This is a genomic window from Mycolicibacterium agri, assembly GCF_002553505.1.
Taxonomy (GTDB): domain Bacteria; phylum Actinomycetota; class Actinomycetes; order Mycobacteriales; family Mycobacteriaceae; genus Mycobacterium; species Mycobacterium agri.
This window is the reverse complement of sequence record NZ_PDCP01000017.1, coordinates 1-56,870: the sequence shown is the minus strand read 5'-3', so window position 1 is coordinate 56,870 and position 56,870 is coordinate 1. Positions and strand designations below refer to the sequence as shown.

The following is a 56,870-nucleotide window of genomic DNA, read 5'->3' as shown; positions in this document are numbered from 1 at the left end:
CGGCTACTTGACCGTCGGAGCCTGCGGGCCCTGCGCCTTCTGCACGTCGTTGTAACGCGGGTCGTATTCGACCGTCACGTCGACCTGCTTCTTGACGACCCCGGACCGGTACAGCTCGTCGGCAACGGCCTGCTCCTCGGCGACCAGCGCGTCATCGAGTTTGCGGAACGACCCGCTGCGCACGTGGTATTCGAATTCGGTCCTGGCGTCGTCGAGTTTCAGTGTCGACTTCAGCGTCTGCTTGACCGTGTCGGGGTTGTCTGCGTACCACTCCCAGAACCGAGACAGCCTGCCGAAGAAGTCGCGCAGTGCGGCGTCCTTGTCGGGGTCGGCGAGTACATCGGTGCGCGCTGTCCACACGCCGAGCGCGGGGATCTTGGTGTCACGGTCGGACAACAGGATTTTCGCGTCACCGCTCGTGAGGGACGACAGGATCGCGGCATGAGAGCCGGAGAAGACATCCACCTGACCGGAGTTGAAGGCGGCCGCGGCCGCGTTGCCGTCGTTGAACTTGACGGGCTTGATGTCGGATTCGGTCAGGCCGGCGCGCGCCAGCGAGACGAGATACTGCGCATGGTTGTAGCCGCCGAAGTTGTAACCCCATGAGCGGCCGCGCAAGCCGGCCAGCGAGTCGATGCCAGCACTGGTACGAACCGCGGTGACCAGCGGGGTGTACTTCGGGTCGAAGTCGTTGCGCCACCCCGCGACGATCTTCAGCGGAGCGGTTTGTTCGGTCCACGGCTGGTTGGCGTTGGCCTGCTCGATGGTCAGCGACGTGTCGCCCATGTGGCCGACGTCGATCGTCTTGCCGTACAGAGCGGTCAGGTTGGCTGCAGGGCCGGCCAGGATAGCCCACTCGACCTTGTACGGGGTGCCGTCGAGGACACCGGATGCATCGATGAGCGCGGGCAGTCCGTTGTCCTGGTGGGCGATGACGAGCTTCTTCGATTCGTCGCCGCCGGACGCGCAACCGGTGAGCAGTGCGGCGAGCACAGCAACGATAGTCATCGGGGTGAGAATGCGGTTCATCGTGTGTCTTTCAGTGATTCGAGGCTGTCGAGGACGCGGCGCTTGATCGCGTTGAACGCCGGTGAGGTGACGTCGCGCGGACGGGTCAGGTCCACGGGCAGGTTGGCCTGCACGAATCCGTTGCCGAGCACGACGATGCGGTCGGCCAGCAGGACGGCCTCCTCGATGTCGTGAGTGACCAACAGGATTCCGACCTGATGCTCTTGCCACAACGCGGTGACCAGATCCTGGGCGTTGCGGCGGGTGAAGGCGTCGAGGGCGCCGAACGGTTCATCAAGCAGCAGCAGGTCAGGTGACCGAAACAGCGCCCGGGCCAGGCCAACTCGCTGCGCCTCGCCGCCGGACAGATTCTTCGGCCACGCGTGCGCCTTGTCGGCCAGGCCCACCTCGGTCAACCCGCCGACCGCACGCTGGTAGACATCGCCGCGACGCGACGTGGTCAGCGCGACGTTGCGCCAGACCCGTTGCGCCTGAATCAGTCGTGGTTCCTGGAACACCACCGAGGTGCGCGCGGCGATCTTCGCGTGCCCCGATGTGGCGTCCTCCAGACCGGCCAGGATGCGCAGCAGCGTGGTCTTGCCGGTGCCGGAACGGCCAAGCAGCGCAACGAATTCACCACGGCGCACGGTGAGGGAGAAGTCGTCGAGGATGACCTGATCGCCGTAGCGCTTCGACAGACCCTCCAGCTCGATGACGTCAGCGGCCGTCATGGGTTGCCCTCCATGGCAGTACGAGCCGCTCGATGAGCCGCATGATCATGTCCACCACGATGCCCAGCGCGGCGTAGATCAGGATGCCGGCGATGATGATGTCGGTGCGCTGAAACTGGTTGGCCGTGTTGAGGATGTAGCCGATTCCTGATGTGGTGTTGATCTGCTCGGCGGCGACGAGGGCCAGCAGCGCCGTCCCTGCCGCGTAGCGCCAGCCGACCAGGATGGCAGGCATGGACAGCGGAACGACGATCAGCCGGATCGCCTCGGCGCGGCTCAGTTCGAACGTGTCACCGACCTCGAGCAGCCGGCGATCGATGCCGCGGATGCCGTGGTAGGTGTTCAGGTACACCGGGAAGATCGACGCGCCGACGATCAGGGCGACCTTCGACGTCTCGCCGATGCCGAACCAGACCACGAACAGCGGCACCATCGCGATGAAGGGGATGGTGCGCAGCATCTGCAGCGGGGCGTCGTAGACCCGCTCGGCGACCGACCACAGGCCGGCGGCGACGCCGAGCACCAGCCCGGCAGTGCCGCCGATCAGCAGCCCTGATCCCGCACGCTGAAGCGAAATGGGCAGCGCCGCTTGCAGATCCCCCGCTGCCCACAGCTCGCGATAGCTCTCGACGATCGTGAGCGGTCCTGGCAGCACCGTCGGGCTCAACCACCCCCACCCCGACACGGCCTGCCAGACGGCCACCAGCACGATCGGGATGACGAACCGCACGCTGAGCGCGCGGAACCGGGCGACACGGCCGCGGCGCGCCGTGTCCTCGGGGTGCTGGTATACGCGCTCGACCGTCGGCAGGGGCGCGGCGGGCGCCGGTTCAACGCGCGTCTCGACGCCCGTCATCGGTCGTCGACAGCGTCGAAGTCGAAGAACGGGTCACCGTCGGACTCACTCAGCAGCGACAGCTCCCACGCGAAGTAGTCGGCGTACCACGCGTCCCGTTCCGGTCCGAAGTCCGGCGGGCCCGTCCGGTCGACGATCTCGCCCGCGTACTGCCCGTCGTCGGCGGTCAGGTCGGTCGCGGCGTCAATACCGCCTGTGAGCACCCAGGTGCCCGGCAACGTCGCCGCCACGTGTTCGGCGGCGTACTCGCTGCCGCCGACGAGCACCACACGCCCGGCCCCGGTGTCGGCGACGATGTTGTCGAGATGCTCGCGGCGCGCGTGGATCGATCCCGGGATGTGGCCCGCCGCATAGCCGTTCGACGAGCGCAGGTCGACGATCCACACGGGTCCGCGGGAGCGCCATTCCTCTAGCTCGTCCCACGACACGCGCGGCACGTCGGGCACCGGCACGGCGGTCGGCTGCGGTCGGGCGATGTCGGCGCCGGGGAGGTGGGCGAGGACCGACAACGGGCCGTCGTGCAGGAACCGCAACCACTGCGCGGTGTTGGCGGCGCGGACGAAGTCCGGCGTATCGACGAGCACCACTCGGGCCCCACGGACCGCGATGTACTCGTCGGTGGCCTGCACCAGCTGACCGCCGGGGGCAGACACGGCCGCCGAGTAGTGGCCCAGCTGATACTCCTGCGGGGTTCGCACATCGAGCAGATACGTGGTCGTGGCGTCGTCGCCCAGGCCGGTCCTGACGTCATCGATGTCCACGACGGCGGCGCCTGCCTTCGCCAGCGTGGTGGCGGCCCACTCGGCCAGCTGCGGGCTCACCTGCTCGGGCGCGGGCACCGCGGGGCCGTCACCGAAGGCCAGCGGGTGACCGGACCGCTCCCATGCGGGCGTGCCGTTGTGCAGCGAGTACACCGGATTCGGAATACCGGTGTTGATGAGCGATTGCGCTGCCACGATGCCACGGGTGCGGCCCGCGCAGTTGATGACCACTTTGGTGCCCGGGTCCTGCACCACTTGCGCTGTCCGGAAGGCGATTTCGGCTCCGCCGCCGGAGTTGTAGGCGCCGGGGATGTGGTGATGGACGTACTCCGACGCGGGCCGGCTGTCGATGACCACGACATCGGCGCCCTCGCGCCGCCATTCATCCACCGTGTCGCTGTCGACGGTCGGCGTGGAATAGCGGCGTTCGATCCACTCGCCGAGGGTCTTGCTGCGCACGTTGGTGCCGGTGTAGACACGGCCGCCTGCGCTCTTCCAGCCGTCGATGCCGTTGTCGAGGATCGCGACATCGCGGTAGCCGAGGCGTTCCAGCAACGCGGCGCCGCGCTCATCCACCTGCTGGGCGCCGGCGAGCACGACGGTGGCGCCGCGGTTGGGCACCAGGGTGGCGATGCGCTGTTCGAGATCGTGGTAGGGAATGCCGGCGCTGACGGCGATGTGGCCGTTACTGCGTTCCAGTGGCGAGCGTAGGTCCAGGATCGCGGTCTGGCGGCCGGCCTTGCCGAGCAGATCCAGCAACTCCCTGCCCGCAATACGACGTGGCATGGCTGTCCTATCAGTGAAAGTGAGGTGGTTTGTCGGTTGCCAAGCAGACGCCACAACACGATGCCCGCGATCTCCAGCATTGACGACCGTTGTGGTCAGCCCGATTTGAATTCTCAAGCCGCGCCCGAGTCGCGCCCGATTCGTGGCGGGCCACGAGCGTATGGGCTGTGGATGCGATCGCCGCGTTCTATGTCCATAGCCCATACGCTCGCGACGACGCGGCGGGAATCAACGTCACCGCCGCCTGAGTTGTGATGGCCGAGCCCGTGTCGTAATGTCAACCAAGTTGATTAGCCGAACTATTGATCGCCACGAACACAGCGAGGGAAGCTGTGAGCCAGCTGGACGCAAACTAAAGATGAGCCAACGGATTCCGATACTCATCCGGCGATACTCCGTGCTCATCGCCGTGTTCTGGCTGGGCCTCGCGGTGGTCACGAATGTCTTTGTCCCGCAGCTGGAAACCGTTGCCGAAGCGCACAACGTCTCGCTGAGCCCGCAGGACGCCCCTTCGCTGCAGGCCGCCAAGCACATCGGCAAGAAGTTCGAGGAATTCGACTCGGACAGTTCGGCGATGATCGTGCTGGAAGGCGATCAGCCGCTCGGCGCCGAGGCCCACCACTACTACGACGGCCTGATCCAGAAGCTCGGTCAAGACACCAAGCACGTCGAGCACATTCAGGACTTCTGGGGCGATCCCCTGACGGCGGCGGGCTCACAGAGCAACGACGGCAAGTCGGCGCTGGTGCAGGTGTACCTCGCAGGCAACCAGGGCGAGTCGCTGTCGAATGAGTCGGTCGACTCGGTGCGCGAGATTGTGGCCGACACCCCGCCTCCGCCGGGCATCAAGGCCTACGTCACCGGTGCCGCGCCGCTGGTCACCGATCAGTTCGAGGTGGGCCGCCAGGGCACACTCAAGACCACGTTGATCACGCTCGGTGTGATCGCCGGAATGCTCTTCGTGCTGTACCGCCGGGCGACGACGGTGCTCTTCGTGATCTTCACGGTGGGGATCGAGTTGACCGCATCCCGCGGTGTCGTGGCCGTGCTCGCGAACGCAGGCATCATCGAACTGTCGACGTACTCGACGAATCTGTTGACGCTGATCGTCATCGCCGCGGGAACGGATTACGCGATCTTCATCCTCGGCCGATTCCACGAGGCCAGATACGCCGGGCAGGATCGCGTCACGGCGTTCATGACGATGTATCACGGCACCGCGCACATCATCCTGGGTTCCGGCCTGACGATCGCCGGCGCCGTGTTGTGCCTGACGTTCACCAGGCTGCCGTACTTCAACAGCCTGGGCGTTCCCGCGGGCATCGGCATTCTCGTCGCGGTGGTGGCGGCATTGACGCTGGCGCCCGCGTTGCTGATCGTCGGCCGCCACTTCGGCCTGTTCGAACCGGCCCGGCCGATGCGGACCAGGGGCTGGCGGCGGATCGGCACCGCGATCGTGCGGTGGCCGGTGCCCGTCCTACTGTCGACGATTGGTGTCGCGGCCGTCGGCGTGCTCGCGCTGCCGGGCTACAAGACCAGCTACGACGCCCGACCCTACATGCCCGCTGACGCGCCGGCGAATGTCGGATACGCCGCCGCCGAACGACACTTCTCCGAAGCCAGGCTCAATCCCGAACTGATGGTGATCGAAGCCGACCACGATCTGCGCAATCCCACCGACATGATCCTGCTGGAACGCGTCGCCAAGGCGGTGTTTCACACCGACGGCATCGCTCAGGTGCAGTCGATCACCCGACCGCTCGGTACACCGCTCGACCACACGTCGATACCGTTCCAGATCAGCGCAGGCAGCGCCGCACAGATCAACAACCTGCCCTTCCAGCAGGCCCGCGGCGCCGACATCCTCAAGCAGGTCGATGTGATCAACGACCAGATCGACGTGCTGCGGCAGCAATTCGAGCTGCAACAGCAGTCCGGCGCGATCACCGACGAGCAGTCCCAAGCTTTCCAGCAGACAGTCGCCACCGCCGAGGACCTGCGTACGAAGATCGCCAACTTCGACGACTTCTTCCGGCCTCTGCGCAACTACTTCTATTGGGAGCCACACTGTTTCGACATCCCGGCCTGCGCCGCCCTGCGGTCGGTTTTCGATTCGCTCGACGGCATCGACGCGCTGGTAGACGACCTCGGTGATGTCGCGGGTAGCATCGCCAAATTGGATGCGCTGCAACCGAAACTGCTCGCGGTGATCCCACCACAGGACGACAGCCAACAGACCAACCGCGACCTGTCGCTGACGAACTACGCCACGACCTCCGGCATCGACGACCAGATGCAGGCGGCGCTGCAGAACGCGACCGTTCTCGGGCAGGCGTACGACGCGGCGAAGGTCGACGACTCCTTCTATCTGCCGCCGGAGGCGTTCACCAACCCGGAATTCGAGCGAGGACTCAAGCTGTTCCTCTCGCCGGACGGCAAGGCCGCCCGCATGATCATCACCCACGAGGGCATTCCCGCGTCGCCGGAAGGGATCTCACACATCGAACCCATCCGGCAGGCGGCCAAGGAAGCCGTGAAGGGCACACCGCTGGCCGGGTCGAAGATCTACATCTCGGGCACCGCCGCGACCTACAAGGACATCCAGGACGGCGCCAAGTACGACTTCTTGATCGCCGCCATCGCCGCTCTGACCCTGATCCTGCTCGTGATGATGTTCATCACGCGCAGCATCGTCGCCGCTTTCGTCATCGTCGGCACGGTCGCGTTGTCGTTGGGCGCCTCCTTCGGACTATCGGTCCTGATCTGGGAGGACATCCTCGGGATTCCGCTCTTCTGGATTGTGTTGGCGCTGGCCATCATTCTGCTGCTAGCGGTGGGATCCGACTATAACCTGCTGTTGATCTCGCGGTTCAAGGAGGAGATCGATGCCGGGTTGAACACCGGCATCATCCGCGCGATGGCCGGCTCCGGAGCCGTGGTGACCGCGGCCGGTCTGGTGTTCGCGGCGACCATGGCTTCGTTCATCTTCGCCGACCTTCTTGTCCTCGGTCAGATCGGGACGACGATTGCCCTGGGCTTGTTGTTCGACACGCTGATCGTGCGGTCGTTCATGACGCCGTCGCTCGCCGCGCTGCTCGGGCGCTGGTTCTGGTGGCCGCTGAACGTACGCCAGCGGCCTGTGCCAAAACGGTTCGGGGCCTGACTGTTCGGGGTCTAGGCGATTGCGAGTTCGTCGGACTCGGTGGCCTTGACCGGCACCTGCTGCAGGTTCCTGCGCAGCCGCGCCACCCGTCGCAGCTGTGCTGCGATGTTCATCGAGGTGAGCATCGGGATACCGCCGATGAAGGTCCGGAATGACGGATTGCCGCCATCGAGATGCAGCATGAACAGGCAGCCGACCACGTAGAAGAAGCCCATTGTGAACAGCGCGGCCGGGATCGCGTATGCCAGCGGTGACCGCGCATCGGCGACAAGCTCGGCGGCGTAGTCGATTTCGTCCTGCGTCATCGGTTCGCGCTTGCGCAGCTTGGCCAGCACCGCTTTGTGGGCGCCCAGTTGGTCGCCGAGCGGATGCGATCTCCGCTTCTCCAGCCGGCTGATGTAGACGAATACGCAAGTCGCCAAGGATATTTCCACTACCGCGGCAAGGATGGTCAGATCGCCCCAGATACCGAGATTCACTGTGTCAACGCTACCCCAACTACGCCCCTTCAATCGACTCTCACAGCAACCTGGCAGCTAGTCTGCTCTACCATTGACTTTACGATCGACAAGTGGCGTGCTGTACGCTCGGCAAGCGTGGAGACGTCGACAATGCAGCCCGATACGCGGCAGCGCTTGATCGACGTCGCCGTCGACCTGTTCACCCGGCACAGCTTCGCCGGCACGTCGCTGCAGATGATCGCCGATGAAATGGGGTTCACCAAGGCGGCCATCTACTACCACTTCCGCACCCGCGAGGAGTTGCTGAACGCCGTCGTCGAACCGATGCGCGAACAACTCGGCGCTGTCGTCGCCGCGGCCGAGGTCCACGGCAGCTCCGCCACCCGCGCCGAGCACATGCTGCGTGGCTATGTCGAACTGGCAGTGGCGAATCGGGCGCTGGTCTCGGTGCTGGCCTGCGATCCCAGCGTGACGACGCTGCTGCGCGGGCAACCGCAATGGGCCGACCTGATCAATCGCCAACTCGCACTGCTCGCCGGATCCGAACCGGATCCGGCGGGACTGATAAAGGCCACAGTCGTGCTGGCCGGGATCTCCAGTGCCGTCGGCCCGACGTGGCTCGACGTCGGCGACGACGCCCTGCTCGACCACCTCATGGAAACCGGGCGCCGCACCCTGGGGCTGCGCAAGAAAGGACACCGTTCATGAAGACAGCCGTCGTCACCGGCGGAGCGTCGGGGATCGGCCGCGCCATCGCGCAGCGACTCGCGGCCGACGGCCATCACGTCGCGACGATCGACCTGCAACCGTCGGAATACGATTTCGCATACACCGCCGACGTGACCGATCGCGAGCAGGTCGACACGGCCCTTGACAAGATCCGCTCGCAGCTAGGCCCGGTCTCGGTGCTTGTGAATGCGGCAGGGTTGGACGGATTTTCGAGCTTTGGCGACATCACCTTCGACACGTGGCAGCGGGTGCTCAACGTCAACCTCAACGGCGTGTTTCACTGCTGTCAGGCCGTGATCGGAGAAATGGTGGAAGTGGGCTGGGGCCGGATCGTCAACATCAGTTCGTCCAGCACGCACTCCGGTGTCGCGGGCATGGCGCACTACGTCGCAGCGAAATCCGCCGTCAACGGACTGACGAAGTCGTTGGCGCTCGAATACGGGCCGAGTGGCATCACCGTCAACGCCATACCACCGGGCTTCATCGACACCCCGATGCTGCGCAGCGCCGAACAGCGCGGGTTCACCAATGTCGAGAAGACGATCGCGATGACGCCGGTGCGCCGGATCGGCACGCCCGAGGACATCGCCGCGGCGTGCGCATTCCTGGTGTCGGAGGAGGCCGGCTACATCACCGGCCAGATCCTCGGCGTCAACGGCGGCCGCAACACCTGACAAGGCGGCCGCAACACCTGACACGCCGCCCAAACCGGTCTGACCAGCCGGGTTGACTTGAAATTCGCTGTGACCTAGCTTACGTGGAAACGTTCCCATGGAAACGTTCCCATCGACGAGGATTGGCGAGTTGGCAGGTAGAGGGGTCACCATCCGTGACGTCGCCGCGCACGCGGGGGTGTCACTGGGGACGGCGTCGCGGGTGCTGTCCGGGCATCCGGCCACGTCGGCCGACGCGCGGGCCCGCGTCACGCAGGCCGTGACCGAGCTCGGCTATCGCCCGAACGCACAGGCACGGTCGCTACGGTTGACCAGGACGCACGCCATCGGCCTACTCGTGTCCGACGTCCGCAACCCCTTCTTCGCCGACGTCGCTCATGCCGCGGAGCAGGCGGCGCTGGGCGCGGACTACGTCACGCTCCTCGGCAACGCCAACGAGAACGTCGAGCAGCAGGACCGCTACATCGAGACGTTCCTCATGCAGCGCGTCGACGGTGTCGTGCTGGCCCCGCAGGGTCGCGGCTCGGGCAGCCTGGAGGCGTTGATCGAAAGCCGCATGCCCGTCGTCTTCGTCGACCGCACCGTCGAGGGTTTCGACGTGCCGAGCGTGACCACCGACAGCAGGCCCGGCATCGAGGAGGCGATCGCCAGCCTCACAGCGGCGGGCCACAGCCGCATCGGCTATATCGCTGGGCCGCAGGCGATCTCAACCGGCCGCCAACGCTATGACGCCTTCATCGACGCGCTTCCGCGGCACGGCATCGACGTCGACCCCAGCCTGATCACGTTCGGCGACTTCCAGGAGCAAAGCGGTGTCAGGGCGGCCCAGCAGTTGCTCGCCGCTCCCGACCGGCCGACCGCGATTCTTGCCGCCGACAACCTGATGGCGCTGGGTGCGCTTGCGGCGACGCGGCAGCGCGGCCTGCACATCGGGTCGGACATCGAGGTGGTGGCGTTCGACGACATCGAATGGCTGGCCCACTTCGACCCGCCGATCTCGGTGATCGCCCAGGATGCCGGGGCGGTCGGGCGCTGCGCGGTCGAACTGCTCCTGAGCGTCGTCGAAGGCGAAGAACCCGAATCCGTCGTGCTCCCGACGACGTTCATCGACAGGTCGACGAGGACGAAATCGTGAGCGCCGGACGGGTTTTCGTGGTCGGCAGCCTGAATGCCGACCATCGGGTGCAGGTCGCCAGGATTCCCAAGCCGGGCGAGACGATGCTGGCGTCCGACATCATCGTCTCCGCCGGCGGCAAGGGCGCGAACCAGGCCGTGGCTGCGGCGCGGGCGGGCGCTGCCACCACCATCATCGGCGCGATCGGCGACGACGGAGACGGCGCGGTCGTCTCGCAAGCGCTGCAGAGGCAGGACATCGACACCGGGCATGTGCGGGTGATCCCCGACGCGCCGACCGGACGCGCGCTCATCACGGTGGACGCGCGCGGCGAGAACACGATCGTCGTCTCACCGGGCGCCAACGACAAACTGGCCGTCGACGATATCGACGCGGGGCTGCGCGGCATCGGCGACGGCGACCTGTTGCTGCTGCAGCTGGAGACGCCCGAGCTCCTGGTTCGGCACGCCGCTCGGGTGGCTTCGGCCGCGGGCGCAGGGGTGCTTCTCAATCCGACTCCGGTGCCCGAGTCGGTGTGCGGGCTGTTCGACGACGTGGACCTACTGATCGTCAACGAGCACGAACTCGCCCAACTCGGCGACGACATCGCGGGCCTGGCTCGACAGGCCGAGGCGACGGTGATCTGCACGGCGGGAGCCGAGGGCGCTTCGGTGACACACCGGGGTCGGGTCGAGCACGTCGCGGCAGCCGACGTGCATGCGGTGGACACCACCGCCGCGGGCGACACGTTCATCGGCTATGTAGCGGCGCATCTGGCCGCCCGGCGCGACGACATCATCGGTGCCATCGAAACCGCAGTCCAGGCAGCAGGTCTCGCCGTGACACGGGCGGGCGCCATCGACTCCATCCCCTACCGCAACGAACTACCGGAAGGAACGCGATGAGAATCGCACTGGGCAACGACCACGCGGGTTATTCGCTCAAGGCGCACGTCCGCGGAGCGCTCGAGCGTCTCGGTCATGAGGTCATCGATACGGGTACGCAAAGCGACGCCCCGGTCGATTTCCCCGACATCACCTGGGACACCTGCAAACTCGTCGTCCGCGGTGAAGCCGACAAAGCCGTGCTGGTCTGCGGAACCGGTCAGGGCGCGGTGATGGCGGCCAACAAGATTCCCGGCATCCGATGCGCGCTCGCGCACGACGTGTACTCCGCGCACCAGAGCGTCGAACACGACGACGCGAACGCAGTCGCCATGGGCGCGTGGGTCATTGGGCCGGCGATAGCGGCCGAGGTCATCGAGGCGTTCCTGAACGCGCGCTTCGACGACGACGCCGACACAGTGCGGCGCGTCCGCAAACTGCATGAGCTCGAACGCAACGCGGCTCAGCAGCTGGGTGAGGAAATGTCAAAGGAGATAACACGATGAGCACCGCCATGGACGAGAGGCGGCAGGCTGAACACGGCTCGCCCGGAAAGCTTCGAACCGCACTGGGCGCGGCCGCAGGAACCTGCGTCGAGAACTACGACTTCGTCGCCTACGGCACCGCTTCCGCGCTGTACTTCGGCAACGCGTTCTTCCCGGAATCCGATCCGGTCGTCGGCACGCTGCTGTCGTTCGCGACCTTGGGTGTCGGGTTCTTGATGCGCCCCATCGGCGGCAGCGTCGGCGGATTCCTGGCCGACCGGTTCGGCCGCAAGCCGGTTCTGGTCGGTGCGCTGCTCGTGATGGGCATCGCGACGTTCTCGATCGGTCTGCTGCCCACCTACGCACAGGTCGGCGTGTTGGCGCCGACCCTGCTCGTGGCCATTCGCATGATCCAGGGCTTGGCGTTCGGGGCCGAGTGGGGCGGTGCGGTGCTGATGGCGTTCGAACACGCGCCATGGCGCCAACGTGGCCGGTTCGCGGCCATCCCGCAGGCGGGTAACCCGCTCGGCATCGCGCTGGCCAACATCGCGTTTCTGTCCGCGGCGCCGCTGGACAGCGACTGGTCTTGGCGCATCCCGTTTTTGGCCAGCGCAATTCTGATCATCGTCGGCCTGTATGTGCGCCTGCGGCTCGCCGAGTCGCCGGAGTTCGAGATGGTCAAGGCCGAAGGCAAGGTGGTGCGCAACCCGTTCCTGACCGTTATCCGGGAGGACTGGCGCAACATCCTGCGCATCATTGCGCTGCGCGTCGTCGAGTCCTGCGCCTACTACCTCACCGCCACGTACCTGCTGTCCTACATCACCAAGCGGAATCCGGACGACCGCACCATCGCGCTGGCCGCAGTGGTCATCGCCAGCGTCATCGCGGTCGGCACCACGCTGTACGCCGGACGCCTCACCGACTACGTCGGCCGCAGGCGCGTGTATCTGGCCGGGTGTCTGTTGGCAGTGGCGTTCGGCATCCCGATGTATCTGATGGCCAACACCGGTCAGCCGTTCCTGATCGTGCTGCTGTTCATCATCGGCATCGGCATCATCCACGCCGTGCTCACCGGCACGCAGGCCGCGTGGTTCGCCGAATTGTTCAACACCAGGACGCGGACCTCGGGCGCCTCGATCGGCTACCAGGTCGCGGCGTCGATCGCCGGCTTCGCGCCGTTCCTCGCCGTGCTGCTCGCCGATTCGTTCGACTGGATCGGACCGGCGCTGTTCTACGTCGCGGTCGGACTCGTCGGCCTCGTCGGCGTGCTGGCGACCAAGGAGACGTGGGGTCCGAAACAGCGTGCCGAGGTCGACGCCTTGATCCGCGGTGAAGCCGACATCGACTCCGTGGAGGCGGCACCGGCATAGCCGCTGAGCGCAAGCGGGTACCCCACCGCCATGCTCACCGTCAGCAGACACATCGAAGCGCCCGCCGACGCCGTGTGGCAGGTCCTCGTCGACACCGAGGCCTGGCCGCGGTGGGGACCGACGGTCGCGGGAGGTGAGGTGGACGGCGACGCGCTCCACCTCGGTGCGACGGGACGGGTCATCACGCCCGTCGGCGTTCCGCTGCCGTTCACGATCACCGAGTTCGAGCCGGGACGGCGGTGGGCGTGGTCGGTGGCCGGGGTGCCCGCGACCGCGCACGCCGTCGAACCCGACGGCACGGGTTGCCGGGCGAGCATGTCGGCGCCGTGGTGGGCGCCGGCTTACCTGCCGGTGTTGGCGATCGCCCTGCGGCGCATCGACAGGATGGTGACCTAGCCGCCGACTCTGGCCCTTCGGTCGGACCTAGGTGCAGACCGCCCCGATGGCCGCCGAGCCGACGAGCTTGGTGTACTTCGACAGCACGCCGGTCTTGTACACGGGCGGCAACGGCTCGAAACCCTCTTTGCGGGCTTCGAATTCGTCCGGGTCGACGAGCACGTCGAGGGTGCCCTTGGCGACATCGAGGCGCACGCGGTCACCGTCGCGCACGAACGCGATCGGTCCGCCGTCGACGGCCTCGGGTGCGATGTGGCCGACGCACAGCCCGGTGGTGCCCCCGGAGAATCGGCCGTCGGTCATCAGCAGGACGTCCTTGCCGAGCCCGGCGCCCTTGATCGCGCCGGTGATGGCGAGCATCTCGCGCATGCCCGGCCCACCCTTGGGGCCTTCGTAGCGGATGACGACGACATCGCCCTTGGTGATCGTGCCGTCCTCGAGAGCATCCAGCGCGGCCCGTTCCCGCTCGAAAACCCTTGCGGTGCCTTCGAACACGTCGTTGTCGAAGCCTGCCGACTTCACCACGGCGCCCTCCGGGGCCAACGAGCCGTGCAGGATCGTGATGCCGCCGGTCGGGTGGATCGGGTTGTTCAGCGCCCGCAACACCTTGCCGTCGGGATCCGGCGGCGCGATGTGGGCCAGGTTCTGCGCCATCGTCTCTCCGGTCACGGTGAGGCAATCACCGTGCAGCAGCCCGGCATCCAGCAGCGCCTTCATCACAACGGGCACACCGCCGATGTGGTCGACGTCGAACATCACGTGCTTGCCGAACGGCTTCACGTCCGCCAGGTGAGGCACCTTCTGGCCGATGCGGGTGAAGTCGTCGAGGGTCAGCTTGACGTTGGCTTCGTGCGCGATGGCCAGCAGATGCAGCACCGCGTTGGTGGAGCCGCCGAACGCCATCACCACCGAGATCGCGTTCTCGAACGCCTCTTTGGTGAGGATGTCGCGGGTGGTGATGCCGCGGCGCAGCAGCTCGACGACGGCTTGGCCGCTGCGGCGGGCGAACCCGTCGCGGCGCCGATCGGTCGCAGGCGGCGCCGCGCTCCCGGGCAGCGACATGCCCAGTGCCTCGGCCGCCGACGCCATGGTGTTGGCGGTGTACATGCCGCCGCAGGCGCCCTCGCCGGGGCAGATCGCGCGTTCGATCGCGTCGACGTCCTCACGCGACATCAGGCCGCGCGCACAGGCGCCGACCGCCTCGAACGCGTCGATGATCGTGACGTCCATCTCGGAGCCGTCGGACAGCTTGGCCTTGCCGGGCAGGATCGAGCCGGCGTAGAGGAACACGCTGGCGAGGTCGAGCCGGGCGGCGGCCATCAACATGCCGGGCAGCGACTTGTCGCAGCCGGCCAGCAGCACCGACCCGTCGAGGCGCTCGGCCTGCATGACGGTCTCCACGCTGTCGGCGATGATCTCACGGCTCACCAGCGAGAAGTGCATGCCTTCATGGCCCATGGAGATGCCGTCGGAGACCGAGATGGTGCCGAACTCCATCGGATAGCCACCGGCGGAGTGCACACCGTCCTTGACGGCCTTGGCCAGCCGGTCCAGCGACAGGTTGCACGGCGTGATCTCGTTCCACGACGACCCCACGCCGATCTGTGGTTTGGCGAAGTCGTCGTCCTCCATGCCTACCGCCCGGAGCATTCCCCTGGCGGCGGCCTTCTCGAGGCCGTCGGTGACGTCGCGGCTGCGGGGTTTGATGTCGATGGAACCGGAATCTGAGGGCATGGGTGTCAGTATGCCCTCGTGGTTTGGCGCGGGACAAACCAATATGCATACCCCCTCGGGGTACCGTAGACTGGCGTTATGACCGCCTCACACGGCTACACGTCCAACAAGGACAACTATGCGAAACGGCTGCGCCGCATCGAGGGGCAGGTTCGTGGCATCGCCAAGATGATCGACGAGGACAAATACTGCATCGACGTCCTCACCCAGATCAGCGCCGTGAACAGCGCATTGCAGTCGGTGGCGCTCAATCTGCTCGACGAGCATCTCGGCCACTGCGTGAGCCAGGCCGTCGCCCAGGGCGGCGAGGACGCCGACGCCAAGCTGGCCGAGGCGTCTGCGGCGATCGCGCGCCTGGTCCGGTCTTAACGACTCGACGTGATGCCCAGTTTCCTCGCCTGGTCGAAGAGGTCGTCGATCAACACGACGTCATGTCCCGCGCGGTCGAGGAACGAGGCGGCGATCGAAGCCCGGTAACCCGACCCGCAATGCACCCAGATTGGGCCTGCAGGCACGTCGGCGAGCCGCGCAGGCAACTCATGCAGTGGGATGTTGGCGGCTTCTGGAATGTGGGCCTCGTCGTATTCCTTGCGTTGACGCACGTCGAGCACCGCAACCGTCGCCGTCTTGCGCTGCTCGGCCAGGCGAGCGAAGTCGGCGGTCGGGTAACTGCCCAGGGGGGACCCGGCGCGCATATCGTCGATGTCTCCGCTGGCCGCACCGATCAGCCGATCAACCCCGATCCGCACCAACTCCCGTCTGCCGTCGGCTATCTGCTCCGGTGAGTCACCGATCAGCGTCAACGGTGCGCCCCAGGGGTAGAGCCAGCCGAAGTAGGCGACGAACGAATCGGACAGCTCGAAACCCAACGTGCCGCGCAAATGCCCTGCGGCGAATGCCGTCCGGTTCCGCAAATCGACCACCCATTCACCGGCTTCGATCCGGCGCCGCAGTTCGTCGGGATCGACCGGTTCCGGTGGCGTCAGGTCCACCGGTGCCGGCCCCTCGCGATTGATCACCCCCATGTGTGCGTAGTAGGCGGGGTAAGCCGACAGCCCGGCCAGCAGTTCGTCGACAAAGCTCTGCTCGTCCTTGGTCAGTGCCGGGTTCGAACGTCGCTGTTCGCCAATCGTGGACGCGTCGCCGGAAGCCGGTGTGGCGGAGCAGAAGCTGCCGAACCCGTGGGTTGGATAGACGGGCGTCTCAGGGGGAAGACGGTCTGCGAGCATGCGGACCGAGTGGAACTGCGCGTGCGTCAGTGCTTCGGTGTCCTGCGCCGAAATCAGGTCGGTGCGTCCAGTCGTGCCGAACAGCATTGAGCCGCCGGTGAAGACGCCGTGAATTGCGCCGGCATCGTCGCGCAGCACATAGCTGACGTGGTGGGGGGTGTGGCCGGGGGTGTGCAGCACCTCCAACCTCATCGGCCCGGCGTCGATGACATCACCGTCTACTGCCGCGCGCCGGGGATAGCCGACGTCGTCGCCGGCGGGCACCACGTAGTCGGCGCCGACGGTGCGCGAGAGCTCCAGTCCGCCACTGACGTAGTCGTTGTGCAGGTGCGTCTCGAGCACGTGGGTGATCCGGGCTGCCCGGCTCTCGGCCAGTGTCAGCACCCGGTCGATGTCGCGTTGCGGGTCGATCACGACGGCGATGCCGTCGCGGGAAATGAGATAGCTGCGGTCGCCGAGACCGGATGTTTCGATGATCGAGACGTCCATGCGTTTTCTCCCCCTGTGACGATTCCAGAACCCGCGGCTTCTCGTCGCCGTTTTCCCGGTCATACTGCGGCGTGGGCATCGGCCCAGGCGTGGTAGCCGCCGATCAGATCGGATACCTGCGTAAAGCCGTTGACACGCAACAACGATGCGGCCACGCTGGATCGCCATCCGCCCGCGCAGTGGACGACGATCGGCTTGTCGGTGGGGACCTCGCTCATCCGCGCCCGCAACTGCGCGAGCGGGATGTGCATCGCGGCGGGAATGACGCCGCTTTCGCGTTCGCCCGGATTGCGAACGTCGATGAGTGCCACCGCATCCTCGCTCAGCTGCTTCTCCAATTCGGGCACCGTCGTGCGAGGTGCGGTCTGCACGAGATCGGCCAGTTCCACAGGGAACCGCCCGTCGTCGCCGACGTTCAGGTATCCGACGGCGTTGTCCGAGCCGATTCTCGCCAGCCGGAGTGCGGCCGCCTGCTCCTCCCCGGGGTAGGTGATCAGGGCGATCTGCTCGCCGATATCGGCGACCATGCCGCTGGTTTCGGCAAACCGGCCGTCGAAGCCCACATTGACCGATCCACGCAAGTGGCAGGCAGCGAAATCGTTCACGGTCCGTGCGTCGATCACGGCTACACCGGCCTGGAGGGCGGCGCGGATCTGCCCCGGTGTCATCTCGGGCACGGCGCGGTCTTCGCGCAGCAGTGGGTGCACCCGCTTGTTCATCGCAGCGTCGGACGAGAAGTAGGCCGGCGCGGCGGGCTGCCCGCTGGTGATCATTTCGACGAAGGCGTCTTCGCTCATCGGCTGAACCGACGGGTTACTCGACCGCTGCGCGCCGATGGTGGACGTCAGTTCCGTCGAAAGGTTCTTGCCGCAGGACGATCCGGCGCCGTGCGCGGGCATGACCTTCACGGTGTCCGGCAACGTCATCAACTTGTCGTGGATCGTGTGGAACATCGCCCTGGCGAGATCAGTGGTCGAGCTCTCGCCGATGTTGACGAGGTCTGGGCGGCCGACATCCCCGATGAACAAGGAGTCGCCGGTCAGCACGGCCACCGGTTCAGCGTCGGGCTGCTCACGAACCAGCACGCTGATGGATTCCCAGGTGTGGCCCGGGGTGGACATGATCTCGAGGTCGACCAGGCCGAGGGGCAGGTGCTCACCGTCGGCGAGCCTGCGGATCGGGTAGTCCGTCTCGGCGGCCTCGCCGAATCCGATCCAGGCGCCGGTGGCGTCGACCAGTTCCAGGTGGCCGGAGACGAAGTCCGCGTGAAAGTGGGTGTTGATGACCCCTTCGATCGTCAGGCCGTACTTGCGCGCGTCGAGGAGGTATTCGGTGATGTCGCGACGGGGATCAACCACGACCGCGCGTCCAGTGGTCTCATCGCCGATCAGATACGACGCATGCGAAAGGCACTCGATGTAGTACTGCTCGAGAATCATCTCGGCTCCTTATCCGCTGGCCAGGGCATCTCCCTCAGATACCCCCGGAGGTATACTTGTACTGTACCCCCGGGGGTATCTGCCTCGCAATGTCGGTCCGGAGAAGACCTATACCCCGGGGGGTACGATGGCGTGCAATTGATCAGGAAGGAAACGACAGTGGTCGGAGACCAGGAAGCCATCGATGCGGTTCTCAACCGCCTTCGGCGCGCTCAGGGCCAACTTGCCGGAGTGATTTCGATGATCGAGCAGGGACGCGAATGCAAGGACGTCGTCACGCAGCTCGCTGCGGTGTCCCGCGCACTCGACCGTGCCGGCTTCAAGATTGTCGCTACGGGGTTACGGGAGTGCGTGGCCGGCGATCAGGCGGGTGCGGACAACCCGATGACTGAGGCGGAACTGGAGAAGCTGTTCCTCGCCTTGGCATGACTTTTGGTCTCAGCCGCCGCGGCCCTAGCCGCGCCTACCCGAGTTCCCGTTCGATCCGCTCGACCTTGGCCTTGAGCTGCCCGGTGTAGCCGGGCCGGATGTCGGCCTTGAGCACCAGGCTGACCCGCGGCGAGACGGCCGCCACGGCGTCGACGGCCCGTTTGACGACGGCCATCACCTCGTCCCACTCGCCCTCGATGTTGGTGAACATGGCGTTGGTCTCGTTCGGCAGCCCGGACTCGCGGACCACCCGCACGGCCTCGGCCACCGCGGCGCCGACGCTGCCGGATTCGTCGCCGCCGGACGGGCTCACACTGAATGCGACGATCACTGTTTCGTGAACCCGGTCGGGCGCACGACGATGATCACGCGGTCGGCCTTGTCGGGTGGCGGTTCGGTCAGCGGGCCGCTGTAGCGGTCGTTGAGCTTCAGGTAGAACTCACCGGTCGGGTCGGGCACGATCTCCTCGACCACGCCGCGGACCTCGAGGTAGCGGTAGGGGTTGTCCGGGTCGATGATCGACATCGCCACGTTCGGGTTGGCCTCGAAATTGCGGTACTTCTGCCGCTTGGTGGTGTGCGTGAACCGCAGCCGTTCACCGTCCCAGTCGAACCACATCGGGTTCACCTGAGGGGTGCCGTCGGGTCTCACCGTGGCGAGATGACCGAAGTTCGGGCGCTCCAGCAGCGATTCGTATCCTTCGGGGACTGCAACCATCGCGAGCCTTTCCTTGTGTGCGGGTCATCACCGATACCGTGATGTACCCAGGTTATGACCGCCGACATCGCCATAGTGCCCGGCCGGGCATGGACGCCGCGCATCGCCCTACAGCTGGCGGTGTTGGCGGCGGCCGCGTTCGTCTACGTCACCGCGGAGATGGTCCCGGTGGGCGCGCTGCCCGACATCGCGGCCGACCTGCGGGTCAGCGAGGCCATGGTCGGCACCCTGCTGGCCGCCTATGCGCTGGTCGCGGCGGCGACGACGGTGCCGTTGGTGCGGCTCACCGCGCACTGGCCGCGCCGCCGCGCATTGCTGCTCACATTGGCCTGTTTGGTTGTGTCACAGCTGATTTCGGCGATGGCGCCGAACTTCGCGGTGCTGGCAGGTGGCCGCGTGCTGTGTGCGGTGACGCACGGGCTGATGTGGTCGGTGATCGCCCCCATCGGCGCGCGGCTGGTGCCCGCGTCGCACACCGGCCGCGCCACCACCGCGGTCTATCTCGGCACGGCGCTGGCCCTCGTGGTCGGAAACCCGTTGACCGCGGCGATGAGTCAGCTGTGGGGCTGGCGGCAGGCCGTCGTCGCCGTCACGGTCGCGGCGGTGGTCGTCACCGTGGCGGCCCGGCTGACACTGCCGCCGATGGATTTGCCGCCGGCCGACACCGACACCGCAGGCCGTCGTCGACGGCACCACCGCAACAGCAGACTGGTGACGATCAGCGCGCTGACGCTCGTCGGCGTCACCGGCCACTTCGTCTCCTACACCTTCATCGTCGTGATCATCCGCGACGTGGTCGGCGTGCGTGGCCCGGACCTGGCGTGGCTGCTGGCCGGCTTCGGAATCGCAGGCCTGCTCGGCATGGCGGCGATGGCGCGCCCGCTGGACCGCAGGCCCAACGCCTCGGTCATCGGCTGCCTGACCGTGTTGGCCGTCGTGTTCGCGGTGCTGACAGCACTGGCCTGGGGCGAGCAACCCGACGCCGTGACGATCGCGCTCGGCGCGGCGGCGGTCGTGCTGTGGGGAGCGGCGTCGACAGCGCTGCCGCCGATGCTTCAGTCGGCAGCGATGCGCACCGCCGCCGACGACCCCGACGGTGCGTCCGGTCTCTACGTGACGGCGTTTCAGGTCGGCATCATGGCCGGTTCGCTGATCGGGGGGCTGCTGTATGAACATGCCGGCCTGGCCGGAATGGTCGGCGCGTCCACGGCGTTGATGGTCGTTGCCCTGTGCGGCGTAATGGCGGGTCGCGGCCTGTTCGCACTTCCTCCAGGTAACCAGCAGGAAGTAACATCGCACCTCCGCTGACGATGAACACTGCAGCTCAGGGCCTCAGGCCTGACGGGCGTCCGGGCTCTAAGCGGTTTCAAAGCCGTTAGCCGGCCACTGCGCTGTGCGAGACTGGACGAAGCTTTGACTGGAGGTGTCGCATGCCGCAGCGCAAGATGCGGAGGCTGGTCACCGCGACCATTGCGGTGACGATCATCGGTGGCTTGGCGTTCAACGGCCCACTGGCGTCGGCGGATCCGGAGGGAGACCCGGGCCCGGCACCGATCGGTCCGCTACCCGGCCCGGTGCCCGCGGCAGAGGCGCCCGCTCCGGAAGCGCCCGTCGACCCCGCCGCGGCCGTCGCCCCGCCGCCAGGCCCAGCGGTTCCGCCTCCGCCGGTCGATCCGCTGGCGGTGCCGCCGCCTGCCGACCCGGCCGCTCCACCGGTTAACCCGCTCGCTCCGCCGCCGCCTGCCGATCCGTTCGCGCCGCCTGCGACCGACCCCCTGGGCGCCGCGCAGCCGACGACCATTCCGGAAGGCACCCCGGCGGGTCAGAACCCGACGCCCTACACCGGCGAACCGGTGTTCCTGCCGCCGTCGTTCAACCCGGTCAACGGCGCTGTAGTCGGCGTCGCCAAGCCGATCGTCATCAACTTCCAACGGCCCATCGCCAATCGCCCTCTGGCCGAGCAGGCCATCCACATCTCGTCGGAGCCGCCGGTGGCCGGCAAGTTCTATTGGATGAGCGACACCCAGGTGCGGTGGCGGCCGCTGGAGTTCTGGCCCAAGGACACCGTCGTCAACATCGACGCGGGCGGCACCAAGTCCAGCTTCCGCGTCGGTGAGGAGCTGATCGCCACCATCGACGACAAGACCCACCAGATGACCATCACCCGCAACGGCGAGGTCGAAAAGACGTTCCCGGTGTCGATGGGCAAGCCCGACGGCAAGCACGAAACCAAGAACGGCACCTACTACGTGCTGGAGAAGTTCGCCGACATCGTGATGGATTCCGCCACCTACGGCGTGCCGAACGACTCGCCCGAGGGCTACAAGCTGAAGGTGCAGAACGCCGTCCGCATCGACAACAGCGGCATCTTCGTGCACAGCGCCCCGTGGTCGGTGGGTGACCAGGGCAAGCGCAACGTCAGCCACGGCTGCATCAACCTCAGCCCGGCCAATGCGAAGTGGTTCTACGACAACTTCGGCAGCGGCGATCCCGTCGTCGTCAAGAACTCGAAGGGCACCTACACCCAGAACGACGGCGCCCAGGACTGGCAGATTTAGTTGCGGCCGTGACCTGACCGCGACCAGGATGGGCTATGGCCCATCGGCCGCGCGTCGTCGCCGTGATCGTGCTCTTGATCGTGGCCGCCGCCGCGCTGCACGGCTACATTCCTGGCGCGCAGCCGCCCCCGCAAGACAGGCCGACCAGCGGCTGCGGCAGCCTGTTCGTCGTCGCCGCGATGCTGATCGTGTCGCTGGCGATCATCGCGATCGCGATCGTCACCCAGGCGCGCAGCGGACCCGTACCGTCCGGTTCGGGTGAACCCCGCCGCTCGATACCCGGGCAGTCGCGCCCGCTGACATGGCGGATGGTGCTCATCGCGGTCGCGGTGGTGCTGGCGTGGCTGCTGCTGGTGGCCCTTCTGGCGCGGTTGAACACACCGACAGGGCTCGAGTCGCCGCCGCCGGATTCCGCCACGCCCACCCCGGGCGCGCCGCAGCCGTCGGGCCGCGAGCCCGGCCAACCGCAGCCGTCGTCGAACATGTTCTCGATCCTCGCCGGTGCGACGGTGCTGCTGACGATGCTGGCCTTCGTCACCGCCGCGATCGCCGGGAGCAGGCGACGCAGGCCGGTGCCCACGGCGCCGCTCGACGACTACCGACCCCCGACCCCGCAGGGCGGCCCCGATCCGCTCGCGCGGGCCGCCGAGGTCGGCCTCGCGGAGGCCGGAGACCTGAGCCGTGAACCGCGCGAGGCCATCATCGCGTGCTACGCGGCGATGGAGCGCGAGCTGGCGAATTCACCCGATGTCGTTCCGCGCGAATCGGATACGCCGTCGGAGGTGCTTGCCCGCGCGGTCGAACATCACGCGCTGCGCGCCGACAGCGCGACACAGCTCGTCGAGTTGTTCGAAGAGGCGCGGTTCAGCGCGCACGTGATGACCGAGGCACATCGCGAAAGCGCGGTGCAGATTCTGCGGCTCGTGCTCGCCGAACTCCGGAGCATGGCATGACCATGAGAAAGCTTGTCGCGGCGGGGCTGTGCCTGGTGATCGGGGTGCAGCTGCTGGCGATGATGATGCCCGACCGCAGACGCGTGTTGGTGATGGCCGGCATCGCCGTGGCCGCGTCGCTGCTCGCACTGCGCTGGTATCTGAGCTCGGTGAACATACCCGAGCCGCCCGAACACAGCACCAACAGCGCCGAGGAGTCGTTGCGGCGCTGGCTGTCTCGCACCGAGACGCTGATCTCGTGGTCGGAGTCCACCCGCGCCGACTGGGATCGACACCTGCGCCCGATGCTCGCGCGGCAGTTCGGCATCGCGACCGGGCAGAAGCAGAACAAGAACCCTGACGGGTACCGCGCCACCGGGCGCATGCTGTTTGGCGACGAACTGTGGGCGTGGGTGGATCCCGAAAACGTCGCGCGCACAGACAAAGACGTGCCCGGTCCGGGCCGGGTGGCGCTCGCCGAAATCCTTCGACGGTTGGAGCAGGTATGACGGGACCGACGCTGCCGGCGGCCACCACCACCGCCAACTGCGAAGCCGTGCTCGACGAGATCCAGAAGGTGGTGGTCGGCAAGCGGTGGGCGCTGACGCTGATCCTGACCTCGGTGCTGGCGCGCGGCCACGTGCTGATCGAGGACCTGCCCGGGTTGGGTAAGACGCTGATCGCGCGCTCGTTCGCCTCGGCGCTCGGCCTGGAGTTCACCCGCGTGCAGTTCACGCCGGACCTGCTGCCCGCTGACCTGCTCGGCTCGACGGTCTACGACATGCAGTCCGGCCGTTTTGAATTCCGGCAGGGCCCGATCTTCACCAACCTGCTGCTGGCCGACGAGATCAACCGCACGCCGCCTAAGACACAGGCGGCGCTGCTCGAGGCCATGGCCGAGGGCCAGGTGAGCATCGACGGCGTCACCCACCGACTGCCCGCCCCGTTCATCGTGCTCGCCACCGACAACCCGATCGAGTACGAGGGCACCTACCCGCTGCCCGAGGCCCAGCTGGATCGCTTCGCGATCAGGCTGGAACTGCGCTACCTGTCCGAGCAGGAGGAGGCGTCGATGCTGCGGCGTCGTCTCCAGCGCGGATCCGTTGAGCCGCGGGTGAACCAGGTCGTCGACGCCCACGATTTGATTGCGATGCGCGAATCGGTGGAACAGGTGTCGGTGCACGACGACGTGCTGGCCTACGTCGTGGCGCTGGCCAACGCGACGCGCCAGCACCCACAGGTGGCCGTCGGCGCCAGCCCGCGTGCCGAGCTCGACCTCGTTCAGCACGCCCGGGCCCGCGCGCTGCTGCTGGGCCGCGACTACGTGATCCCCGAGGACGTGAAATCGCTTGCCGTGCCGACCATGGCGCACCGGATCAGTCTGAAGCCGGAGATGTGGGTGCGTCGCGTGCACGGCGCCGACATCGTCGAGGAGCTGCTGCGACGGCTGCCGGTGCCGCGGGCCAAGCCATGATCGACACCCGCCGAACCGAGCCGCAATTGCGTTGGCGCGCATCGCCGTTGGCGCGGGCAGTGGCGACGTGCGCGGGTGTGGTGCTTGTCGTCGCGCTGGTCGGCTCACGCTGGCAGCTGATCGCATTCGTCGCGCCGCTGCTCGGCGTGCTGTGCTCGATCAGCTGGCAGCGGACGGTACCCAAGGTGTTCGTACACGCCGAACCGGGGCTGCAGCGCTGCTTCGAGGGTGAGCAGACCCAGGTGAGCGTGTGGGCGAGCGCCGAGCCCACCGACGTCTCCGTCACACTGACCGTCACCGGTGTGCCCGGCATGCAACTCGACGCCGCGCGCGCCGACGGCCGCTACACCGTCACCGGAGGCGCCGAACGGTGGGGTCGCTACCCGATCCGCGTGCATGTTGCGGTCGTCGCACCCGGCGGCCTGCTGGCGGGAACGGCGACCGTCGACGCCGCCGACATCTTCGTATTTCCTTTGGCGCCACCGCAATCCACACCGATCCCGAAGACCGAGCTGCTCGACCGGCTTGGCACGCACCTGACCCGCCACATCGGCCCGGGAGTCGAGTACGCCGACATCCGGCCCTACATCCCCGGCGATCAACTCCGCACGATCAACTGGTCGGTGAGCGCACGCCGCGGCAGCCTGCACATCACTCAGCGGCTGACCGACCGCGCCGCCGACGTGGTCGTGCTTGTCGACACCTACCCGCAGCCACCTGGCCCGGCGACGGTGGCGACCGAGCGTGCGCTGCGCGGCGCCGTGCAAGTGGTGCAGAGCGCGCTGCGCAGCGGAGACCGCGCCGGGGTCGTCACGCTCGGCGACGGCCGGCCCCGCTGGCTCGGCGCCGACATCGGGCGACGGCAGTTCTACCGCGTACTCGACACCGTTCTCGGCGCCGGCTCCGGATTCGAAACCAGCACAGGCACATTGGCACCACGGGCTGCGCTGCCGCCCGGCGCCATCGTCGTGGCGTTCTCGACGATGCTCGACACCGAATTCGCGCTGTCGCTGATCGATCTGCGCAAGCGCGGCCACACCGTCGTCGCCGTGGACGTTCTGGAGGGCGCGCCGTTCGCCGCGGACAAGGATCCGTTGTTCACCCGCATGTGGTCCATGCAAAGGGCGTTCATGTACCGCGACATGGGCACGATCGGGGTCGACATCGTGTCCTGGCCGTCGGAGCACACCCTCGACGAGGCGATGCGGTTGATCCCCGAGCGTCGGCGGCCGCTGAGGACACGGCGGTGATGTCGGTGATGTCGCGGACGTTGGCGACCTTCCACCTGGCCTCGACCGCGTTCGGGTTGATGATGGCGGCCGCGGCTGGATTGCAAACGCAGGGACTGGCATTGGCCGCGGCGATGCTCGGTGCGTTCGCGGTCGTGGTGGGCATCGCGTTCCGCCTGGCGGCGACGGTGGCGGTGCTGGCGGCCGCCACCGCCGTGGCCGTCGGTGATGCACCGCCGATGCTGGCCGGGCTGGCGGGTCTGTCGGCGGCGTGCTATCTGGTGCTGCGCTACACCGAGACCGGTTCGGTCCGCTCGCTCGGTGCGTCGTCGTCGGCCTTGCTTGCCGCGCTTGGGTTCACCTTCGTCGGTGTGCTCGCCGCGTCGTTCCCGTTCGAGGTGCCGTGGCTGCCACTGGTGGCGCCGCTGGCGGTGTTCGGCATCTACGTCTTGACGACGCGCCCGTTCTACCAGGCGGGGGAGGGCAAGCTCGACGTCAGTTCCAGATCCTGACCCGCCGCTGCGGCTCCAAATACAGCGCGTCGTCCTCGCGCACGTCGAACGCCTCGTAGAACGCGTCGATGTTGCGGATCACACCGTTGCAGCGGAACTCGGGCGGCGAGTGCGGGTCGATCGCGAGCCTGCGGATCGCCTCGGCCTCACGCGATTTCGTGCGCCACACCTGCGCCCAGCCGAAGAACACGCGCTGCACGCCCGTCAGCCCGTCGATCACCGGCGCGGGCTTGCCCTTCAGCGACAGCTGATAGGCCAGCAGCGCAATGGACAGCCCGCCGAGGTCGCCGATGTTCTCGCCGACGGTGAAGGCGCCGTTTACGTGGTGGCCATTGCTCAGGGCGCGTGGCACGTACGCGTCGTACTGCTCGATGAGCGCCTTGGTGCGGGCGCCGAATTCGGCACGGTCCTCGTCGGTCCACCAGTCGACCAGGTTGCCGTCGCCGTCGTACTTGGCACCCTGGTCGTCGAACCCGTGGCCGATCTCGTGGCCGATCACCGCGCCGATGCCGCCGTAGTTGGCGGCGTCGTCGGCTTCGGCGTCGAAGAACGGCGGCTGCAGAATCGCTGCCGGGAAGACGATTTCGTTCATGCCGGGGTTGTAGTAGGCGTTGACCGTCTGCGGCGTCATGAACCACTCGTCGCGGTCGACCGGCCCGCCGAGCTTGGCCAGCTCACGCTCGGACGACACCGCGGCGCCGCGGCGGTAGTTGCCGTACAGATCGTCGCGCTCGATGACCAGCTTCGAATAGTCCCGCCACTTCGCGGGATAGCCGATCTTGGCGGTGAACTTGTCCAGCTTGGCCAGCGCGCGCTGCCGTGTCTGCGGCGTCATCCACTCCAACTGGTTGATGCTGACCCGGTAGGCCTCGCGCAGGTTGGCCACCAACCCGTCCATCCGCGCCTTGGCCTCTGGCGGGAAATACCGCTCGACGTAGAGCTTTCCGAGCGCGTCGCCCATCAGGTTTTCCACCACCGAGACCCCGCGCTTCCACCGCTCCCTGATCGCCTCGGTGCCGCTGAGGGTGCGGCCGTAGAAGTCGAAATCCTCGGCGACGATCGCGTCGGTCAGCAGGAACGCCCTGGCGTGGATCAGCCGCCAGCGTGCCCAGCGCTTCCAGTCCTCGAGATCCTCGCTGGACCACAGCGCAGCAAACGCACTCAGGTAATCCGGTTGCCGCACAACGAGTTCCGCGGCCACCTCCGGGGTCGTACCCAAAGCGGTGACCCAGCCGGCCCAGTCGAAGCCTGGCGCCTCGTCGGGCAGGTCGGCGAACTTGCGCAGGTTGTAGGTCAGGTCGGCGTCGCGGCGCTTGACCACGTCCCAGTGCGCCGACGCCAGTTTGGCCTCCAGCGCCACGATCCGTTCCGCGGTGGCCTGCCACTCGCCGGGCTGCGGCTCCTCGCCGTAGACGAGCCCGAACATCTTCGCGATGTGGCGGGGATAGGCGGTCAGGATGTCGGCGTGCTGCTCGTCGCGGTAGTACGACTCGTCGGGCAGCCCCAGCCCCGACTGGGAGAGATGCAGCAGATAGCGGCTGGAGTTCTTGGAGTCGGTGTCGATGTAGGCGCCGGCCCCGCCGCCGACGCCGGTGCGCTGCAGCCCGCCGAGCACCGCGGCCAACTCGTCGGTGGTGTCGGCCGCATCGATCAGGGCCAGTTCCTCGAGCAGGGGGGCGACGCCTTTGCGCTCGACAGTGGCCTCATCCATGAAACTGGCATACAGATCGCCGATGCGCTGCAGGTCGGTGCCCTTCTCGGCATTGGCCGCGGCGGCTTCGGTGATCAGGTCGCGGATCTGCTCCTCGGCGCGGTCGTGCAGCGACCGGAACGCGCCGTCGGTGGCGCGGTCGGGCGGAATCTTGTACTCGGCCAACCAGCGGCCGTTCACATGGCCGAACAGGTCGTCTTGCGGGCGGGTCTTCTCGTCGACGTAGCTCAGGTCGATGCCGGAACGAAGTGCTTCAACGGTCACCCCACCAGACTGCCAGAACTGCTTCGGTACCCTCACGGCCATGCCCGACGACCAGCGCGCCGACGACGGCGCCGTCGAAGCCGACGGCCGCGTCTTCTCGGCCTTCGGGGTGGCCTCGGCCGCGCTCGGGCTGCTGTCGGTGGCCGCGATCGTGCTGGGGTTGATCATCTGGTCGGACCACCGTGCCGACGCCGCCGAACGGCGCTACCAGACCGAGGTGCTCAAGACCGCCGCGGACTGGACCACCGTGCTGATCAACATGAACAAGGACGACATCGACGCCAGCCTGCAGAAACTGCACGATGGCACGGTCGGCGAGCTCAACACGGAGTTCGAGGCGGCGCTCGAGCCGTACAAGAAGGTCGTCGAGACGCTGCAGTCGCGGACAAGGGGCCAGGTCGACTCGGTCGCGATCGAGTCGATTTACCACCCGCCGCGGAACCGGCCCGACGGCAGCCCCGCACCCGAGCCGGGCCCGCCGCCCGGGCTCGGTGAGTTGGTGCGGCGCACCGACACCGTGATGGTGGTGGCGACGTCGATCACCGACAACGTCGGCGGCGAGCCCAAGACACTGCGCTGGACCATGCGCCTTGACGTGTCCGACGTCGACGGCAAGCTGCTCATCTCGCGGCTGGAGCAGCTGCGATGAGGAACCGCCTGCGGGTGCTGGCGTTCGACGTCGCGGCCCCGCTCGCGGCGATCGCCGCAATTCTCTACATCGGCGTCGCGTTGGCCTGGCCGCTGTGGTGGGTGTCGGTGGCGTCGATCCTGTGCCTGCTGATCGTCGAGGGCGTCATCGTCAACTTCCTGCTGGCCCGGCGTGACGGGGTCACGGTCGGCACCGACGACGACGGGCCGGGACTGCGGCTGGCGGTCGTCGGCGTGGCCACAGCCGCGTTGGTCGCCGCCGTCGCGGTCGGTTACACCCGGTGGACGGTGCCGGACCGCGCCCTGCGCGCCGACAGCGCCGAAGTGGTCGGCATCGCCAGCAGCGTGGCCGAAGCCAGCGCCACGTTCACCCCGGCCAGCCCGACTGCGGCCATCGACCGGGCGACGGAGGCGATGGCGCCGGACCGGGCGCAGCGCTACCGCGACGAATTCTCAGCCATCGCAAAGGAATTGACGAAGAAGAACGTCACGGCTCACGCGGAGACCATCTCGGCGGGTGTCGAGGCGATCGGTCCCCGCGACGCCAGTGTCGCGGTGATCATGCAGGGAACGCAGAACGTGCCGGGCAAGCCGCCCGACGTGGCGGTGCTGGCGCTGCGCATCACGCTGTCGAAGGACGGCGACCGGTGGCTGGTCGACGACGTGCGGCCGATCAACTCACGCTGAGCAGGCGGGCGTGCTCGACCTTCAGGCACCGGTCCATCACCACCTGCAGGCCTGCCGCCTCGCCGTCGCGCGCGATCGCCGGATCCCACAGGCCCGACTGCAGCCACAGCGTCTTCGCGCCGACGCGTACGGCGTCGTCGAGCACATCGCGGAGAAACTCCTGGCGTCGGAAGACGTCCACCAGGTCGGGCACCACCGGAAGCGCGGACAGATTCGGATAGGTGGGCGTGCCGTCGACCTCGGTGATGGTGGGATTGACCAGGTACAGCTCGTAGTCGCTGGCCCGCTCGAGGTAGCGCCACACGTCGTAGACGGGGCGGGCGCGGTTGGCGGATGCGCCGACGATCGCGACGGTGCGGGTCTCACGGAGTATGCGGGCGATGTCGGCGTCCATGACTACCGGTATACCCGCGCTTCGATGTCGGTCCGTCGAGTGGGTCTAAAGCCCTTGAGTCAGCGGCCGCCGTTGGCGCGTTGTGCCTTCATCTTCGCGAAGCGGTCCGACAGCCTGCTCATCCGCACCATCAGCGATGCAGGCGGGCTGGTCCTGGCCTCCAGATAGTGGGCGAACTCCTCGCCGGAAACGCCGATGCGCGACGCGAACTCCTGCGGTTTGAGTCCCGACCGGCCGAGCAGCGCCCTGATCAGGCGCGCGACTTCGGCGCGTTCGTTGGCTTCGAGGTTCTCACGGCTACGGCTCAACACTTCAGACAATGCTTTCGAAACTCCATACGGCCGGGTCGATTCCAGCACCTCTTCGACCTGGCGGGCGGTGCGTCCGTACGGATCGCGTTTGATGGCGGCGGCGATGCGCTGCCACACCGTCAGGTCGTCGGTCTCCAGGGCGTCGCGGATGGCCGCCGTCGGCCAGAACTCCACCGGCTTGTTTTCGACCGCGGGCCGTTGCGGCCTGCGTCTCGAAGCACTCGATGCGCTCGATGTGTTCGACGTGCTCGGCGCATTCGCCGAAGCGGCTCCCGCCCTCGCCGACGGGATGCGAGCGGTAACCGCCTCGCGGCGTGCGTCCACCGACAGTGTCACCTCGCCTCCTCCAGCATCGCGACCGCAACCGACAGACAGCGTTGCCGCACTTTGGCCCATTCCGCCTCCGCATCGGGGCCCGACATCGGGATGTCGAACTCGTCCGACGGATGCGGATCGGCCAGCCGGCGCACCAGTTGCGTGGCCACCCACTGCTTCCTGGATGGCTCACCACAGTAGTACCGATCCATACCGGCCAGTACCAAAGCGGCTGTTTGAGTTTCCATCGACTCGACCAAATCGGCAAACTCGGCAAAGTCTTTCGTGCTGTTGCGGCACATGATGAGGTAGCTCTTCAGCCGCAGCGTCTCCGCACCGGTCGGAATCTGCAGCCGGTCGCCGGTGGGCAACTGGACGTTCGTCGTCTCCATCGGGCTGTTGCGTTCGACCGGCGGCCGCTCGGTTTCGGCCGCGGTTTCCAGCGCATCCAGCGCCACCGACAACCGGCCGCGCCACATCGTGACGGGATGCACGGGACGCGGGCCGTGCTTGATCTTCACCGTCTTGCCGTTGGTGGCGCCGTTGCCGTTGGTGTGGCCGTTCGGGTGCCCGTTCGAGTGACCTCTCGAATGGCCGTTGGTGTGTCGGTGGCCGTTGACCGTCTTGGTCCCCGCCACGGCCTTGGCGGCCTTGGGCGGCAGGCACCCGCTGAACGCCAACGGGTCGGCGACGGTAATTGTGTTGGGCGCCAGCGACTTCAGCTTGGCCGCCGACTTCACCACGTGGCGGATGTCGATGCCGGACGCGGCCATCGTGGAGATGTCGTCGGGAATGATGACCAGGTCGCCGATGTCGGCCTTCGGCAACGGCTTCTCGAAGTCCACCGACGGCAGGATGCGGTCCAGCCAGCGCGGCAGCCACCAGTTCCAGCGGTCGAACATCGCCATCAGCGCGGGCACCAGAACCAATCGCACCACGGTGGCGTCGACGGCGATCGCGACCGCGCATGCGACACCGAGCTGCGCGACAAGCGGCATGCCTGCGAACGCGAACCCGACGAACACCGCGATCATGATCAGCGCCGCGCTGGTGATGGTGCGCGCGCTGGTGCTGACGCCGTAGGCGACGGCGTCGCGGGTGTTGCCCGTCTGCACGAACCGTTCGCGGATGCGGGTCAGCAGGAAGATCTCGTAGTCCATCGACAGCCCGAACGTCATCGCCAGCACCAGCGGCGGGATCGTGCTGTCCAGCGAGGAGATGGACCTGAAGCCCAGCACCTCCAGCCAGCCCCATTGGAAGACGACGACGAGGCTGCCGTAGGCGGCGGCCACCGACAGCACCGTCATCAAGACGCCCTTGAGCGCCAACACCACCGACCGGATCGACACCAGCAGCATCACGAACGCGATCAGCGCGACGAAGCCGAACACTGAGGGCTGGGTCTTCGACACCCGGTCGTCGAAGTCCTTGATCAGCGCGGTCGGGCCGCCGACGTCGACCCTGGCCTCGTCGCCGACCACCGGCGGTAGCTGCTCGCGCATCCAGTCGACGGACTCGCGTGCGGCCATGTCCTCCGGATCCACCGACAGCACCGCCGACAGCAGGGCGCTGCGGTAGTCGTTGCCGAACACCGCAGGCTGCACGTTGACGACGTTGGGCGCCTGCGCCATCCGCTGCTGCACCTGCTGCAACAGCGGTTCCTTCGTCGGCGCCGACGCAGCGCTGCCGTCGGGGAACGTCACCAGCACCCGGACCGGGCCGAGCGCGCCGGGGCCGAGCGCGTCCGCCGCGGCGTTGACGCCACCGCGGATCTCGTGGGTCGGGTCGAACTGCCGCTGCATGCTGTTGCCGAGCACCATCGAGAACGCGGGCGCGGCCAGCGTGAGCAACAACAGGGTGGCGGCCAGCGCCGACAGCCACGGCCGGCGCATCACCGACCCGGTCCACCGGGTCCAGAACCGCGACTGGGTGGTCTCCGGGCGCCGCGACCAGTGCAGCAGCCAGGATCGTTTCGCCGCGGCCCGCCCGCACGTCGCCAGCACCGCGGGCGTCAACGTCGTCGACGTGAGCACCGCGACTGCCACCGCCAGGATCGCGCCCGTGGCCATCGACACCAGCACGGGCGTATTGATCAGGTAGATGCCGGTCAGCGACGCGATCACCGTCAACCCGGACAGCACCACCGCAAGGCCCGACGTGCCCATCGCGGCGTCGGCGGCGTCCTGCGGTTCGCGTCCGGCGCGCAGTTCCTCTCGGAACCGCATGAGAATGAAGAGTGAATAGTCGATGGCCAACGCGATGCCGAACATCGACACCGTCGACGTCACGAACACCGACATCGTGGTGTACATCGACAGCAGGTAGACCACGCCCATGGTGACCGCGACCGTGCAGATGCCCAGCACCAGCGGCATGGCGGCGGCGGCAAGCGACCCGAACACGGCCAGCAGCACGATCAGCACGATCGGCAGGTTCCACTGCTCGGCCTGCGCGATGTCGTGCTTGGTCGCGGCGGTGGCGGCGGCGCCGAGCGCGCCCTGCCCGATCACGTAGAGCTTGACTTTGCCGTCGGCGACCTCACCCGGCTGGTCGCCGTTGATGCCGACCTTCTGCCGCAGCTGCTTGGCGACGTCGACCGCGCCGGTGTTGTCGAACCCCAGCTGCAGCGTCACGACGTAGGGGCGGTCGGGCTGGGGCGGCGGCTGCTGCGGGTTGGGCACCACCTCCACGCTGGGCACCTCGCTGGCAATCTTCTCGAGGTGCGCTACCGCTGCGTCCATGTCGGCGTACGACGCGTCCGCCCGCGGCGCCGCGACCAGCGCAAGGGGTGAGGCGCCCTGTTCGGGGAACTGCTTTTCCAGCTCTTCCTGAACATAGAGAGACTGTGAGCCGGCAACTTCGAACCCGCCTCCGGTGAGGTGACCCGAATGGGTCGCTCCCAGGTACACCGCAGGCAGTAATAGGAGTAGCCACACCGCGAACACCGCCCAGCGGAATCTGCGCAGGCTACTGCTCAAGCGCATCATGAACTGCTGGATGTCTGTCCCGCTTTCTCCCCGGCTCGCGTTACGTGCCGTGAGGATATACCAGCGTGTGCTGGCGCGATGCGGCCTAATTAAGGCCTTAAACAGCCTTTTCCGGCTCTTGTGAAATGCGGACCCGTTGCTGGATTGGCCCAAGTGTAGTGGCGATGGCATTATGTCGACTTGGCCGCTATGGCGCGGGGGCCCGGTCGCCGAACGCCGCAGCCGTTTGCGAGACACCCGAGACACTGCGGTGCCCGCAAATCTTAAGGAGTTTTCGATGACACCGACCCGTGAGACCGTCCGCCGCGGCCTGTTTGCCGCGTTCGCTGTCTGCGCCGCCGGTGGTGCAGCGATCGCTGCGGTGACTGTGCCGTCGCAGCCGTCAGCAACAGCGGCGCCGGATCCGTGCGCCGCCAGCACCGTCGCCAAGACCGTCGGGTCGGTGGCCACGTCGACGGGCTATTACCTCGATTCGCACCCTGAGACCAACACGGCGCTGACGATGATCTCGCAGCAGCAGGGCGGCCCGCAGTCACTGGCCGCGCTGAAGGCCTATTTCGACGCCAATCCGCAGGTGGCGAAGGACATGCAGCAGTTGCAGCGGCCGCTGACCGATCTGTCCGGCCGGTGCAAGCTTCCGGTCACCGTGCCGCAGATCCTGGGTGTGCTGCAGGGCGCCCAGCAGGGCGGCGGCGTGCCGACGGATTTGCCAGGATCGCTGCCCGGCGCACAGACCGTCGGCGTTCCCGGCAGCGCTTTGCCGGCGCAGTCGTCGCCAGCCTCGGCGGTCGTCGAGGGAACTGGCCCGTTGCCGGGTCCGGCGGTGCCGCGCACACGGTAGCTAGGAGCGCCGCGTTGCCGATTTGTTACCCGCTCTGAACTGCGTGTTTGCAACTTTCTGAGACGCGTTTATACACAAGGCAGGAAAGTCAGCACCGATTCTGCTTAGCTTTTCGGTGTCTGTAACTCCCATGGTTACTGCCACAACACATTTCAGAAGGAGCCTGTCAATGTTGCTCTCTGCCCGTACGGCGCGGCGTGCGGTAGCTGGCGCGGTAGGTACCGGTGCGCTCACTGGCGCGTTGCTGTTCGCGGCTTCGCCAGCGGCGATGGCCGAGCCACCCAACTGCACCGCCGCCGATCTGGCCGGTGTGGCCTCCGGTGTCTCCGCCTCGACATCGGCGTATCTGTTCACGCACCCCGACGTGAACTACTTCTTCACCAGTCTTGAGGGTAAGAACCGCGACGAGGTCCGCGTTGAGGTCGAGAACTATCTGAATGCCAATCCGCAGGTGAGGGCCGAGCTCGGCGCCATCCGTCAGCCGCTGGTGGACATCAAGAATCGCTGCGGCGACACCAACGGCGACGGCATCGCAGACACATAATTCGGGTGCGGGTCGGAGAAGAGCCGCCCGCGCAGGAGAGCACCGGGCGAATGGTGCTCATGGTCGACGACGACCCGGACGTTCGGACATCTGTGGCCCGCGGACTGCGGCATTCAGGTTTCGACGTCCGGGTCGCGGCAACCGGAAAAGAGGCCCTGCGGCTCCTGGCAAGCGAGAAACACGACGCCCTGGTTCTGGATGTGCAGATGCCGGAACTCGACGGCGTCGCGGTGGTGACTGCGCTGCGCGCATTGGGAAATGACATACCGATCTGCGTGCTGTCGGCACGCGACACCGTCAACGACCGGATCGCGGGCCTGGAGGCCGGCGCCGACGACTATCTGACCAAGCCGTTCGACCTCGGCGAGTTGGTGGCTCGGCTGCACGCCCTGCTGCGGCGCGCCAGCCAGTCCGCGCAAGCGTCGGACACGATGACGGTGGGACCGCTGACCATCGACACCGCCCGCCGGTTGGTGTTCGTCGACGGTGAGCGTGTCGATCTGACCAAGCGTGAATTCGACTTGCTCGCGGTGCTCGCCGAGAATGCCGGTGTGGTGCTGAGCCGCCAGCGACTGCTGGAACTGGTCTGGGGTTACGACTTCGACGTGGACACCAACGTCGCCGACGTGTTCATCAGCTATCTGCGCCGCAAGCTCGAACGCGACGGGCTGCCGAGGGTGATCCACACCGTGCGCGGCATCGGTTACGTGCTGCGGGACGAGACCTAGACGAGACAGACGAGACGTAGACGAGAAGTAGTGGCGTCGAGCATCCGAAGCGAGCGGTGAGTGCGCCGGAGACGTTTGGTTCGCTCTGCCTCGCTGCGCACCAGGGTGGCGTTGGCCGCCGCCACCGCGGCCGCCGCCGTCGTCGCGGTGTTCACCATCCTCACCTCGCTGGTGCTGGCGAATAACGATGCGCAGCAACTGGATCTGCGGCTGGACTCCATCGTCGACGCCAGCATGTACCCCGACCAGATGTCGGACCCGGGGCGCGAAGTCCTGACGACCGGCCGGATGAAGAACACCGGCCAGGTGATCTTTCAACGCGGGCTGCAGTTGCCGCAGCTGCCGCCAGGCACGGCCGACGTCGAAGTCAATGGCGTCGAGTACCGGGTGCGCACCATCCCGGTGGAACAGCAAGGCGGCATCCTGGTTTCGATCGGCATCCGCGCCGACAGCATCTTGTTGAGCCGGGCCCGCATACCGTTCTACGTCGCCGTCGGTCTGGTGACGGTGTTGATTGCCGCGGGTGTCGGCTGGCTGCTGTCCGGGCCCGCGATTCGGCCGCTGCGCAGGCTGACCGAACACACCCGCAGGCTCGGCAAGGGCACCGAGGAGATGCCCGAGGTGCGCGGGGTGCGCGAGGCCGAGGAACTGTCGGAGGCGATGACGGGCATGCTCGAACGGCTCGCCGCCGCGCAGCAGGCCACCACGAATTCACTTCAGGCGGCGCAGGATTTCGCTGCCAACGCCGCCCACGAACTGCGCACACCGCTGACCGCGATGCGTGCCGACCTGGACACGTTGCGCATTCACGACCTGCCCGCCGAGGAGCGGGCCGAGGTGGTCAACGACCTGTCGCGCGCGCAGCGCCGCGTCGAAGCCACCATCACCGCGCTCGGCCAACTCGCCTCCGGTGAGCTCGCGCAGGCCGAGGACCGCGAAATTATCGACGTCACCGACCTGCTCGACCGGGTGGCGCGGGAGAACATGCGCACGGCCGGGTCGGTGGCGATCCTGGTGGAGGCCGACGACAGCCTCGGCACCATCTGGGGCTGGCCGAGCGGGCTGCGGTTGGCCGTCGACAACCTGGTCCGCAACGCCGTCACCCACGGGCAGGCGACCCGAATTGTGTTGGCGGCACACCGGTTACCGCATTCGATCACGATCACCGTCGACGACGACGGGCGCGGTCTGCCAGCCGAGGAACACAAGAGCGTGCTTGGCCGGTTCACCCGCGGCAGCACCGCCACACCGGGCGGATCGGGGCTCGGCCTGGCGCTGGTGGCGCAGCAGGCGGCGCTGCACGGCGGCACCATCGTGCTGTCGGACAGCCCGATGGGCGGGCTGCGGGCCACCCTGACGGTTTCTACTGCGCCTGAGCCTCAAAGGGATTCGACCGCTCAGCGGTGATCGGCGCGGCGAAGGGCCGCGACAGTCACCCGCCAGCCGAGCAACATCACCGCCGTCGCCGCGGACGCCACGATGATGAACGCCACGGCGACACCGGCGGAAGTCGCCTTGCGCAACAGCATTCCGACCGCGACCGTGCACAGCCACACCACCAGGCCCGTCGGTGCGACGGCGGTCGGTCGGCGCCAGGCCCGCGCCAGCAGCCAGCCCACCGCAGCGCCGACCAGGAACGGCCACGCGGTCTGCGCGACGCCCGCCACGGTCAGCCCCTCGTCGTGGCTGCGCCTGCCCACGACGGAGAACACCAGCACGCCGAGGATGTCGGCGATCGCAGCTAAAGCGGTGTTTCGGTTCACAGTTCGCCTCTCACGACGGGCGCATCGGGATCGACGTCTTTCTCCGTGCGGAACATGAAGAAGAACACCACCCAGCCGATCGCGGCTATGAAGATCCAGCTGATCAGCCGGTAGATCAGCATCGCGGAGATCGCCGTCGCCAGCGCCATGCCGCTGGTGACCAGGCCGGGCACCAACACCGCCTCGACCACCAGCAACCCGTCGGGCATCAGCGGTATCGTGCCGACCGCCCGAGCGGCGGCGTAGGCGACGGTCAGCCCGGCCAGCGAGGGCCTGCCGCCAGCGGCGTAGGCGGCGAAGGCCAGGCATGCCACGTCGGCGACCCAGTTGAACAACGACCAGCTGAACGCCACCGACAGATCGCGGCGGCCGAGGCTGACCGCCTCGAGTTGCTGAAGGTGTTCCCGCCACTTGTCAACGCCGGTGTCGGCCGGTTTGCCGCGCACCGAGTTGACCCACGACAGCACCTTGATCCCGATGCCGTCGATCAGGTCGGGCCGCGACGCCACGGCTTGGGCCAGCAGCAGCAGCGCGACGAAACCGCCGAGTGTAAAGATAAGCGACAGAGGGTTTTTCGAGGCGCCGAGCAGAAACGCACCGCCGAGGCCGAGCAGCGCAAGGCCCACCGCCTGCAGCACCCCCGACATCACCAGCTGCCACGACGCCACCACCGGCGAGGCTCCCCACAGCCGCTGCTGGCGGTAGAGGAAGGTGGTCGACAGCACCGGGCCGCCGGGCATCGTCGTCGACAACGCGTTGCCCGCGTAGAACGCGGCTTCCGACCGCCACTGCTTGACCGCCACGCCCGCCGACTTCAGTAGCGTGCGTTGGATCTGCGCGAAGCTGTGCATCGACGCCAGCGCCGCGATCAGCGCGGCCAGCACCCATAGCCATTTTGCGGCGTAAAGGCTGTTGAACGCTTTGGCCAATTGATCCCAGACGAGCGTCACCTCGACGGTCAGCACCACGACGGCGACGCCGATGACCACCCACCGTAGCCACCAGTATTTGCCGCGGGTCGTTCCCTCCGGGCGGGCGCTGTTCGCCGGCGCGTCGTGGGACACGCCCTAAGGGTAGCGGCGGGGGCCCTCAACGCACGGTTACGCTACCGGCATGGCCTCCGTCGGTTCCAAGTACGACGAGGCCGTCCCGCCCCTTGTCCAGAAGGCCGCCGCCTGGGCGTGGCGCCTGCTGGCGATCATCGCGCTGGCCGTCGCCGTGCTGTGGGTGATGCGGCGCCTGGAAGTCATCGTCGTGCCGATCGCAATCGCGCTGATCCTCAGCGCGCTGATGATCCCCGCGGTCGACTTCCTCGACCGCCGCGGCGCGCCCCGCGGCGGGGCGGTGGCGTTGGTGCTGCTGACCGGCGTCGCGATCGTCGGCGGCATCATGACGTTCGTCGTCAGCCAGTTCGTCACCGGCCTGCCCGACCTGGTCGAACAGGTCACCCACTCCATCGAGTCGACCCGCACCTGGCTGATCGAGGGCCCCGCACACCTGAGCCGGGACCAGATCAACAACGCGGGCAACTCGGCCATCGAAGCGATCCGCAACAACCAGGAGAAGCTCACCAGCGGCGCGCTGTCGACGGCGGCCACCGTCACCGAGATCGTCACGGGCGCGCTGCTGACGCTGTTCACCCTGATCTTCTTCCTGCACGGCGGGCGCAACATCTGGCAGTTCGTCACGCAGATCTTCCCGACAGGCGTGCAGCAGCGGGTGCGCGACGCGGGCCGCGCCGGCTTCCAGTCGCTCATCGGCTACATTCGCGCCACCTTCCTGGTCGCGCTGGTCGACGCGGTCGGCATCGGCACCGGCCTGGCCATCATGGGCGTGCCGCTTGCGCTGCCGCTGGCCTCGGTGGTCTTCCTCGGCGCGTTCATCCCGCTGGTCGGCGCGGTGATCGCCGGATTCCTGGCCGTCGTGGTCGCGCTGCTGGCCAAGGGCTTCATCTACGCGCTGATCACGCTCGGCCTCATCATCGCCGTGCAGCAGCTGGAGGGCCATGTGCTGCAGCCGTTGGTGATGGGCCGGGCGGTGTCGATCCATCCGCTGGCGGTGGTGCTGGCGATCGCAGCGGGCAGCGTGCTGGCCGGCATCGTCGGTGCACTGCTGGCCGTTCCGACGGTGGCGTTCTTGAACAGCGCCGTGCGGGTGCTGCTGGCGCCCGAGCCGCAGGCGGAGGTGGCGGCGCAGGAGGCGGACGACGCGAAGGTCATCGAGGCCGAAGCCGACGACGTCGGCATCGCCGAAACCGACTAGCGGCCGTGGCCTTCCCGGCGCAGCAATTCGGCTGCGCTGACAGCGCCGCGACGGCGGCCCTTCTCCTCGGCCTCCTGGGCGGTCAGCTTCTCGGTGGCCTCCGGATCCTGTTGCCGCGGCGTCGGAATCGCTGTCGTCGGCTCGGCGTCAGGCCTGCCGGCAGGGCGCGCTTGGCCGCCGCGCTGACGCGGTGGGGTCGGGATCGCGGTGGGCGGCTCGGCGTTCTGCGGGCGGGGCCGCTGCGGAGGACGCGGCGATGACGGGCCGGTGCCACGCAATTCGCCCAGCCACGACTCGATTTCGCGATCCTCGCGGACCGGCGGTGCGGGCCGCCGCGTGCGCGGCGGCGCCACGTTGGCGTTGTTCGCGGCGTTGCGCGGCTTGGCGTTGGCCGTCGGCATGCGGGTGGTGGCGGGCTCGCCCGCGGGTGCAGGGCGCGGTGTGCGCATCCGAGTGGTCCCGGCGACCGACGGCCCGCTCGCGCGGGCGGGCGCGGCAGGCATGCGCGTTGTCGCCGTGCTCGGCGCCGTCGAGCCCTCGGCGGCCGGATGGGTCGGGTCGTGCGGCGGTGCGGCCCGCGCCGACAGCGGAGGCGGCACCGGTGCGCCCGCGCCGACGAGCGCGGCCTCTTCGGCCTCGCGGACGGCGGGGCGTTTGCGTTCGTCGGGCAGTTCCGTCTCGCCGAGGCCGAGCCGCTCCTGGATCCGCTTCATCCACTTCGGCGCCCACCAGCAGTCGTCGCCGAGCAGCTTCATCACCGCGGGCACCAGGAACATGCGAATCACGGTGGCGTCCAACAACAATGCGATCAGCAGGCCGAACGCCAGGTACTTCATCATCACCAGGTCGGAGAAGGCGAACGCGCCCGCGACGACCGCGAGGATCAGCGCGGCGCCGGTGATGAGTCGGCCCGTGGTCGCGGTGCCGATGCGGATGGCCTCGGCGGTGGACATACCGCGCTCACGCGCCTCGACCATGCGGGAGACCAGGAACACCTCGTAGTCGGTGGACAGACCCCAGATGATCGCGATGATCATGCCGATCATCGGCGCCATCAGCGGCTGCGGCGTGTAGTTCATCAGGCCGGAGCCGTGACCGTCGACGAACATCCAGGTCAGCACGCCCATCGTCGATCCCAGCGTGAGGGCGCTCATCACCGCCGCCTTGATCGGAAGCACCACCGATCCGAACGCCAGGAACATCAGGATCGTCGTCGTCACGATGAGGACGGTGACCATCAGCGGCAGCTTGTCGAACAAGCTGTGGATACTGTCCTGCTCCAGCGCGGGCGTGCCGCCGACGGAGACGGTGAGCCCGTGTGGCGCGGGTATGGCGCGCAGTTCCTCGATCTTCTGGGCGGCGTCGTTGCGGTTCTCCAGACCGTTCTGGATCACCCGCACCGACGGATCCTTGCTCGCCCCGTCGAGGTAGGGGCGCTCCTGCCACATCTTGCTCGGGTCGTCGTTGGGGTCGATGAAGCCCGAGATCGCCATCGCCTTGTTGCGCACCTCGGCGATCTGCGCGTCGGTGACGGGCTCACCGTTGTTGTTCTCGATGACCAGCGTCAGCGGTTCGGTGCGGAAGCCGGGGAAGGTCTTGTCGAACTCCTCCTGCGCCTGGCGCACCGAATTGTCCGGCGGCAGGTACTTCTCGCTGATGCCGCCGAGGGACAGCTGCCCCAGCGGGATGATCAGCAGGATCATCACGATGATGATCGGCGCGGCGAAGGCGATCGGCCGCTTCATCACGCGGTTGACCAGCTTGCCCCAGAAGCCCTTCTCGACCTCTTCGCGGGTCTTGGTCTTCTGCGTCTTCTCGGCGAACCAGTCGATGATGCGGCGCGAGAACGACCAGTCCCGCAGGAACGGCACCCGCAGCAGGGTGCGCACGCCGAGGGCGTCGATGTTGCGGCCGACGATGGCCAGCGCGCCGGCGAGCACCGTGATCGACAGGATCGCCGAGAGCATGACCGTCGCGATGATCGCGTAGGTGATCGACTTCAAGAAGCCCTGCGGGAACAGCAGCAGCGGCAGCGCCGACGCCACGATGATCACCGCGGAGAACGTCACGGTGCGGCCCGAGGTCATCATCGTGCGACGGACCGCGGCCTCGGTGTCGTAGCCCTCGGCGATCTCCTCGCGGAACCGGCTCACGATGTAGAGACCGAAGTCGATGGCGATGCCGAGGCCGACGAGCGTCACGACCGGTTGGGCGAAGAAGTGCACCGGGATGAACTCGGCCAAAAGCCGCATGATGCCCAGCGACCCGGCGATGGTCAGGCCGCCGACGATCATCGGCAAGCTGGCCGCGATCACGCCGCCGAACACGAAGAACAGCACCACCATGACCAGCGGCACGCCGAGCAGCTCCCCGCGCTGCTGGTCCTCGCCGATGGTGCCGGTCAATTCGCTGGCCAACGGCTGCAAACCGGCCTGTTTCACGTCGACGCCGTCGATGTTGAGTGCTTCCTTGACGGTCTTGCCGTCCTCGCCGACGTTCTTGTTGTAGTTGTTCAGGATCGCGTCGTCGTTGTCGCCCTTGAGCTGGATCGACATGAACGCGTGCTTCTTCTCGGGGTCGGCCATGTTGCTGAGCACTTCGGGGCTCTTGAAGTAGCCGATCGACCGAAGAATCTGATCCGGGTGGGTCCGTTCGACCTCGGCAAGGTTGTCGAGGACCTTCTTCGTGAACTCCGGGTCGTCGACGGTCTTGCCCTCGGGCGCGGTGTAGATCCCCACGATGTGGCCGGAGGTGTCGCGGCCGTAGGTTTCGTCGGCGAGCACCGACGCGTGCACGGACTCGCTGCCGTCGTCGTAGAAGCCGCTCTGGGTGACGTGCTGACCCAGGCTGATGCCGTAGATGCCGCCACCAAGGCACAGTGCGACCATCACACCGATCACGATGTATCGGTAGCGGTACACCGTTCGACCCCACCAGGCGAACACGTAAGCTCCTAACTAAATTCTTGGGCGCCTCGCGCAGTTCAATTGTTTACGCGCGAGGTCAGTAGCGAGGACAGCGGCCGGAAAGGCTGCAGCCATGCCCCCTGCTCGGGCAGCGAATCTAGGCCGATCCGCGGTAGCGGCTCCCGGAAGACACCGGGAATGTCTTCGAGGTCGACAAACTCCAAAGTATCCGAGGCTAGCGCCCAGCTCGCGTGTTCGCGAAATCCGAGCACTTGAACAGGGGTTCCGCCGCGGGCGATGTCCTCCAGCGGCTGCCGGAAGGCCTGCCCGTCGGCCGACGCCACCAGCAGCCCGGCCAGTCCCTCGCTGCGGCGAAGCGCGATGTGTTTGAGCATGTCGCCGTCGACGTCGCTGTCTTCGTCGATCTTCGGCTTGGCGAACACCGCGAAACCGACGTTACGCAGCGCTTCCACCCAGGGCCGGACGACGTCGGCGCTGCCGGGGGCGATGTTGGTGAACACGGTGGCCTCCGGTTCCAGCGACACGTTGTCGCGGCCGGCGGCCAGGTCGGCGGTGCGCGCGAGCAGCCAGCGGCCCAGCGCGTCGAATCGTGGCCGGTGGGCCGCGGTGGGGCGGCCGCCGAGGATCGAACCGAGGCCCATGTCCAGGTTCGGCGCGTCCCAGACCAGAAGGACGCGCGACGATCCCGGCGCCAGCTCGGGCGTCTCGACGAGTTCTTCGGTGATGCTCATGATGAGCGCTTCTCCCAGAGCAGTTCGGCGATCGCGCTGCCCGCGGCGCGCGCCTTCATCTCATACTTCGTGGTCGGCCGCGCGACCGAGATGGGCAGAGGGTCGGACGGCGTGACGCGGCGCAGCCGAGGTTCGGCGTCGCCGCATTCGGCGATCTGCTCGGCGTAGCCGGGATGGTCGGTGGCGGCGTGCAGGACACCGCCTGGCTGCAGCCGGTCGGCGATCAACGCGACGGTGGCGGGCGCCAGCAGCCTGCGCTTGTGGTGGCGGGCCTTGGGCCAGGGATCGGGGAAGAACACCCGCACGCCGAGCAGCGAGTCGGGGCCGAACATGTGCTCGAGCACGTCGACGCCGTCACCGCGCACCAGCCGGATGTTGGGGACGCCTTCGCGGTCGATAGCGCTGAGCAGCTGGGCCAGCCCGCGCCGGTAGACCTCGACGGCGACCACGTTCAGATGCGGCTCGGCCTTGGCCATCTCCAGCGTCGAGGTGCCGGTGCCGCTGCCGATCTCGAGCACCACGGGCGCCGACCGGCCGAACCAGGCGTCGGTGTCGAGCCTCTCAGCGGGGCCGTCGGGGCCGCGGGCGTGCGCGCCCAGCTGTGGCCACAACCGGTCCCACGTCTGTTGCTGGTGGGTGGAAACGGAGGACCGCCGGGACCGATAGCTGGTGACCCGGGGATGCAGATGCGAAGCGGGTCGAGTCATCGCCACCTCTCGACCGGCGACACGCCGGTCCTCTCGCGCTGCGCATGCATTGGTCCATGGTCTCCCATCAACACCTCCGGACCCGCATTGTGGTGCAGATTGATACCCAACAGTTGCCTTGCCCTCCTCACGCCCAAACCGACACATGGGCGCAAAAGTGCGAGTAGCTCGCACCATTTTGTCGGTCTCGGCGCCGCAGCCGCGCCAAACATGCGTTCGCGGTGCCGTGCTGGGGATGCCAACATTTGCGGTGGGGGAAACATGACGAATGCGGCGATGCGGGAAGGCCATCAAATTTTCACCACCGAGCTGAGGCGGTTCGCCGAGCGGTCGGCGGATCCGCACATCGCGGCGCTGATCGAGCGGCTTGGCGGACCGCTGCGGGTGGCGGTGCGGGGACGCAACGGCGTCGGGCGCAGCACGGTCGCCGCCGCGCTGACATGCGCCGGAATCCTCGTCGTCGACGATGCCGTCGACGAAGCCGACGTCGACGTCGTCGTTGTCGCCGAGGCGGTCAAACCCGAGGACCGCGCGATGCTGCGGGCCGCCCCGACGCTGGTGGTGCTGAACAAGGCCGACCTCGCCGGGTTCGGCGCAGGCGGACCCCTCGCGGTCGCCGACCGGCGCGCCGCTAGCCTGCGCCCGATGATGGGTTTACCTGTCGTGCCGATGGTCGGCCTGCTGGCCGCGGCCGAACTCGACGACGAACTCCTCGGCGCCCTGCAGGTGCTGACGACCGAACCCGCCGACCTGACCTCGACCGATGGCTTCCTGGCCGCGGAGCACAGCTTGGCGCCGGCGGTGCGCGCCCGGCTGCTGAACACCCTCGACCTGTTCGGCATCGCCCACTGCGTGCTGGCGCTGCGCCAGGGCGCCGATTGCGCCGCGCTGGCTGGGCTGCTGCGCAGGCTGAGCCGGCTCGACGAGGTGGCGACGCACGTGACCGCGACGGGCGCGCAGGTGCGCTATCAGCGGGTGCAGTCGGCACTTGCCGCACTGCGCGCGATGGCCGCACACCGGCCCGCGGTCGCGGAGTTCCTGCGCGACGACGACACCGTGATCGCGGTGATGGCCGCCGCCGTCGACGTGGTCACCGCCGCGGGGCTGACGGTCGACGCCTCCGACACCGCAGCGGCGCATCTGCGGCGGGCGCACCACTGGCACCGGTACAGCCGCGGGCCGGTCGACGCCCTGCACCGCAGTTGCGGCGCCGACATCCGACGCGGTTCGCTGCGACTCCTGCGGCGGCCGTCCGGCACGGAGGCGCGGTGACCGACGTCGAACAGGCGAGGGATCCGGTCGCGGCAGTCGACGCCCTGGTCGCCGCCGTCGATCCCGGGCTGACCTCGCCGGGGGTGGACAGCAGCGACGCCGTGCTCGTCACGGGTCCGTGGCTGGCGGGCACCAGCAGCCTGCTGGCCGCGCTGCGGGAGCGGCTGCCCGAACACCGGTTCGTCGAAGCGGACGATCTCGGCCCGGTCGAAGCACCCGCCGCGGTGGTGTTCGTGGTGTCGGCGGTGGCCCCGATCACCGAATCCGATTGCGCGCTGATCGATCGCGCCGCCCAACACACCGACCTGGTGATCGGCGCGGTGTCCAAAATCGATGTGCACCGCAACTGGCGCGACGTGCTCGACGAGAACCGCCGCGTGCTCGCCGCGCACGCGCCACGCTTCGCGGACATGCCGTGGGTGGGTGTCGCGGCGGCACCGGATCTGGGTGAGACGAAGGTCGACGAACTCGTCGACCTGTTGCGGACACGGCTCGACGATGACGAGGTCAAGCGGCGAAACCGGTTGCGGACGTGGGAATCTCGTCTTGACGCGGTGATCGCCCGATACGAGCGTGACGGCGCCGGCGCCGACCGTCACGCGCGGGTCGAGGCGTTGAAGGAACGCAGGGAGGCGGTGCAGCGCGACCGCAGAGTGTCGAAGTCGGAACGAACCATCGCGCTGCGCAGCCAGATTCAGCAGGCCCGCGTGCAGTTGGCCTACTTCGCGCGCAACCGCTGCACGTCGGTGCGCACCGAACTGCAGGAGGACGTGTCGGCGATGACGCGCCGCCGGCTGCCGGACTTTCAGGCTTACGTCACAACCCGCGTCGGTGAAGTGGTCGACGAGGTGGAGGCGGGCATCACCAAGCACCTCGGCGACGTCGCAGGAGAACTCGGGCTGACGGCGCCGGACCAACCGCCGCCGCCGTCGCCGCCGGAGGTGCCCGACCCGCCGTTGAAGTCCCGACGCACCGAGACCCGGCTGATGATGGTTCTCGGCGCAGGCTTCGGCCTGGGCGTCGCGCTGGGAGTGAGCCGCCTGTTCGCGGGGCTGGCGCCCGGCTTGACGATCGCGGGACTGGCCGCGGGCGGCGTGATCGGCCTGCTGGTGACGGTGTGGGTGGTCGGCATGCGTGGCCTGCTCAGCGACCGCGCGGTGCTCGATCGCTGGATCGTCGAGGTCACCAACGCGTTGCAGGCGGTGGTGGAGGAACGAGTGGCCACCCGGGTGGTGGCGGCGGAGGCCGAACTCACCGCGGACCTCGGCCGACGCGACGAGGCCGATGCCAAGGCCACCGCGGCCCAGGTCGCCGAGATCGACGCCGAACTGCGCGAGCACGCCATCGCGACGGCTCGCGCCGCGGCGCTGCGCGATCGCCGGCTTCCGCCGCTGCAGAAGGCGCTGGAAACGGTGCGGGCCGAACTCGCGTCCTGACACCGCCCTGGCACGGCCCATCTGAATCGTTCTTGTGAGTGATCGGACATAGATCCGGCTCACTCGGACTATGTCACCCGCGTTAACCTGATTAAGAGGGCGATAAGTGACCAGTGACGCTTTGTATCTGCGTCCTGGCAGACAATACGTACGCAGGAGATGTGATGACGTCAGCCACGATTCCCGGTTTGGACACAGCACCGACGAAACACGCAGGGCTTCTGGCCTGGGTCCAGGAGGTCGCGGAGCTGACGCAGCCCGACCGGGTGGTCTTCTGCGACGGTTCCGAGGAGGAGAACGCCCGGCTGTGCGAGCAGCTGGTGGCGGCGGGAACCTTCACGAAGCTCAACGAGGAGAAGAAGCCGAACTCCTACCTGGCGCTGTCCGACCCCTCCGACGTGGCGCGTGTGGAGTCGCGCACCTTCATCTGTACCGAGCGCGAGATCGACGCCGGTCCTACCAACAATTGGATGGACCCCGCCGAGATGCGCCGCGTCATGACCGACCTGTATCGCGGCAGCATGCGCGGCCGCACCATGTATGTCGTCCCCTTCTGCATGGGCCCGCTGGGGGCCGAGGATCCCAAGCTGGGCGTTGAGATCACCGACTCCGAGTACGTCGTCGTGTCGATGCGCACGATGACCCGGATGGGCAAGGCCGCCCTCGACAAGATGGGCACCGACGGTTTCTTCGTGAAGGCGCTGCACTCGATCGGCGCGCCGCTGGAGCCGGGCCAGAAGGATGTGCCCTGGCCGTGCAACGAGACCAAGTACATCACCCACTTCCCCGAGACCCGTGAGATCTGGAGCTACGGCTCGGGCTACGGCGGCAACGCGTTGCTGGGCAAGAAGTGCTACTCGCTTCGTATCGCGTCGGCGATGGCCCACGATGAGGGCTGGCTCGCCGAGCACATGCTGATCCTCAAGCTGATCTCGCCGGAGAACAAGGCTTACTTCATCGCGGCGGCGTTCCCGTCGGCGTGCGGCAAGACCAACCTCGCGATGCTGCAGCCGACGCTGCCGGGTTGGCGCGCCGAGACCATCGGCGACGACATCGCCTGGATGCGGTTCGGCAAGGACGGCCGGCTCTACGCGGTCAATCCCGAGTTCGGCTTCTTCGGCGTCGCGCCGGGCACCAACTGGAAGTCCAACCCGAACGCGATGAAGACCATCGAGGCAGGCAACACCGTCTTCACCAACGTCGCGCTCACCGACGACGGCGACGTGTGGTGGGAGGGCCTCGAGGGCGACCCGCAGCACCTCATCGACTGGAAGGGCCGCGACTGGACGCCCGACTCGGATGAGCCTGCCGCGCACCCGAATTCGCGTTACTGCACGCCGATGTCGCAGTGCCCGACGCTGGCTCCAGAGTGGGACGACCCGCAGGGCGTGCCGATCTCGGCCATCCTGTTCGGTGCGCGCCGCAAGACGACGGTGCCGCTGGTGACGCAGGCCCGCGACTGGAAGCACGGCGTGTTCATCGGCGCCACCATGGGCAGCGAGCAGACCGCCGCCGCCGAAGGCAAGGTCGGCACCGTGCGGCGCGACCCGATGGCGATGCTGCCGTTCCTCGGCTACAACGTCGGCGACTACTTCGCGCACTGGATCGACATCGGCAAGCAGTCCGACGAGTCGAAGATGCCGAAGATCTTCTTCGTCAACTGGTTCCGCCGCGGCGACGACGGCCGCTTCCTGTGGCCCGGCTTCGGTGAGAACAGCCGCGTGATGAAGTGGATCGTAGACCGCATCGAGCAGCGCGCCAACGGACGCAGCACCCCGATCGGCATCGTGCCGACCGCCGAGGATCTCGACCTGTCCGGCCTCGACGTCGACCCGGCCGACGTGGATGCGGCGCTGGAGGTCCGTCCCGATGAGTGGCGTCAGGAGATCCCGCTGATCGAGGAGTGGTTCGAATTCGTCGGCGAGAAGCTGCCGACCGGCATCAAGGACGAGTTCGACGCCCTCAAGCACCGCCTCGACGCCGAGAGCTAACTAGTTACCTCTCATACCGCGACCGTGCGTGTCTGCGGCCGACACGCCGGTGTCTTGCCGACGTTCACGCACGCTCGCGGAGGATAAGCACCGTGACGATTGCGGTGTATCGCGCTCCGATGCGCTCGCGCCGCGACGATGTGGACTGGGGCGCGGCCGTCGAACGTGCGCTCGCTGAAGGTCTGTGCGGGTTCGGCGGCCCACCGGAACCAGATGCCGACGAGCGGTTGGCCCGCAGGATTCGACGCTTTCGGGACATCGACTACGGCTCGTTCGTGTGGACGCGCGACGCCGACGGGTTGTACTGGCTCGGCCGCATCGAGGGGCCGTACTTCTACGACGCCGACGTCGCCGCCACGGCGGTCGATCTCGTACACGTGCGCAAATGTCGCTGGTTGACGGCGCCATTCGATGAGTCGGTGGTGCCCTCCGCGGTGGTCGCGACGTTCGGCCGCGGCGGTCGCAACTTCCAGCAGACCCACGACCCCGCCGTCGGCGAGCAGACCCAGCGGTTGTGGGACGAGCGAAGCTGACAACCGCTGGTCGGCACCCTCTTGACACCTGTCAAAAGAGGGCATCGTAAAGTTCAGCCATGCAGATCCGCGAGCACGCCGAAGCCCGTCCCGACAAGCCCGCCGTCATCATGCATCCGTCCGGCGCGACGGTGACGTTCGGCGAGTTGGAGGCCCGCGCCAACCGCCTCGCGCACTTCTTCCGCAAGCACGGCCTGCGCGAAGGCGACGTCGTCGCGATTCTGATGGAGAACAACGAGCACTTCCACGCAGTGATGTGGGCGGCGCGGCGCAGCGGGCTGTATTACGTGCCCATCAACACCCACCTCACCGCGGCCGAGGCGGCCTACATCATCGACAACAGCAGCGCCAAGGCGATCGTCGGCTCCGCCGCACTGCGTAAGGTTCTCGAAGGTCTCGAGGCCGAGCTACCCAACGGCTTGCCCGAGCTGTTGATCGTCGCAGACTGTGACATCGACGGTTGGCACCGATATCCGGAATGTGTTGCCGACCAACCCGATACGACGATCGCCGACGAAATCGAGGGTGACCTGCTGCAGTATTCGTCGGGCACCACCGGCCGCCCGAAGGGCATCAAGCGCGAGTTGCCACATCTACCGCCGTCCGAGACGCCCGGCATGATGTCGATGCTCGTCAGTTTCTGGCTCGACCCAGAAGCGGTCTACCTGAGCCCGGCGCCGCTGTACCACACCGCGCCTTCGGTGTGGTCCATGCAGATTCAGGCGGGCGGCATCACCACCGTCGTGATGGAGAAGTTCGACGCCGAAGGCTGCCTCGACGCGATCCAGCGCCACCGCGTGACGCACGGGCAGTTCGTTCCGGCGATGTTCACCCGCATGCTGAAACTACCTGAGCAGGTTCGTAATTCGTACGACCTGTCCAGTCTGAAACGGGTGATGCACGCCGCCGCGCCCTGCCCGGTGGAGATCAAGAAGCAGATGATCGACTGGTGGGGGCCGATCATCGACGAGTATTACGCCTCATCCGAAGCTCACGGGTCGACGCTGATCACCGCCGAGGAGTAGTTGACCCATCCCGGCTCGGTCGGCCGGCCGATGGCGGGCAAGCTGCACATCCTCGACGAGGACGGCAACGAGCTTCCGCCCGGCCAAGCGGGCGAAATCTATTTCGAGGGCGGCTTTGACTTCGAATACCTCAATGACCCTGAGAAGACGGCGAAGTCACGCAGCAAGCAGGGCTGGAAGACGGTCGGCGACATCGGCTATCTCGACGAAGAGGACTACCTGTATCTGACCGATCGGCGCCACCACATGATCATCTCCGGCGGGGTGAACATCTACCCGCAGGAAGCCGAGAACATGTTGGTCACCCACCCGAAGGTGATGGACGCCGCGGTGTTCGGCATTCCGGACGACGAGATGGGCCAGAGCGTCAAGGCCGTCGTGCAGACTGTCGATCCCGCCGACGCCACAGAGGAATTCGCCGACGAACTGTTGGCCTGGCTGCGAGATCGCTTGGCGCATTACAAATGTCCGCGTTCGATAGCATTCGAGACGCAGCTGCCGCGCACCGACACAGGCAAGTTGTACAAGCAGGAGCTGATCGCCAGGTACTCATAAGGCAAGCTAGGACCATGCAAGCGACGACCATGCGTGGCCACGAACCCGGCGGGCCCTACTTCGACGATCTCGAAGTCGGGCAGGTCTTCGACTGGGCGCCGTCGATGACGCTGACGCCCGGCGCCGCAGCCGTACACCAGTCGATCGTCGGCAACCGGCTGCGGCTTGCGCTCGATGCCGAACTCGCCGTCGCCGTCACCGGCGCGACGGGCGCGCTCGCTCATCCGCAGCTGGTCTGCGACGTCGCCATCGGCCAGACGACCCTGGCCACTCAGCGCGTCAAGGCCAACCTGTTCTACCGCGGCCTGGCCTTTCACCGGTTTCCTGTCATCGGCGACACGCTGTTCACCCGCACCGAGGTCGTCGCCCTCAAACAGAACTCGACCAAGCCCGGTCGCGCCCGCACCGGCCTTGCGGCGCTACGGATGACCACCATCGACCAGATCGGGCGGCTGGTGCTCGACTTTCACCGCTGCGCGATGCTGCCACTGCGCGATGGCGCGCCCGACACCGGCCACGCCGACGACATGTCGACGATCGGCGCCGAACCCGGGCTGGCCACTGACCCGACCGCCGACTGGGATGCCGACGCCTTCCGCGCGAGGATTCCCGGCACACACTTCGACTCAGGCCTAGCCGGCGCGGTGCTGCACAGCACCGCCGACGTCGTGACGAGCGCTCCGGAGCTGGCCCGTCTGACATTGAATATTGCTGCAACACATCATGATTCGCGTGTCGGCGGGCAACGCCTGGTATACGGCAGCCACACCATCGGACTGGCGTTCGCGCAAGCCAACCGGCTGTTGCCCAACATCGCGACGGTTCTCGGCTGGGAGTCCTGCGACCACACCGGGCCCGTGCATGAAGGCGACACCCTCTACAGCGAATTGCACGTCGACGGCGCTGTCCCGCTGCCCGACAACCGCGGCGGGGTCTTGAAACTGCGGTCGCTGGTCTTCGCCGTCGACGACCCGCAGGACCGCCAGGTGCTCGACTGGCGCTTCACCGCCCTGCAGTTCTGACCCTCTTCCCCTCGCGAGCAGACGCTAATGCCCGCCTCGTCCTGGGCTTTTGCGGGCACAAGCGTCTGCTCGCCAGAAAAAGCCCTGCGGAAAACCCCTCATTGACGTGCGCTGCGCTGCAGAAGTACAGTCTGATTTGCAGAAATCATTTCTACACTACGGAAGACTGACAGACTGCAAAGAAAAATGAGGAGACAGTAGTGCGCATCCGACACATCGGCATCGTCGTTCAAGACCTCGAACGGACGGCGGAGTTCTACGAAGACGTGCTGGGCTTCAAACGCCTCGGCGACATCCGCACCCCTGGCCACTATCCCGGCAAGGCTCTCGACCTCAGCGACGGCGAGGTCAACTACTCACTGCTGCAACCAAATGCGGAGATCGAACGCTCGGAGTGGACCTACGGCGCCATGGGCCCCAACCACATCGGCGTGACGATCGAGGATACTGGCGCGGTGGTGACCAAACTCAAGGAGCGCGGCATCGAGGTCTACGGCGCCGAACAGGCCGACCCACCGCGTTTTTTCAAGTTCCGTGACCCCGACGGCGTAGAGGTCGACGTCGCAACCCCGGATCGCGGCTGGAAGTACTGACCACGCGATCCCGCCCGCCGCTGTGGCTCGTCGGCACCGTCCTCAGCATCTTCCTGCTGCAGGTGGCGGTCACGTTGGCACGACCCGTGTCGACGTACCGGCTGCTCGCGATTGGTGCCGACGGGACCACGCTGGGTCTGACCGCGGCCTGCTTCGCTGTACCGCCGATGCTGCTCGCGGTCAGCTTCGGTCGCTGGACCGAGCGGCACCATCCCGCCTTCGCGCTGGGCTTCGGGCTTGTCGTCTCGGCGGCGTCGGGCTTTGCGTTGATGCTGGCCGATCAAGTCCTGCCCATCGCGATCGCGACGACCGCCCTCGGCATCGGCCACATGTCGGGCACGATCGGCGGCCAGAGCATCATGGCGCAGGCCCAGAGCTCGCTGACGCGCATCGGCCGATTCGGCACTCTGACAACGATTTCCGCTCTCGGCCAGATCGTCGGGCCGATCCTCGGCGGTGTTGTCATCGGGCACACTGAAGAGCCCAGCCTGCAATCCACATCATCGGCGCTGCAGGTTGCAGCATGGGTGTTCGTGGCAGGCATTCCCGCCGCCGTTCTCGCCACGCGCACCCGGATGCAGACCTCCACGGTGCGCACAGGCAAGGCCGAGCGGGTGTGGCGGCTGCTGCGCCGACGCGGCATGCCCGCCGCCTTGATGACCAGTTTCTCGGCCAAGAGCGGCATCGACCTTCTTCTCGTCTATGTGCCGCTGCTCGGCGCCTCCGTCGGGCTGACCTCGTCGCAGGTCGGCATTCTGCTCGGCATCAGCTCCAGCGGTGCCCTGCTGGCACGCGCGGCGACGCCGTGGTTCGTCCGCCGGGTGCCGACACTCAACCTCACCGTCGTGGCCACCGCCGTGGCGGCCAGCTGCCTTCTCGTGGTGGCGCTGAGCCACGCGCTCACCCCGATGATGCTTGCGATGTCGGTGCTCGGCTTCGCCCTGGGGCTGACGCAGACGACGACAATGGACTGGGTCGTCGGTCTCGTCGACGACACCAGCCGCGGCTCCGCGCTGGGGCTCCGGCTGGCGACCAACCGCGTCGGGCAGACATTCGTCCTCGCTGCGGCAGGCGTTGCGTCACAGTGGTGGGGCGTGGAGACCGCGTTCGCGCTGCTGGCCGCCGTCATGTTCGGCACGGCTGGCGCCGGTGTGGTCAATGCCCGCCGCGGCCGTCAGTCCGCCGAGGCCTGAGCGATCGACGGCGACTCCATACTTCTGGCGATGGTCTGCAGCATCAGATCGCCGATATACGAAACCCGTTGTGCGGTGAGCCGGCTCGTCGGCGCTGCCACTGCGATCGCGGCGGGGCGGCCGGCGAAGTCGCGGAATGCGACGGACACCGACCCGACATCTTCTTCGACCTCGCCGGCGTTGACGGCGTAGCCGCGAGCGCGGGCGCGCGACACCTCTTTCATCAACTTGGCCTGGGTGGTGATCGATTTGTCGGTGCGTGCGGGGAACGGTTCGGCCGACGTCGGGTACAGCTCGGCGACCTGCTGATCGGTCATCTGCGCGAGCAGGGCCTTGCCGAGCGAGGTGCAGTGCGCGGGCACCAGCGTTCCGGTGCGCGCCACCACCCGCAGCGCACGTTCGGACTCCACGGCGTCGACGTAGCGGACCTGATCGCCCTCGAGGACTCCCAGGTGAACCGTCTCGCCGGTTTCGGCGGCCAGCTCCTCCATGATCGGCCTGGCCTGCTCACGCACGTTGAGCGAGCCGACCACCGCCAGCCCCACCTCGACCAGCGCCGGTCCGGCGATGTAGGCCCGCGTCACGGGCTCCTGTTGCACGAAGCCGTGATGGGCGAGCATCGCCAGCAATCGATGCGCCGTCGAATGCGCGACTCCGAGGTATTTGCAGGCGTCGGTGAGCCGCACCCGCGGCTGCTCACGGAACAGCAGAAGCAGAAGGAGCGCGTTGTTGACGGACGCAATGGGATAAGCCGGACCAGTATCGCTCTCCGGTCGTGTCTTCTGCATAGAAGAAGCCTACCGTTATTCTTCCAGGTGTTCGCGCGCTCGCCAGATCACAATGTGGGCCTCACGTGACCCTTGACACAAGCGCTGCACAGTCCTAGGTTTTCCTAAACACAGAAATCATTTCCATAGTGAAGACATGATTCGGTAAGAGGTCCGTATGGCACAAGACGTGCGACCAAAGCCGGAAGCATCGTCCGACGAGACCGCTCCGGCGCAGCCGGTTCTGCCTGGTCAGCCGGTCGAGCCGACGGCCGAGCAGAGCGCCGACCCCGACGAGACGGCCGAGCGCACCCCTGATCCGCGCGACGTCCGCCTGACCCGTCGGGTGCACGTCGTCCTCGGGATCGTGATCGCGGTGGTGGCGGCGTGGTTGCTGTATCGCAGTCGCACGGAACTGGCGTTCCGTGGTGCCAACAACGAACCGGGTCCCGGTTACCTTCCCGTCCTGCTGACCATCTGTCTGATCGGGCTGGGGTTGGCGCTCTCGGTGGTCTGGTTGTTCGGCCCGCAAGCCCGCCGCGGAACAGCCCCGACGCTGTCGCTGTCGCTGCCGGCGATGGGCAGGGCCCTGGTGGTGTGGCTGGCGCTGGTGGTGTCGGCGTTCCTCATCGAGCCGCTCGGATTCCTCGTCGCCGGTGAGGTTCTGGTGCTGCTGGTGATCATCGTGATCGAACGCATCCGCTCAATTCCGATCATCATCACGCTTCTGCTGCTTCCCCCCGCCATGTACTTCCTGTTCGACATCCTGCTCGAGGTGCAACTCCCTGGAGGAACCCTGTGGTACTGAACGGCTTTGAAGGGTTCGCCCGACTGGGAGCCCAGCGGTGAACGCGGTCGACGGCCTGCTGCACGGGCTGCAGGCCGCAATCACGCCGACGAACCTCTTGTGGCTTCTCGTCGGCTGCCTGCTCGGCACCCTCGTCGGCATCCTGCCGGGCCTCGGCCCGCCCGCGACCATCTCGATATTGCTGCCGATCGCCACCGGATTCGATCCGGCTACCGGCCTGATCATGATGGCGGGCATCTACTACGGCGCCAAATACGGCGGATCGACGACGTCGATTCTGTTGAACATTCCCGGTGAATCCTCGTCCGTCGTCACGTGTCTCGACGGTTATGAGATGGCCAAGCAGGGCCGTGCAGGTAAGGCCCTCGGCATCGCGGCGATCGCGTCGTTCGTCGCAGGCACCATCGGCGTCATCGGCCTGACGTTCCTGGCGCCCGTGGCCGCCGACGTGGCGGTCAACTTCGGCCCACCGGAGTACTCCGCGCTGATGGTGTTCGCGCTGCTGCTGGTGATCATGCTGGCGGGCGACTCCATCCTCAAGGGCTTCATCGCCATGTTCATCGGGTTGTTCCTCGCCACCATCGGCACCGACTTGTTCTCCGGCGAACAGCGGTTCACCGGCGGGTCGATCGAGTTGGCGGGCGGCATCGAGTTCATCGCGCTGTCGGTCGGCATCTTCGCGATCGGCGAGGTTCTGGTGAACCTCGAAGACCGTTCCGAGAAGAAGCTTTTCAAGGTCCCGAGCAAGCTGCGCGAACTGCTGCCGTCCCGCAAGGACATCACCACGTCAACCCCGGCGATGTTGCAGGGCGGCGTCGTCGGCTTCCTGATCGGCATCCTGCCCGGCGCCGGTTCGACGGTCGCTTCGTTCGTCTCCTACATCATCGCCAAGAAGACGTCGAAGAATCCGGAGAAGTTCGGCAAGGGCGCGATCGAAGGCGTGGCCGCGCCCGAGGCCGCCAACAACTCCGAGACCGGCGGCGCGATGGTGCCGCTGCTGACGATGGGCATTCCCGGATCAGGAACGGGCGCAGTGCTTCTCGGCGCTCTGGTGCTCTACGGGCTCAACCCGGGGCCGCTGCTCTTCCACGAACACGCCGATGTGGTGTGGCCGATCATCGCCAGTATGTACCTGGGTAACATCGCGCTGCTGGTGATGAACCTGCCGATGGTCCCGTTCTTCGCCAAGCTGTTGAACACCCCGTACAAGGTGCTCTACCCGGCGATCCTGCTCATCTCGGTGGTCGGCGTCTACAGCGTGAACTTCTCGATCTTCGATGTCGGCCTGCTGGTCGTGTTCGGCCTGCTCGGCTATGTCATGCGCAAGCTGGACATCCCGCCGGCGCCGCTCGTGTTGGCCTTCGTGCTCGGCCCGATCGCGGAGAACTCCATTCGACAGTCACTGCTGCTGTCCGACAACAGCCCCGTCATCTATCTGCAGCGCCCGATATCGGCGGCGCTGATCGGTGTGGCGGTCTTGCTCCTGCTGCTGCTGACGTTCGGCCGCCGTACCCGCAAGGTGCGTGAGCAGGTCTTGGAGATCGACGCATAGCGCACACAGGCATCAACTCGAGAACTCACCCATCAGGAAGGAATCGGCTCATGAACAGAGTCAGGCACGTCCTCACCGTCGTGGTCGCTGCCGTGTCACTCGTCGCGCTCGCGGCCTGCGGAAGCGGCGGCGGAGGGGGAGGC

General features: G+C 67.2%; 54 protein-coding genes and 1 pseudogene (1 of these 55 running past the window's edge). 34 read left to right on the top strand and 21 right to left on the bottom strand.

Going from position 1 to position 56,870, the window contains the following annotated elements:
* The 5 genes in view from CQY20_RS11830 to CQY20_RS11810 are tightly spaced (at most 17 nt apart) and all read right to left on the bottom strand, a layout consistent with a single transcriptional unit that may run on beyond the window.
* On the bottom strand, position 1 holds a 1-nt sliver of the coding sequence (locus CQY20_RS11830) for an acyl-CoA dehydrogenase family protein (RefSeq protein ID WP_097940274.1). 1,235 nt of this gene lie to the left of the window's left edge; just 1 of its 1,236 coding nucleotides falls inside the window; its start codon straddles the left edge of the window (only 1 of its three bases is visible, at position 1); its stop codon lies beyond the left edge, outside the window.
* Between the two features lie 2 nt (positions 2-3).
* Positions 4-1,008: an ABC transporter substrate-binding protein gene (locus CQY20_RS11825; RefSeq protein ID WP_234816209.1), complete on the bottom strand. Its 1,005-nt coding sequence runs from the start codon at positions 1,006-1,008 to the stop codon at positions 4-6.
* 17 nt (positions 1,009-1,025) lie between these two features.
* Positions 1,026-1,739, bottom strand: a complete 714-nt coding sequence (locus CQY20_RS11820) for an ABC transporter ATP-binding protein (RefSeq protein WP_097940272.1) — start codon at positions 1,737-1,739, stop codon at positions 1,026-1,028.
* Positions 1,726-2,595, bottom strand: coding sequence for an ABC transporter permease (locus CQY20_RS11815; RefSeq protein WP_097940271.1), 870 nt, complete (start codon positions 2,593-2,595; stop codon positions 1,726-1,728). Before CQY20_RS11815 ends, CQY20_RS11820 begins: the two co-directional genes overlap by 14 nt.
* Positions 2,592-4,142, bottom strand: a complete 1,551-nt coding sequence (locus CQY20_RS11810) for a rhodanese-like domain-containing protein (protein WP_097940270.1) — start codon at positions 4,140-4,142, stop codon at positions 2,592-2,594. Before CQY20_RS11810 ends, CQY20_RS11815 begins: the two co-directional genes overlap by 4 nt.
* Positions 4,143-4,500: 358 nt before the next feature.
* Between CQY20_RS11810 and CQY20_RS11805 the strand changes: the two genes are divergently transcribed.
* Positions 4,501-7,305: an MMPL/RND family transporter gene (locus CQY20_RS11805; protein WP_097940269.1), complete on the top strand. Its 2,805-nt coding sequence runs from the start codon at positions 4,501-4,503 to the stop codon at positions 7,303-7,305.
* 11 nt (positions 7,306-7,316) lie between these two features.
* Here the strand turns inward: CQY20_RS11805 and CQY20_RS11800 are convergent, their stop codons facing one another.
* Entirely contained in the window at positions 7,317-7,784 is a 468-nt protein-coding gene (locus CQY20_RS11800; protein WP_097940268.1) for a hypothetical protein, read from the bottom strand.
* A gap of 117 nt (positions 7,785-7,901) precedes the next feature.
* Here CQY20_RS11800 and CQY20_RS11795 point away from each other — a divergent pair, with 117 nt between their 5' ends.
* From CQY20_RS11795 to CQY20_RS11765, 7 genes are all read left to right on the top strand, one after another.
* Positions 7,902-8,474 (top strand): TetR/AcrR family transcriptional regulator, encoded by a 573-nt coding sequence (locus CQY20_RS11795; RefSeq protein WP_163701019.1) that lies wholly within the window; start codon positions 7,902-7,904, stop codon positions 8,472-8,474.
* The gene (locus CQY20_RS11790; protein WP_097940267.1) at positions 8,471-9,169 is read left to right on the top strand and encodes an SDR family NAD(P)-dependent oxidoreductase; all 699 of its coding nucleotides are present in this window, start codon (positions 8,471-8,473) and stop codon (positions 9,167-9,169) included. The genes CQY20_RS11795 and CQY20_RS11790 overlap by 4 nt, the downstream gene beginning before the upstream one ends.
* A gap of 130 nt (positions 9,170-9,299) precedes the next feature.
* A complete protein-coding gene (locus tag CQY20_RS11785) occupies positions 9,300-10,304 on the top strand; it encodes a LacI family DNA-binding transcriptional regulator (RefSeq protein WP_097940326.1) in 1,005 nt (334 codons plus the stop codon).
* On the top strand, positions 10,301-11,188 hold the full coding sequence (locus CQY20_RS11780; protein ID WP_097940266.1) for a ribokinase: 888 nt from the start codon (positions 10,301-10,303) through the stop codon (positions 11,186-11,188). Before CQY20_RS11785 ends, CQY20_RS11780 begins: the two co-directional genes overlap by 4 nt.
* Positions 11,185-11,673, top strand: a complete 489-nt coding sequence (locus tag CQY20_RS11775; RefSeq protein ID WP_097940265.1) for an RpiB/LacA/LacB family sugar-phosphate isomerase — start codon at positions 11,185-11,187, stop codon at positions 11,671-11,673. Before CQY20_RS11780 ends, CQY20_RS11775 begins: the two co-directional genes overlap by 4 nt.
* Positions 11,670-13,022 carry an MFS transporter gene (locus CQY20_RS11770; RefSeq protein ID WP_097940264.1) on the top strand — a complete coding sequence of 451 codons (1,353 nt, stop codon included), beginning with the start codon at positions 11,670-11,672 and terminating at the stop codon, positions 13,020-13,022. Before CQY20_RS11775 ends, CQY20_RS11770 begins: the two co-directional genes overlap by 4 nt.
* A gap of 30 nt (positions 13,023-13,052) precedes the next feature.
* Entirely contained in the window at positions 13,053-13,418 is a 366-nt protein-coding gene (locus CQY20_RS11765; RefSeq protein WP_097940263.1) for an SRPBCC family protein, read from the top strand.
* 27 nt (positions 13,419-13,445) lie between these two features.
* On the opposite strand, the gene ilvD is transcribed toward CQY20_RS11765, so the two are convergent.
* A complete protein-coding gene (ilvD, locus tag CQY20_RS11760) occupies positions 13,446-15,152 on the bottom strand; it encodes a dihydroxy-acid dehydratase (protein WP_097940262.1) in 1,707 nt (568 codons plus the stop codon).
* 78 nt (positions 15,153-15,230) lie between these two features.
* Here ilvD and ricR point away from each other — a divergent pair, with 78 nt between their 5' ends.
* Positions 15,231-15,521, top strand: coding sequence for a copper-sensing transcriptional repressor RicR (ricR, locus tag CQY20_RS11755; protein ID WP_097940261.1), 291 nt, complete (start codon positions 15,231-15,233; stop codon positions 15,519-15,521).
* On the opposite strand, the gene CQY20_RS11750 is transcribed toward ricR, so the two are convergent.
* Together CQY20_RS11750 and CQY20_RS11745 are read right to left on the bottom strand one after the other, a co-directional pair.
* Positions 15,518-16,870, bottom strand: coding sequence for an MBL fold metallo-hydrolase (locus tag CQY20_RS11750; RefSeq protein ID WP_097940260.1), 1,353 nt, complete (start codon positions 16,868-16,870; stop codon positions 15,518-15,520). The two genes, ricR and CQY20_RS11750, sit on opposite strands and share 4 nt — an antisense overlap.
* A gap of 59 nt (positions 16,871-16,929) precedes the next feature.
* A complete protein-coding gene (locus CQY20_RS11745; protein ID WP_097940259.1) occupies positions 16,930-18,309 on the bottom strand; it encodes an MBL fold metallo-hydrolase in 1,380 nt (459 codons plus the stop codon).
* A 159-nt stretch (positions 18,310-18,468) separates the two neighbouring features.
* Between CQY20_RS11745 and CQY20_RS11740 the strand changes: the two genes are divergently transcribed.
* Positions 18,469-18,738 (top strand): metal-sensitive transcriptional regulator, encoded by a 270-nt coding sequence (locus CQY20_RS11740; RefSeq protein WP_097940258.1) that lies wholly within the window; start codon positions 18,469-18,471, stop codon positions 18,736-18,738.
* Positions 18,739-18,772: 34 nt separating this feature from the next.
* Here CQY20_RS11740 and CQY20_RS11735 read toward each other — a convergent pair whose 3' ends face one another.
* Positions 18,773-19,069, bottom strand: coding sequence for an MTH1187 family thiamine-binding protein (locus CQY20_RS11735; RefSeq protein WP_097940257.1), 297 nt, complete (start codon positions 19,067-19,069; stop codon positions 18,773-18,775).
* Entirely contained in the window at positions 19,066-19,455 is a 390-nt protein-coding gene (locus tag CQY20_RS11730; RefSeq protein WP_097940256.1) for a PPOX class F420-dependent oxidoreductase, read from the bottom strand. The genes CQY20_RS11735 and CQY20_RS11730 overlap by 4 nt, the downstream gene beginning before the upstream one ends.
* A 54-nt stretch (positions 19,456-19,509) precedes the next feature.
* On the opposite strand from CQY20_RS11730, the gene CQY20_RS11725 reads away from it, so the two are divergent.
* From CQY20_RS11725 to CQY20_RS11695, 7 genes are all read left to right on the top strand, one after another.
* On the top strand, positions 19,510-20,763 hold the full coding sequence (locus tag CQY20_RS11725) for an MFS transporter (RefSeq protein ID WP_097940255.1): 1,254 nt from the start codon (positions 19,510-19,512) through the stop codon (positions 20,761-20,763).
* A 122-nt stretch (positions 20,764-20,885) separates the two neighbouring features.
* Complete coding sequence (locus CQY20_RS11720) at positions 20,886-22,013, top strand: L,D-transpeptidase (RefSeq protein ID WP_097940254.1); 1,128 nt, start codon at positions 20,886-20,888, stop codon at positions 22,011-22,013.
* Between the two features lie 35 nt (positions 22,014-22,048).
* Positions 22,049-22,966: a DUF4129 domain-containing protein gene (locus CQY20_RS11715; RefSeq protein ID WP_097940253.1), complete on the top strand. Its 918-nt coding sequence runs from the start codon at positions 22,049-22,051 to the stop codon at positions 22,964-22,966.
* Between the two features lie 2 nt (positions 22,967-22,968).
* On the top strand, positions 22,969-23,454 hold the full coding sequence (locus CQY20_RS11710; protein WP_097940252.1) for a hypothetical protein: 486 nt from the start codon (positions 22,969-22,971) through the stop codon (positions 23,452-23,454).
* Complete coding sequence (locus CQY20_RS11705; protein ID WP_097940251.1) at positions 23,451-24,419, top strand: AAA family ATPase; 969 nt, start codon at positions 23,451-23,453, stop codon at positions 24,417-24,419. Before CQY20_RS11710 ends, CQY20_RS11705 begins: the two co-directional genes overlap by 4 nt.
* The gene (locus CQY20_RS11700) at positions 24,416-25,669 is read left to right on the top strand and encodes a DUF58 domain-containing protein (RefSeq protein WP_097940250.1); all 1,254 of its coding nucleotides are present in this window, start codon (positions 24,416-24,418) and stop codon (positions 25,667-25,669) included. Before CQY20_RS11705 ends, CQY20_RS11700 begins: the two co-directional genes overlap by 4 nt.
* Positions 25,669-26,160: a hypothetical protein gene (locus CQY20_RS11695; RefSeq protein WP_234816210.1), complete on the top strand. Its 492-nt coding sequence runs from the start codon at positions 25,669-25,671 to the stop codon at positions 26,158-26,160. Before CQY20_RS11700 ends, CQY20_RS11695 begins: the two co-directional genes overlap by 1 nt.
* On the opposite strand, the gene CQY20_RS11690 is transcribed toward CQY20_RS11695, so the two are convergent.
* Entirely contained in the window at positions 26,144-28,135 is a 1,992-nt protein-coding gene (locus tag CQY20_RS11690) for a M13 family metallopeptidase (protein ID WP_272938806.1), read from the bottom strand. The genes CQY20_RS11695 and CQY20_RS11690 overlap by 17 nt on opposite strands.
* Before the next feature lie 40 nt (positions 28,136-28,175).
* Here CQY20_RS11690 and CQY20_RS11685 point away from each other — a divergent pair, with 40 nt between their 5' ends.
* A complete protein-coding gene (locus CQY20_RS11685) occupies positions 28,176-28,784 on the top strand; it encodes an Rv1363c family protein (RefSeq protein WP_097940248.1) in 609 nt (202 codons plus the stop codon).
* On the top strand, positions 28,781-29,470 hold the full coding sequence (locus tag CQY20_RS11680) for a hypothetical protein (RefSeq protein ID WP_097940247.1): 690 nt from the start codon (positions 28,781-28,783) through the stop codon (positions 29,468-29,470). The genes CQY20_RS11685 and CQY20_RS11680 overlap by 4 nt, the downstream gene beginning before the upstream one ends.
* Here the strand turns inward: CQY20_RS11680 and CQY20_RS11675 are convergent.
* From CQY20_RS11675 to CQY20_RS11665, 3 genes are read right to left on the bottom strand one after another with little or no spacing between them, the layout of a single operon-like run.
* Positions 29,457-29,864 (bottom strand): CoA-binding protein, encoded by a 408-nt coding sequence (locus CQY20_RS11675; protein WP_097940246.1) that lies wholly within the window; start codon positions 29,862-29,864, stop codon positions 29,457-29,459. The two genes, CQY20_RS11680 and CQY20_RS11675, sit on opposite strands and share 14 nt — an antisense overlap.
* Positions 29,865-29,923: 59 nt before the next feature.
* Complete coding sequence (locus CQY20_RS11670) at positions 29,924-30,511, bottom strand: XRE family transcriptional regulator (RefSeq protein WP_234816208.1); 588 nt, start codon at positions 30,509-30,511, stop codon at positions 29,924-29,926.
* Complete coding sequence (locus CQY20_RS11665; RefSeq protein ID WP_097940244.1) at positions 30,508-33,477, bottom strand: MMPL family transporter; 2,970 nt, start codon at positions 33,475-33,477, stop codon at positions 30,508-30,510. Before CQY20_RS11665 ends, CQY20_RS11670 begins: the two co-directional genes overlap by 4 nt.
* 277 nt (positions 33,478-33,754) lie before the next feature.
* On the opposite strand from CQY20_RS11665, the gene CQY20_RS11660 reads away from it, so the two are divergent.
* From CQY20_RS11660 to CQY20_RS11645, 4 genes are all read left to right on the top strand, one after another.
* Positions 33,755-34,318 carry a hemophore gene (locus CQY20_RS11660; protein WP_097940243.1) on the top strand — a complete coding sequence of 188 codons (564 nt, stop codon included), beginning with the start codon at positions 33,755-33,757 and terminating at the stop codon, positions 34,316-34,318.
* A 169-nt stretch (positions 34,319-34,487) separates the two neighbouring features.
* A complete protein-coding gene (locus tag CQY20_RS11655; protein ID WP_097940242.1) occupies positions 34,488-34,862 on the top strand; it encodes a heme-binding protein in 375 nt (124 codons plus the stop codon).
* A gap of 50 nt (positions 34,863-34,912) precedes the next feature.
* Positions 34,913-35,590 (top strand): response regulator transcription factor, encoded by a 678-nt coding sequence (locus tag CQY20_RS11650; RefSeq protein WP_165789254.1) that lies wholly within the window; start codon positions 34,913-34,915, stop codon positions 35,588-35,590.
* Between the two features lie 60 nt (positions 35,591-35,650).
* Positions 35,651-36,997, top strand: a complete 1,347-nt coding sequence (locus tag CQY20_RS11645; protein WP_097940240.1) for a HAMP domain-containing sensor histidine kinase — start codon at positions 35,651-35,653, stop codon at positions 36,995-36,997.
* On the opposite strand, the gene CQY20_RS11640 is transcribed toward CQY20_RS11645, so the two are convergent.
* Together CQY20_RS11640 and CQY20_RS11635 are read right to left on the bottom strand one after the other, a co-directional pair.
* The gene (locus CQY20_RS11640) at positions 36,988-37,353 is read right to left on the bottom strand and encodes a DUF3054 domain-containing protein (RefSeq protein WP_097940239.1); all 366 of its coding nucleotides are present in this window, start codon (positions 37,351-37,353) and stop codon (positions 36,988-36,990) included. The genes CQY20_RS11645 and CQY20_RS11640 overlap by 10 nt on opposite strands.
* Positions 37,350-38,417 (bottom strand): lysylphosphatidylglycerol synthase transmembrane domain-containing protein, encoded by a 1,068-nt coding sequence (locus CQY20_RS11635; RefSeq protein WP_097940238.1) that lies wholly within the window; start codon positions 38,415-38,417, stop codon positions 37,350-37,352. Before CQY20_RS11635 ends, CQY20_RS11640 begins: the two co-directional genes overlap by 4 nt.
* Before the next feature lie 49 nt (positions 38,418-38,466).
* On the opposite strand from CQY20_RS11635, the gene CQY20_RS11630 reads away from it, so the two are divergent.
* Complete coding sequence (locus CQY20_RS11630; protein WP_097940237.1) at positions 38,467-39,615, top strand: AI-2E family transporter; 1,149 nt, start codon at positions 38,467-38,469, stop codon at positions 39,613-39,615.
* Here CQY20_RS11630 and mmpL3 read toward each other — a convergent pair.
* The 3 genes from mmpL3 to trmB are packed head-to-tail and all read right to left on the bottom strand — an operon-like array spanning position 39,612 to position 43,980.
* Positions 39,612-42,560 (bottom strand): trehalose monomycolate exporter MmpL3, encoded by a 2,949-nt coding sequence (mmpL3, locus tag CQY20_RS11625; RefSeq protein WP_097940236.1) that lies wholly within the window; start codon positions 42,558-42,560, stop codon positions 39,612-39,614. The two genes, CQY20_RS11630 and mmpL3, sit on opposite strands and share 4 nt — an antisense overlap.
* 38 nt (positions 42,561-42,598) lie before the next feature.
* A complete protein-coding gene (locus CQY20_RS11620; RefSeq protein WP_097940235.1) occupies positions 42,599-43,273 on the bottom strand; it encodes an NYN domain-containing protein in 675 nt (224 codons plus the stop codon).
* A complete protein-coding gene (trmB, locus tag CQY20_RS11615; RefSeq protein WP_097940324.1) occupies positions 43,270-43,980 on the bottom strand; it encodes a tRNA (guanosine(46)-N7)-methyltransferase TrmB in 711 nt (236 codons plus the stop codon). Before trmB ends, CQY20_RS11620 begins: the two co-directional genes overlap by 4 nt.
* A 261-nt stretch (positions 43,981-44,241) precedes the next feature.
* On the opposite strand from trmB, the gene CQY20_RS11610 reads away from it, so the two are divergent.
* The 8 genes and pseudogenes from CQY20_RS11610 (at position 44,242) to CQY20_RS11575 (ending at position 53,600) form a co-directional block, all read left to right on the top strand.
* A complete protein-coding gene (locus CQY20_RS11610; protein WP_371871040.1) occupies positions 44,242-45,252 on the top strand; it encodes a hypothetical protein in 1,011 nt (336 codons plus the stop codon).
* Positions 45,249-46,688 carry a hypothetical protein gene (locus CQY20_RS11605; RefSeq protein WP_097940322.1) on the top strand — a complete coding sequence of 480 codons (1,440 nt, stop codon included), beginning with the start codon at positions 45,249-45,251 and terminating at the stop codon, positions 46,686-46,688. The genes CQY20_RS11610 and CQY20_RS11605 overlap by 4 nt, the downstream gene beginning before the upstream one ends.
* A 164-nt stretch (positions 46,689-46,852) precedes the next feature.
* Positions 46,853-48,679, top strand: coding sequence for a phosphoenolpyruvate carboxykinase (GTP) (locus CQY20_RS11600; RefSeq protein ID WP_097940234.1), 1,827 nt, complete (start codon positions 46,853-46,855; stop codon positions 48,677-48,679).
* 119 nt (positions 48,680-48,798) lie between these two features.
* On the top strand, positions 48,799-49,212 hold the full coding sequence (locus CQY20_RS11595; protein ID WP_097940321.1) for a GAF domain-containing protein: 414 nt from the start codon (positions 48,799-48,801) through the stop codon (positions 49,210-49,212).
* Positions 49,213-49,271: 59 nt separating this feature from the next.
* A pseudogene (gene fadD4 / locus CQY20_RS11590) lies at positions 49,272-50,792 on the top strand (fatty-acid--CoA ligase FadD4).
* 14 nt (positions 50,793-50,806) lie between these two features.
* The gene (locus tag CQY20_RS11585) at positions 50,807-51,814 is read left to right on the top strand and encodes a MaoC family dehydratase (protein ID WP_097940233.1); all 1,008 of its coding nucleotides are present in this window, start codon (positions 50,807-50,809) and stop codon (positions 51,812-51,814) included.
* 200 nt (positions 51,815-52,014) lie between these two features.
* A complete protein-coding gene (locus tag CQY20_RS11580) occupies positions 52,015-52,407 on the top strand; it encodes a VOC family protein (RefSeq protein ID WP_097940232.1) in 393 nt (130 codons plus the stop codon).
* Positions 52,395-53,600 (top strand): MFS transporter, encoded by a 1,206-nt coding sequence (locus CQY20_RS11575; protein ID WP_097940231.1) that lies wholly within the window; start codon positions 52,395-52,397, stop codon positions 53,598-53,600. The genes CQY20_RS11580 and CQY20_RS11575 overlap by 13 nt, the downstream gene beginning before the upstream one ends.
* Here the strand turns inward: CQY20_RS11575 and CQY20_RS11570 are convergent.
* Positions 53,582-54,388 carry an IclR family transcriptional regulator gene (locus CQY20_RS11570; RefSeq protein ID WP_097940230.1) on the bottom strand — a complete coding sequence of 269 codons (807 nt, stop codon included), beginning with the start codon at positions 54,386-54,388 and terminating at the stop codon, positions 53,582-53,584. The genes CQY20_RS11575 and CQY20_RS11570 overlap by 19 nt on opposite strands.
* 157 nt (positions 54,389-54,545) lie before the next feature.
* Between CQY20_RS11570 and CQY20_RS11565 the strand changes: the two genes are divergently transcribed.
* Both CQY20_RS11565 and CQY20_RS11560 read left to right on the top strand, forming a co-directional pair.
* Positions 54,546-55,175: a tripartite tricarboxylate transporter TctB family protein gene (locus tag CQY20_RS11565; protein WP_097940229.1), complete on the top strand. Its 630-nt coding sequence runs from the start codon at positions 54,546-54,548 to the stop codon at positions 55,173-55,175.
* A 37-nt stretch (positions 55,176-55,212) separates the two neighbouring features.
* Positions 55,213-56,727, top strand: coding sequence for a tripartite tricarboxylate transporter permease (locus CQY20_RS11560; protein ID WP_097940228.1), 1,515 nt, complete (start codon positions 55,213-55,215; stop codon positions 56,725-56,727).
* Positions 56,728-56,870 lie beyond the last annotated feature (143 nt).

Excerpts from the sequence above, each read along its gene's own strand:
- CQY20_RS11730 (WP_097940256.1), bottom strand. The coding sequence starts at position 19,455 with ATGGTTGCAGTCCCCGAAGGATACGAATCGCTGCTGGAGCGCCCGAAC.
- CQY20_RS11805 (WP_097940269.1), top strand. The coding sequence starts at position 4,501 with ATGAGCCAACGGATTCCGATACTCATCCGGCGATACTCCGTGCTCATC.
- CQY20_RS11680 (WP_097940247.1), top strand. The coding sequence starts at position 28,781 with ATGAGGAACCGCCTGCGGGTGCTGGCGTTCGACGTCGCGGCCCCGCTC.
- CQY20_RS11610 (WP_371871040.1), top strand. The coding sequence starts at position 44,242 with ATGACGAATGCGGCGATGCGGGAAGGCCATCAAATTTTCACCACCGAG.
- CQY20_RS11570 (WP_097940230.1), bottom strand. The coding sequence starts at position 54,388 with ATGCAGAAGACACGACCGGAGAGCGATACTGGTCCGGCTTATCCCATT.
- CQY20_RS11685 (WP_097940248.1), top strand. The coding sequence starts at position 28,176 with ATGCCCGACGACCAGCGCGCCGACGACGGCGCCGTCGAAGCCGACGGC.
- CQY20_RS11750 (WP_097940260.1), bottom strand. The coding sequence starts at position 16,870 with ATGGACGTCTCGATCATCGAAACATCCGGTCTCGGCGACCGCAGCTAT.
- trmB (WP_097940324.1), bottom strand. The coding sequence starts at position 43,980 with ATGACTCGACCCGCTTCGCATCTGCATCCCCGGGTCACCAGCTATCGG.
- CQY20_RS11720 (WP_097940254.1), top strand. The coding sequence starts at position 20,886 with ATGCCGCAGCGCAAGATGCGGAGGCTGGTCACCGCGACCATTGCGGTG.
- CQY20_RS11675 (WP_097940246.1), bottom strand. The coding sequence starts at position 29,864 with ATGGACGCCGACATCGCCCGCATACTCCGTGAGACCCGCACCGTCGCG.
- CQY20_RS11595 (WP_097940321.1), top strand. The coding sequence starts at position 48,799 with ATGCGCTCGCGCCGCGACGATGTGGACTGGGGCGCGGCCGTCGAACGT.
- CQY20_RS11775 (WP_097940265.1), top strand. The coding sequence starts at position 11,185 with ATGAGAATCGCACTGGGCAACGACCACGCGGGTTATTCGCTCAAGGCG.
- CQY20_RS11715 (WP_097940253.1), top strand. The coding sequence starts at position 22,049 with ATGGCCCATCGGCCGCGCGTCGTCGCCGTGATCGTGCTCTTGATCGTG.
- CQY20_RS11565 (WP_097940229.1), top strand. The coding sequence starts at position 54,546 with ATGGCACAAGACGTGCGACCAAAGCCGGAAGCATCGTCCGACGAGACC.
- CQY20_RS11810 (WP_097940270.1), bottom strand. The coding sequence starts at position 4,142 with ATGCCACGTCGTATTGCGGGCAGGGAGTTGCTGGATCTGCTCGGCAAG.
- CQY20_RS11765 (WP_097940263.1), top strand. The coding sequence starts at position 13,053 with ATGCTCACCGTCAGCAGACACATCGAAGCGCCCGCCGACGCCGTGTGG.
- CQY20_RS11620 (WP_097940235.1), bottom strand. The coding sequence starts at position 43,273 with ATGAGCATCACCGAAGAACTCGTCGAGACGCCCGAGCTGGCGCCGGGA.
- ricR (WP_097940261.1), top strand. The coding sequence starts at position 15,231 with ATGACCGCCTCACACGGCTACACGTCCAACAAGGACAACTATGCGAAA.
- CQY20_RS11790 (WP_097940267.1), top strand. The coding sequence starts at position 8,471 with ATGAAGACAGCCGTCGTCACCGGCGGAGCGTCGGGGATCGGCCGCGCC.
- CQY20_RS11650 (WP_165789254.1), top strand. The coding sequence starts at position 34,913 with ATGGTGCTCATGGTCGACGACGACCCGGACGTTCGGACATCTGTGGCC.
- CQY20_RS11655 (WP_097940242.1), top strand. The coding sequence starts at position 34,488 with ATGTTGCTCTCTGCCCGTACGGCGCGGCGTGCGGTAGCTGGCGCGGTA.
- CQY20_RS11820 (WP_097940272.1), bottom strand. The coding sequence starts at position 1,739 with ATGACGGCCGCTGACGTCATCGAGCTGGAGGGTCTGTCGAAGCGCTAC.
- CQY20_RS11695 (WP_234816210.1), top strand. The coding sequence starts at position 25,669 with ATGTCGGTGATGTCGCGGACGTTGGCGACCTTCCACCTGGCCTCGACC.
- CQY20_RS11815 (WP_097940271.1), bottom strand. The coding sequence starts at position 2,595 with ATGACGGGCGTCGAGACGCGCGTTGAACCGGCGCCCGCCGCGCCCCTG.
- CQY20_RS11705 (WP_097940251.1), top strand. The coding sequence starts at position 23,451 with ATGACGGGACCGACGCTGCCGGCGGCCACCACCACCGCCAACTGCGAA.
- CQY20_RS11600 (WP_097940234.1), top strand. The coding sequence starts at position 46,853 with ATGACGTCAGCCACGATTCCCGGTTTGGACACAGCACCGACGAAACAC.
- CQY20_RS11585 (WP_097940233.1), top strand. The coding sequence starts at position 50,807 with ATGCAAGCGACGACCATGCGTGGCCACGAACCCGGCGGGCCCTACTTC.
- CQY20_RS11630 (WP_097940237.1), top strand. The coding sequence starts at position 38,467 with ATGGCCTCCGTCGGTTCCAAGTACGACGAGGCCGTCCCGCCCCTTGTC.
- CQY20_RS11665 (WP_097940244.1), bottom strand. The coding sequence starts at position 33,477 with ATGATGCGCTTGAGCAGTAGCCTGCGCAGATTCCGCTGGGCGGTGTTC.
- CQY20_RS11745 (WP_097940259.1), bottom strand. The coding sequence starts at position 18,309 with ATGATTCTCGAGCAGTACTACATCGAGTGCCTTTCGCATGCGTCGTAT.
- CQY20_RS11725 (WP_097940255.1), top strand. The coding sequence starts at position 19,510 with ATGACCGCCGACATCGCCATAGTGCCCGGCCGGGCATGGACGCCGCGC.
- CQY20_RS11710 (WP_097940252.1), top strand. The coding sequence starts at position 22,969 with ATGAGAAAGCTTGTCGCGGCGGGGCTGTGCCTGGTGATCGGGGTGCAG.
- CQY20_RS11825 (WP_234816209.1), bottom strand. The coding sequence starts at position 1,008 with ATGACTATCGTTGCTGTGCTCGCCGCACTGCTCACCGGTTGCGCGTCC.
- CQY20_RS11660 (WP_097940243.1), top strand. The coding sequence starts at position 33,755 with ATGACACCGACCCGTGAGACCGTCCGCCGCGGCCTGTTTGCCGCGTTC.
- CQY20_RS11770 (WP_097940264.1), top strand. The coding sequence starts at position 11,670 with ATGAGCACCGCCATGGACGAGAGGCGGCAGGCTGAACACGGCTCGCCC.
- ilvD (WP_097940262.1), bottom strand. The coding sequence starts at position 15,152 with ATGCCCTCAGATTCCGGTTCCATCGACATCAAACCCCGCAGCCGCGAC.
- CQY20_RS11700 (WP_097940250.1), top strand. The coding sequence starts at position 24,416 with ATGATCGACACCCGCCGAACCGAGCCGCAATTGCGTTGGCGCGCATCG.